Annotated in this window: 56 protein-coding genes (2 of these 56 cut by a window edge); 53 read left to right on the top strand and 3 right to left on the bottom strand. The window is 46.0% G+C overall.

Annotated elements, in window-relative coordinates; all coding sequences use genetic code 11:
• The 13 genes from VSQ61_RS02990 to argH form a co-directional block, all read left to right on the top strand.
• A protein-coding gene (locus tag VSQ61_RS02990) for a M15 family metallopeptidase (RefSeq protein WP_334342942.1) crosses the window boundary here: on the top strand, positions 1-393 show its 3' end. 471 nt of this gene lie to the left of the window's left edge; the window shows 393 of its 864 coding nt (coding positions 472-864); its start codon lies beyond the left edge, outside the window; its stop codon occupies positions 391-393.
• A gap of 57 nt (positions 394-450) precedes the next feature.
• A complete protein-coding gene (locus tag VSQ61_RS02985) occupies positions 451-1,251 on the top strand; it encodes an N-acetylmuramoyl-L-alanine amidase family protein (protein ID WP_334342941.1) in 801 nt (266 codons plus the stop codon).
• A gap of 142 nt (positions 1,252-1,393) precedes the next feature.
• On the top strand, positions 1,394-2,044 hold the full coding sequence (locus tag VSQ61_RS02980) for an epoxyqueuosine reductase QueH (RefSeq protein ID WP_334342940.1): 651 nt from the start codon (positions 1,394-1,396) through the stop codon (positions 2,042-2,044).
• 182 nt (positions 2,045-2,226) lie between these two features.
• Positions 2,227-3,255: a LacI family DNA-binding transcriptional regulator gene (locus VSQ61_RS02975; protein WP_334342939.1), complete on the top strand. Its 1,029-nt coding sequence runs from the start codon at positions 2,227-2,229 to the stop codon at positions 3,253-3,255.
• Between the two features lie 343 nt (positions 3,256-3,598).
• Positions 3,599-5,077 (top strand): sugar ABC transporter ATP-binding protein, encoded by a 1,479-nt coding sequence (locus tag VSQ61_RS02970; RefSeq protein ID WP_334342938.1) that lies wholly within the window; start codon positions 3,599-3,601, stop codon positions 5,075-5,077.
• Complete coding sequence (locus VSQ61_RS02965) at positions 5,074-6,060, top strand: ABC transporter permease (RefSeq protein ID WP_334342937.1); 987 nt, start codon at positions 5,074-5,076, stop codon at positions 6,058-6,060. Before VSQ61_RS02970 ends, VSQ61_RS02965 begins: the two co-directional genes overlap by 4 nt.
• A gap of 18 nt (positions 6,061-6,078) precedes the next feature.
• A complete protein-coding gene (locus tag VSQ61_RS02960) occupies positions 6,079-7,104 on the top strand; it encodes a substrate-binding domain-containing protein (RefSeq protein WP_334342936.1) in 1,026 nt (341 codons plus the stop codon).
• A gap of 53 nt (positions 7,105-7,157) precedes the next feature.
• A complete protein-coding gene (locus tag VSQ61_RS02955) occupies positions 7,158-8,603 on the top strand; it encodes a M81 family metallopeptidase (RefSeq protein WP_334342935.1) in 1,446 nt (481 codons plus the stop codon).
• Positions 8,600-10,684 carry a glycoside hydrolase family 20 zincin-like fold domain-containing protein gene (locus VSQ61_RS02950; RefSeq protein WP_334342933.1) on the top strand — a complete coding sequence of 695 codons (2,085 nt, stop codon included), beginning with the start codon at positions 8,600-8,602 and terminating at the stop codon, positions 10,682-10,684. The genes VSQ61_RS02955 and VSQ61_RS02950 overlap by 4 nt, the downstream gene beginning before the upstream one ends.
• Complete coding sequence (locus tag VSQ61_RS02945) at positions 10,681-11,004, top strand: L-rhamnose mutarotase (protein WP_334342932.1); 324 nt, start codon at positions 10,681-10,683, stop codon at positions 11,002-11,004. Before VSQ61_RS02950 ends, VSQ61_RS02945 begins: the two co-directional genes overlap by 4 nt.
• Positions 11,005-11,038: 34 nt before the next feature.
• Complete coding sequence (locus VSQ61_RS02940; RefSeq protein ID WP_334342931.1) at positions 11,039-12,214, top strand: M24 family metallopeptidase; 1,176 nt, start codon at positions 11,039-11,041, stop codon at positions 12,212-12,214.
• A gap of 288 nt (positions 12,215-12,502) precedes the next feature.
• Positions 12,503-12,862, top strand: a complete 360-nt coding sequence (locus tag VSQ61_RS02935; RefSeq protein WP_334342930.1) for a sensory rhodopsin transducer — start codon at positions 12,503-12,505, stop codon at positions 12,860-12,862.
• 312 nt (positions 12,863-13,174) lie between these two features.
• Positions 13,175-14,563: an argininosuccinate lyase gene (gene argH, locus VSQ61_RS02930; RefSeq protein ID WP_334342929.1), complete on the top strand. Its 1,389-nt coding sequence runs from the start codon at positions 13,175-13,177 to the stop codon at positions 14,561-14,563.
• Positions 14,564-14,631: 68 nt separating this feature from the next.
• Here the strand turns inward: argH and VSQ61_RS02925 are convergent, their stop codons facing one another.
• Positions 14,632-15,318 carry a response regulator transcription factor gene (locus VSQ61_RS02925; RefSeq protein ID WP_334342928.1) on the bottom strand — a complete coding sequence of 229 codons (687 nt, stop codon included), beginning with the start codon at positions 15,316-15,318 and terminating at the stop codon, positions 14,632-14,634.
• 366 nt (positions 15,319-15,684) lie between these two features.
• Between VSQ61_RS02925 and VSQ61_RS02920 the strand changes: the two genes are divergently transcribed.
• The 11 genes from VSQ61_RS02920 to VSQ61_RS02870 all read left to right on the top strand — a co-directional run bounded on the left by VSQ61_RS02920 (position 15,685) and on the right by VSQ61_RS02870 (position 26,346).
• On the top strand, positions 15,685-17,160 hold the full coding sequence (locus VSQ61_RS02920) for a sensor histidine kinase (protein WP_334342927.1): 1,476 nt from the start codon (positions 15,685-15,687) through the stop codon (positions 17,158-17,160).
• 113 nt (positions 17,161-17,273) lie between these two features.
• Positions 17,274-17,543: an acylphosphatase gene (locus VSQ61_RS02915; protein WP_334342926.1), complete on the top strand. Its 270-nt coding sequence runs from the start codon at positions 17,274-17,276 to the stop codon at positions 17,541-17,543.
• Positions 17,544-17,690: 147 nt separating this feature from the next.
• A complete protein-coding gene (locus VSQ61_RS02910; RefSeq protein ID WP_334342925.1) occupies positions 17,691-19,208 on the top strand; it encodes a 4Fe-4S dicluster domain-containing protein in 1,518 nt (505 codons plus the stop codon).
• Entirely contained in the window at positions 19,205-19,747 is a 543-nt protein-coding gene (gene yfcE / locus VSQ61_RS02905) for a phosphodiesterase (RefSeq protein WP_334342924.1), read from the top strand. The genes VSQ61_RS02910 and yfcE overlap by 4 nt, the downstream gene beginning before the upstream one ends.
• A 93-nt stretch (positions 19,748-19,840) precedes the next feature.
• Complete coding sequence (locus VSQ61_RS02900; protein WP_502877014.1) at positions 19,841-21,226, top strand: TrkH family potassium uptake protein; 1,386 nt, start codon at positions 19,841-19,843, stop codon at positions 21,224-21,226.
• A gap of 139 nt (positions 21,227-21,365) precedes the next feature.
• The gene (locus VSQ61_RS02895) at positions 21,366-22,016 is read left to right on the top strand and encodes a potassium channel family protein (RefSeq protein WP_334342922.1); all 651 of its coding nucleotides are present in this window, start codon (positions 21,366-21,368) and stop codon (positions 22,014-22,016) included.
• Positions 22,017-22,076: 60 nt separating this feature from the next.
• Positions 22,077-22,712: a peptidoglycan recognition protein family protein gene (locus tag VSQ61_RS02890; protein ID WP_334342921.1), complete on the top strand. Its 636-nt coding sequence runs from the start codon at positions 22,077-22,079 to the stop codon at positions 22,710-22,712.
• 179 nt (positions 22,713-22,891) lie between these two features.
• On the top strand, positions 22,892-24,163 hold the full coding sequence (locus VSQ61_RS02885; protein ID WP_334342920.1) for a C40 family peptidase: 1,272 nt from the start codon (positions 22,892-22,894) through the stop codon (positions 24,161-24,163).
• Between the two features lie 243 nt (positions 24,164-24,406).
• Positions 24,407-24,781, top strand: coding sequence for a GntR family transcriptional regulator (locus VSQ61_RS02880; protein ID WP_334342919.1), 375 nt, complete (start codon positions 24,407-24,409; stop codon positions 24,779-24,781).
• A gap of 3 nt (positions 24,782-24,784) precedes the next feature.
• Positions 24,785-25,654: an ABC transporter ATP-binding protein gene (locus tag VSQ61_RS02875; protein WP_334342918.1), complete on the top strand. Its 870-nt coding sequence runs from the start codon at positions 24,785-24,787 to the stop codon at positions 25,652-25,654.
• 53 nt (positions 25,655-25,707) lie between these two features.
• Positions 25,708-26,346: an ABC-2 transporter permease gene (locus VSQ61_RS02870; RefSeq protein ID WP_334342917.1), complete on the top strand. Its 639-nt coding sequence runs from the start codon at positions 25,708-25,710 to the stop codon at positions 26,344-26,346.
• 104 nt (positions 26,347-26,450) lie between these two features.
• Here the strand turns inward: VSQ61_RS02870 and VSQ61_RS02865 are convergent, their stop codons facing one another.
• A complete protein-coding gene (locus VSQ61_RS02865) occupies positions 26,451-27,671 on the bottom strand; it encodes an ROK family transcriptional regulator (protein WP_334342916.1) in 1,221 nt (406 codons plus the stop codon).
• 275 nt (positions 27,672-27,946) lie between these two features.
• Here VSQ61_RS02865 and VSQ61_RS02860 point away from each other — a divergent pair, with 275 nt between their 5' ends.
• The 14 genes from VSQ61_RS02860 (at position 27,947) to VSQ61_RS02795 (ending at position 41,753) form a co-directional block, all read left to right on the top strand.
• A complete protein-coding gene (locus VSQ61_RS02860) occupies positions 27,947-29,101 on the top strand; it encodes an ABC transporter substrate-binding protein (protein WP_334342915.1) in 1,155 nt (384 codons plus the stop codon).
• Between the two features lie 95 nt (positions 29,102-29,196).
• A complete protein-coding gene (locus tag VSQ61_RS02855) occupies positions 29,197-29,985 on the top strand; it encodes an ABC transporter permease (RefSeq protein WP_334342914.1) in 789 nt (262 codons plus the stop codon).
• Complete coding sequence (locus VSQ61_RS02850) at positions 29,982-30,761, top strand: ABC transporter permease (RefSeq protein WP_334342913.1); 780 nt, start codon at positions 29,982-29,984, stop codon at positions 30,759-30,761. Before VSQ61_RS02855 ends, VSQ61_RS02850 begins: the two co-directional genes overlap by 4 nt.
• Positions 30,737-31,492, top strand: a complete 756-nt coding sequence (locus VSQ61_RS02845) for an ABC transporter ATP-binding protein (RefSeq protein WP_334342912.1) — start codon at positions 30,737-30,739, stop codon at positions 31,490-31,492. Before VSQ61_RS02850 ends, VSQ61_RS02845 begins: the two co-directional genes overlap by 25 nt.
• Before the next feature lie 22 nt (positions 31,493-31,514).
• Entirely contained in the window at positions 31,515-32,258 is a 744-nt protein-coding gene (locus VSQ61_RS02840; RefSeq protein ID WP_334342911.1) for an ABC transporter ATP-binding protein, read from the top strand.
• Between the two features lie 2 nt (positions 32,259-32,260).
• Positions 32,261-33,160: a DMT family transporter gene (locus VSQ61_RS02835; protein WP_334342910.1), complete on the top strand. Its 900-nt coding sequence runs from the start codon at positions 32,261-32,263 to the stop codon at positions 33,158-33,160.
• Positions 33,161-33,342: 182 nt separating this feature from the next.
• Positions 33,343-33,816, top strand: a complete 474-nt coding sequence (locus tag VSQ61_RS02830; protein WP_334342909.1) for an RpiB/LacA/LacB family sugar-phosphate isomerase — start codon at positions 33,343-33,345, stop codon at positions 33,814-33,816.
• Positions 33,817-33,849: 33 nt separating this feature from the next.
• Positions 33,850-34,689, top strand: coding sequence for a transketolase (locus tag VSQ61_RS02825; RefSeq protein ID WP_334342908.1), 840 nt, complete (start codon positions 33,850-33,852; stop codon positions 34,687-34,689).
• A gap of 12 nt (positions 34,690-34,701) precedes the next feature.
• Complete coding sequence (locus VSQ61_RS02820) at positions 34,702-35,667, top strand: transketolase family protein (protein ID WP_334342907.1); 966 nt, start codon at positions 34,702-34,704, stop codon at positions 35,665-35,667.
• 33 nt (positions 35,668-35,700) lie between these two features.
• Positions 35,701-36,747, top strand: coding sequence for an NAD(P)-dependent alcohol dehydrogenase (locus VSQ61_RS02815; RefSeq protein ID WP_334342906.1), 1,047 nt, complete (start codon positions 35,701-35,703; stop codon positions 36,745-36,747).
• A 145-nt stretch (positions 36,748-36,892) separates the two neighbouring features.
• On the top strand, positions 36,893-38,011 hold the full coding sequence (locus VSQ61_RS02810; protein WP_334342905.1) for an iron-containing alcohol dehydrogenase family protein: 1,119 nt from the start codon (positions 36,893-36,895) through the stop codon (positions 38,009-38,011).
• A 291-nt stretch (positions 38,012-38,302) separates the two neighbouring features.
• Positions 38,303-39,514 (top strand): M15 family metallopeptidase, encoded by a 1,212-nt coding sequence (locus tag VSQ61_RS02805; RefSeq protein WP_334342904.1) that lies wholly within the window; start codon positions 38,303-38,305, stop codon positions 39,512-39,514.
• 210 nt (positions 39,515-39,724) lie between these two features.
• Entirely contained in the window at positions 39,725-41,260 is a 1,536-nt protein-coding gene (gene cls, locus VSQ61_RS02800; protein ID WP_334342903.1) for a cardiolipin synthase, read from the top strand.
• A gap of 61 nt (positions 41,261-41,321) precedes the next feature.
• Positions 41,322-41,753: a CBS domain-containing protein gene (locus VSQ61_RS02795; RefSeq protein ID WP_334342902.1), complete on the top strand. Its 432-nt coding sequence runs from the start codon at positions 41,322-41,324 to the stop codon at positions 41,751-41,753.
• 156 nt (positions 41,754-41,909) lie between these two features.
• Here VSQ61_RS02795 and abc-f read toward each other — a convergent pair whose 3' ends face one another.
• Positions 41,910-43,811 carry a ribosomal protection-like ABC-F family protein gene (gene abc-f, locus VSQ61_RS02790; protein ID WP_334342901.1) on the bottom strand — a complete coding sequence of 634 codons (1,902 nt, stop codon included), beginning with the start codon at positions 43,809-43,811 and terminating at the stop codon, positions 41,910-41,912.
• A 176-nt stretch (positions 43,812-43,987) separates the two neighbouring features.
• Between abc-f and VSQ61_RS02785 the strand changes: the two genes are divergently transcribed.
• The 15 genes from VSQ61_RS02785 to VSQ61_RS02715 form a co-directional block, all read left to right on the top strand.
• Positions 43,988-44,629 (top strand): redox-sensing transcriptional repressor Rex, encoded by a 642-nt coding sequence (locus VSQ61_RS02785; protein ID WP_334342900.1) that lies wholly within the window; start codon positions 43,988-43,990, stop codon positions 44,627-44,629.
• Between the two features lie 151 nt (positions 44,630-44,780).
• Entirely contained in the window at positions 44,781-45,980 is a 1,200-nt protein-coding gene (gene alr / locus VSQ61_RS02780; RefSeq protein ID WP_502877016.1) for an alanine racemase, read from the top strand.
• Between the two features lie 121 nt (positions 45,981-46,101).
• Positions 46,102-46,449 (top strand): type II toxin-antitoxin system PemK/MazF family toxin, encoded by a 348-nt coding sequence (locus tag VSQ61_RS02775; RefSeq protein ID WP_334342990.1) that lies wholly within the window; start codon positions 46,102-46,104, stop codon positions 46,447-46,449.
• A gap of 97 nt (positions 46,450-46,546) precedes the next feature.
• Positions 46,547-47,275, top strand: a complete 729-nt coding sequence (locus VSQ61_RS02770) for a YebC/PmpR family DNA-binding transcriptional regulator (RefSeq protein WP_334342898.1) — start codon at positions 46,547-46,549, stop codon at positions 47,273-47,275.
• Positions 47,276-47,336: 61 nt separating this feature from the next.
• The gene (locus VSQ61_RS02765) at positions 47,337-48,119 is read left to right on the top strand and encodes a CFI-box-CTERM domain-containing protein (RefSeq protein ID WP_334342897.1); all 783 of its coding nucleotides are present in this window, start codon (positions 47,337-47,339) and stop codon (positions 48,117-48,119) included.
• On the top strand, positions 48,116-49,387 hold the full coding sequence (locus VSQ61_RS02760) for an O-acetylhomoserine aminocarboxypropyltransferase/cysteine synthase family protein (protein WP_334342989.1): 1,272 nt from the start codon (positions 48,116-48,118) through the stop codon (positions 49,385-49,387). The genes VSQ61_RS02765 and VSQ61_RS02760 overlap by 4 nt, the downstream gene beginning before the upstream one ends.
• Before the next feature lie 144 nt (positions 49,388-49,531).
• A complete protein-coding gene (locus VSQ61_RS02755) occupies positions 49,532-50,242 on the top strand; it encodes a ClpP family protease (protein WP_334342896.1) in 711 nt (236 codons plus the stop codon).
• 459 nt (positions 50,243-50,701) lie between these two features.
• Positions 50,702-51,727, top strand: a complete 1,026-nt coding sequence (locus VSQ61_RS02750; RefSeq protein ID WP_334342895.1) for an Rpn family recombination-promoting nuclease/putative transposase — start codon at positions 50,702-50,704, stop codon at positions 51,725-51,727.
• 137 nt (positions 51,728-51,864) lie between these two features.
• The gene (locus VSQ61_RS02745) at positions 51,865-52,317 is read left to right on the top strand and encodes an NUDIX hydrolase (protein ID WP_334342894.1); all 453 of its coding nucleotides are present in this window, start codon (positions 51,865-51,867) and stop codon (positions 52,315-52,317) included.
• 114 nt (positions 52,318-52,431) lie between these two features.
• Positions 52,432-52,746, top strand: a complete 315-nt coding sequence (locus VSQ61_RS02740; protein WP_334342893.1) for a hypothetical protein — start codon at positions 52,432-52,434, stop codon at positions 52,744-52,746.
• Between the two features lie 168 nt (positions 52,747-52,914).
• Positions 52,915-53,952: a DUF2953 domain-containing protein gene (locus VSQ61_RS02735; protein WP_334342892.1), complete on the top strand. Its 1,038-nt coding sequence runs from the start codon at positions 52,915-52,917 to the stop codon at positions 53,950-53,952.
• A 110-nt stretch (positions 53,953-54,062) separates the two neighbouring features.
• Positions 54,063-54,467: a GerW family sporulation protein gene (locus VSQ61_RS02730; protein ID WP_334342891.1), complete on the top strand. Its 405-nt coding sequence runs from the start codon at positions 54,063-54,065 to the stop codon at positions 54,465-54,467.
• 117 nt (positions 54,468-54,584) lie between these two features.
• Entirely contained in the window at positions 54,585-54,746 is a 162-nt protein-coding gene (locus VSQ61_RS02725) for a hypothetical protein (RefSeq protein ID WP_160567317.1), read from the top strand.
• Positions 54,747-54,857: 111 nt separating this feature from the next.
• On the top strand, positions 54,858-55,742 hold the full coding sequence (locus VSQ61_RS02720) for a TraX family protein (protein WP_334342890.1): 885 nt from the start codon (positions 54,858-54,860) through the stop codon (positions 55,740-55,742).
• Between the two features lie 383 nt (positions 55,743-56,125).
• Positions 56,126-57,357 carry the 5' portion of an ABC transporter substrate-binding protein gene (locus VSQ61_RS02715; RefSeq protein WP_334342889.1) on the top strand. 409 nt of this gene lie beyond the right edge of the window, so the window shows 1,232 of its 1,641 coding nt (coding positions 1-1,232); the start codon lies at positions 56,126-56,128; its stop codon lies off the right edge, out of view.

Here is a 57,357-nt window from a genome sequence, read left to right as displayed (position 1 = left end):
ACCATTGAGAAGCAGACACAGCTTTTTGAAGATAAAGTGCGTCGGGTGACGGCGGAAACAGGACTTACGGGAAAGGCGGCCGAAGAAAAGGCAGGCACGGAGGTGGCTTATCCGGGAACCAGTGAGCACAATCTTGGACTGGCTGTGGATATTGTGGCAAGGGATTATCAGATTCTGGATGAAAAGCAGGCCCGGACAGAGGAAGCCCAGTGGCTTAAGGAGAATTGCTGGAAATACGGCTTCATTCTCCGCTATCCTACCGATAAGACAGAAGAGACGGGAATTATTTTTGAGCCCTGGCATTACCGGTATGTAGGTGAAAAAGCCGCAAAGGAGATTATGGAGCAGGGCATCTGCCTGGAGGAATATCTGAATCGGGTACAGGCTGATTGACGGAGCAGTTTTATGATTTTATGAAACCGAAAGACAGGATTACGGTAAGTTCAGGCAATGACAGACAGAAAAAAACGTATTAGAAGAAAACGCAGGAAAAAAGAAATTAAAAAAATAAAGCGTATGGTGATTGCCTATTCCGTAAGGGCCCTGGCAGTTATGGGTCTGGCGCTTATGGTGATACTGATGATATGCGGCTGTCTGTATATCTATGAGCATGTGTTTCAAAAGAGGAATGTGCAGGAGGCAAATGCCTATTATGGAGCCCTGGCCCATGTGGAGGGAAAGGACAAAGAAACTCTCAGCAGGGCGGAGGCAAGATATACGCTGGTCCTGGATGCAGGACACGGCGGCAATGACGGGGGAACGGAGGAAGGATCTGCCGTAGAAAAGGAGATTAATCTTGCTGTTGCATTGAAAATGAAAGAGCTGCTGGAGGGTGAGGATATTCGTGTTATTCTTACAAGAGATACGGATATTTACGTAGGACTTGACGAGAGAGTCCAACTGGCCAATAAGGAAAATGCGGATTTGTTCGTAAGCCTTCATTGCAACTATTATGATAAAGACAGCTCTGTTTGCGGATTGGAGTGCTATTACCCCAAGGACTCGGAGAGAGGAAAGTATTATGGGGAGAAGCTTATTAGGGAAATGGCGGAACGAAAGAATATCACACCAAGAAATGCAAAACCGGGCAATTATCACATTTTGAGAAATGCGCAGGTTCCGGCGGTATTGGTGGAGATGGGGTATCTTTCCAACTATGGGGAGCGAAAGGAACTGATGTCCGGCGAGTATCAGGAAAAGCTTGCCATAGAGCTTGTAAATGGGATCTTAAAGGGATTTCAGGGTATTTGAGATACATTTCATTTGGGAATTTTCATCGTAAACCCGCATGCACCCCATTGGCGCACCACCATAATTGAAAGTCGGCAGTGGTGCATGGTGCATCCCTGAACTTAGTTTTCTGCTGCGCAGAAAAGGATCTTTCAACGTAAATATGAGACAAGGATGTGTGAGTGCTGTGAATCAGAGAAATTATCAGAGGGAATTGAATCAGACTATAGAGCGGCTTGTAAAAGAGGGGCAGGTGCCCCGGCTTTTACTGCATAGCTGCTGTGCTCCCTGCAGCAGCTATGTGCTGGAATATCTTTCGGAGTATTTTTCTATTACGGTGTTTTATTATAATCCGAATATATTTCCGGCTGAGGAGTATGAAAAACGGGTGAAAGAACAGGAAGCGCTTATCTCCAGGCTGCCGGCAAAGCACAGGATTTCCTTTTTGGAGGGGCCCTATGAGCAGGAGCGGTTTTATGAGACGGCGAAGGGGCTGGAGCTTGAACCGGAAGGCGGGGAGAGGTGCTTCCGATGTTATCACCTGCGGCTTTTGGAGGCGGTCCAGATGGCAAGGGCCGGGGAGTTTGATTATTTTACTACGACTCTTTCTATCAGTCCGTTGAAGGATGCGGGGAAGCTGAATGAGATTGGGGAGAGGCTGGCGAGAGAATATGGTGTTGCATATTTGAACAGTGATTTTAAGAAGCGGGATGGGTATAAGAGATCCATAGAGCTGTCGAAGGAGTATGGGCTTTATCGGCAGGATTACTGCGGGTGTGTGTATTCCCTTCAGGAGAGAAAGAGAGGGGCGTGATACATGGAGGTGCTATGTTATGGAGCGTTTTGAAAGCAAATTTCAGGGCAAAATATACAATAAATATGATTGAATTTCGGTAAAAATAGATAAAATAACGAGAAAATCAAAAAAGTAATTGACATATATGGGAAGAATGATTATAATAAAATCTGTAAACGTTTACAGAATGGAGCAGATAAATGGGCACGATGGGAACAAGCACGTTGAAAGATATTGCAGAAAAGCTGAATCTGTCAGTGGCAACGGTTTCAAGGGCAATTAATAATAAAGAATATGTCAAGGAGGAGACACGGGAAAGAGTTCTTCAGGCTCTCAAGGAATACAATTATGTGCCAAATGAGATTGCCCGTTCTCTAAAGCTTCAATCCAGTAAAACAGTTGCAGTCATTGTACCAGACATATGCGAAACCTTTTTTGGTAAGATTATTAAAGGAATTGAGCGGACTATCGCACATAGAGAATACAGCATCATTGTGGCTGATACGGATGAGAAAAAGGAGAATGAGAAAAGATATCTGGATATGTTTTTTCAGAAACGGATCGATGCTCTGGTATTTGCAACCGTGGATCTGTCCGGAGATTATGTGAAGAATTATTTTTCGTCCTATCCGATAGTTTTTATTGATAATATTCCTGAGCTTAAGGATGTGGATTGCGTAGCCATTGATAATGTAAAAGCCAGCCATATGGCTGTGGAATATCTGATTGAAAGAGGGCATAAAGAGATAGCGGTTATTATAGGCTCTGTGAAAGAAACCACCGGATATGCCAGAAGAGAAGGGTATCTGAATACGCTGAAGCGGCATCATATACCGGTAGATTCGGATTTGATCCAGTATGGGAACTATAAGGAGGATTCCGGATTTCAGTGCATGGAGACTCTGATTAAACAAAGGGAGGAACATCCTTTCAGCGCAGTTTATGTAACCTGTGAAATGATGACCTTTGGAGCAATCAAAGCCATATATGCCAGCGGGCTTCGGATTCCGGAAGATATTTCTTTGGTGGGCTTTGATATTCAGGATAAGGCGAAGCTGATATTTCCGACGATTACAACCGTACGTCAGCCGGAGAGTGTGATTGGGCGGAAGGTAGGAGAGCTCCTTCTAAAACGTTTGGATGAGAAGGACTTGGAGAAAAGAAATTCAGAGAAGATATTGCTGGATCCCTATATGGAAGAGGGAGAAAGCGTAAAAAGAATAAATTAAGAAAAAAGTCCGGCTAAGAAATATCAAGTGTTTATCAGAAATATTTTCTGCCGGATGGTAAGGTCACAAAGGTGCACGAGAGGAACTTTCAAGAGTGCACTTTTGAATGAAAGTTTATCTCACTATGTGTGTGCCCAAGTGACTTTACTCTTTCATGCCGCCTGGCAGCAACTTAAAATCGTAGTAGGAGGAATAAGATGATAGTGAGAAAAGATTTCAAAAAAGAAGCATTTTAAATTTATGTTTTTTTACCTGTTTCTGTAAACGTTTACAGAAACAGGTAAAAAGAAAAGCTGGAATCTCAGGAAAGAGGTGAAATGATTTGCAGGAATATTTACTCAAAATGGAAGGAATATGTAAGGCATTTCCGGGTGTTAAAGCTTTGGATGAGGCAGGTATCCTTGTAAAAAAGGGTGAAGTTCATGCCCTGATGGGAGAAAACGGTGCGGGAAAGTCAACATTGATGAAGATACTGAACGGATTGCTGCAGCCAGATAAAGGTGAAATATGGCTGGAGGGGGAGCAAATTAAGATTGAGAATCCGGCAGCCGCACTGAAAAAGGGCATCGCAATGATTTACCAGGAGCTGAATCCCATTCGGGATATGACGGTTGCGGAAAACATTTTTATTGGCAGAGAATTTGTAAAAGGAATTTTTGTAAATAAAAAGAAGTCCAGGGAGGAGGCAAAGAAACTCCTTGAACGGTTCGGACTTGCGATAGATCCGGGTGCTATGATGCGTTCTCTTTCCATTGCACAAATGCAGATGATAGAGATTATGAAAGCCATTTCATCAGGCGCAAAGCTGATTGTCATGGATGAGCCTACCTCTTCTCTCACGGATGAAGAGATTAAGGTGCTTTTTCAGAAGATAGAGGAGCTGAAGAAGGAACAGGTTTCCGTTATCTACATTTCTCATCGCCTGGAAGAAACCTTTACCATTGCAGACACAGTGACCGTTATGCGTGACGGCAGATACATTGATACCAAAAAGGTAGAGGAGCTTAATAAGAATACCCTCATTCATATGATGGTAGGGCGGGAGCTTTCCAATATGTATCCCAAGGAAGCAGTGGAAATCGGAGAGACGGTTTTGGAGGTGAAAGGCTTAAGCGGCGGGAGGTTTCAGGATGTTTCATTTGAAGTCCGAAAAGGAGAGATCCTTGGATTCTATGGCTTGGTGGGAGCGGGGCGCAGTGAGGTGTTCCGCAGAATCTTCGGCATGGATTCCGGCAGCGGCGGGGAAATTCGCCTGGAGGGAAAGGCGCTTTCTATCAGCCGTCCATACCACGCAATACAAGCCGGGATTGTTATGGTGACAGAGGATAGAAAAGAGGACGGCCTGGTTTTGTGCAGATCCATTCAGGAAAACATTGCTCTGCCCAATTTGGAAAAATATAAAAAAGGACCTTTTTTGGATGGTGAGAAGGAGAAGAGGGAGTGCAGGGAGATTGCGGGAAGAATGTCTGTGAAAATGAGCGGCATGCATCAGCTTGCAGGACAGCTTTCCGGCGGAAACCAGCAGAAGGTGGTTCTCTCTAAGTGGCTGATGGAACAGCCCAAGGTTCTCATCCTGGATGAGCCCACCAGAGGAATTGATGTGGGAGCAAAGGCAGAGATTTATACGCTTATGTGTGAATTTGCGAAGCAGGGCCTGGCGATTGTTATGATTTCTTCGGAACTCCCGGAGGTTATGGGCATGAGTGATCGGCTGATTATCATGGGGGAAGGCAAAATCAGGGGAGAGTTTCAGCGTGAGGAATATGCACAGCATGAAATATTGAAGTGTGCTCTGGGAGGAAAGGAGAAGGAAGAAATATGAAAACGGAAGGCAGGATGTTGAAAAAAGAAAATGTAGCATTGTATGTGAGGAATTATGCGTTGGCAGTTATCTTTATCTTTGTCTGTCTGGTATTTGCCATTGCCTCCCCGACGTTTCTGACCATGACCAATATCATAGGCGTTCTGCGTCAGGTATCAGTGAATGGAATTCTGGCAGTAGGGATGATGATGGTAATTATCACAGGGGGAATTGACTTGTCAATAGGTCCCCTGGCTGCCACGGCAGGGGTGGTATCCGCTCTGATTCTTGAAAATAATGAGAATCTGTTGGCTCCGGCTATTCTGGCAGGGATCGTATCTGCAGCTATTGTAAGTATGTGGACGGGAATGCTGGTGGCAAAGATGAGAATAGCGCCCTTTATTGCTTCTCTGTCAACTATGTCCATTGCAAAAGGCGTTGTACTTGTAATTGCGGACGGAGTGCCCCACACAATCAAGGATAAAACTTATACAAATATCGGAAATGGCTTCCTGTGGGATCCGGCTAAGACAGGCGGCTTAAGCATTCCCATTCCCATCGTAATATTTGCGGCTGTTGCCGTCCTGGTTGGGATAGTACTTTATAAAACAAGATATGGCCGTCACATTTATGCGGTCGGAGGAAATGAGCATGCAGCCATTGCATCAGGAGTGAATACGACAAAAGTAAAGTTCTGCACCTATGTATTTAATGGTGTTTTGTGTGGAATTGCAGGCATTGTGCTTGCGGGAAGAATCACATCCGGACAGCCTACGGCGGCTAACGGATATGAGATGGATGCGATTACCGCAGTAATTGTAGGGGGAACAAGCATGACAGGCGGTATAGGCAGAATCAGTGGAACAATTATTGGCGTACTAATAATCGGAGTCCTGAATAATGGACTGGTTCTTATGGGAGTGTCCTCTTATTACCAGCAGATTATCAAAGGCGTCATTATTGCGGCAGCGGTGTTGTTAGATATGAAAACCAAAAAAAATTAGCAAAGGAGAAGGATTATTATGAAGAAGAGATTATTAGGTTTATTGTTGAGCTTAACCCTGGCGGCAGGTATGCTTGCCGGGTGTGGATCTAAGGCCCAGGAGCCGGCAGCACCGGCAGAGAGCGGGCCGGCACAAGAAGAAGCAAAAGAGCCGGCAGAGACACCTGCAGAGGGCAAGGTGTACCGCATTGGGGTATCTACACAGGCATGGAAGTATGAGTTTATTAAGAACATGGTCAATGCACTGAATGCATTGGATGATGAGATGGATAACATTGAACTGATCCTGGTGGACAGTGAAGATTCCGTAGAAAAGCAGTTAAGTGATGTGGATACCATGATTGCCCAAAATGTAGACGGAATTCTCCTGAACTGTTTAAGTCTTGAGGGAAGCTCTGCGGCAGTAGAGGCCTGTAAGAATGCAGGGATCCCGCTGGTAGAGTTTATTTCCTATACGGAAAATGAAGACTATGCCACCTTTGTAGGAACAGACGTAAAATCCTCCGGAATCATGGCGATGGATATGGTAGCAGAGACAATCGGAGAGTCCGGAAAGGTATTTGAGCTTCAGGGAATCGTAGGGCATACGGCACAGATCAACCGTGGAGCCGGAATTGCGGAGGCATTGGAGAAATATCCGGATATTGAGCTTGTTGAGACTCAGAGCGGTGAGTTTGACAAGAACAAATCTATGGAGGTTGTAGATGCATGGCTGGCAAAATATCCCGCAGGTGAGATTGATGCCATTGTAGCACATAACGATCAGATGGCTTTGGGCGCAATGAACGCTTGTAAGGCGGCTAACAGAACGGAGATCAAGATTGTTGGAATTGATGGTGACGGAGAGGCTCTGCAGGCTGTAATAGACGGAGAGATGGCAGGAACTGTTCTGGATTACTGTGAGGAAGAATGCAGACTTGCGGTGGAAGAGATGGTAAGCATTTTGGAAGGCAATGAGCCGAAGAAACAGATTCTTGCGGACTATGTTCCGGTTAGCACGGTAGAGAAGGCGCAGGAATTTATGACCCTGCGCTCCGGCGAATAATTTTTAAGGGAAAAGGACACTCCCATAGAACAAAATAGAAAGGAAAGTGGAAAATGAAAATATTGGAAGGTTCCTTTCAGTGTGAAGCAAATACGTTTTGCAGCCAGCGGGCAGGAATTGAAGACTTTGAGAGGTATGACGGGGAAGCGCTGCTGACTAAGATGGCGGCAACACCTATATTCCGGGAGGCGGGTGCACAGGTAGTACCGCTGCTCTACGCAAGCGCTCTACCAAGCGGAATGGTAACACGGGAAGCGTTTGAATATTATAAAGAGCGTTTTGTGGAAATGATAGAAAGAGAAAAGGATGCAGACGGCATTTACCTGTATCTTCACGGTTCCATGTATGTAGAAGGACTGGGAAGCGGGGAAGAATGGCTGGTAAAAGCAATCCGCCAGGTAACAGGAGAGGGAATTCCCATAGCAATAGCTCTGGATTATCATGCCAATCTGTCAGAGGGGTTTCTTGGGCAGGTAAATGCGGTTCAGGGATTTCGTACCGCTCCTCATACGGATCATGACGATACGGAACGGCGTGCGGCAAGATCACTCCTTGCATGTATCCAAAAGAATGTATGTCCCCATCCGGCAGTATTTCGGATACCATTTCTGGGAGGTGATGCATCAACTACGGACAAAGAGCCTTTTGTGAGTATTACAAAGCGTCTGCAGGAATTAGATGGAGAAGAAGGAATCATTTCCTGTGCGTTTTTCAATGGACAGCCATGGTATGATTCCGCCTATACAGGTAACTGTGCGGTAGTTTCCTGCCTGGATTCAAAGCGTGCACAGAAGGAGGCCATGAGCCTGGCAAAGATGTTCTGGGATGGAAGAGAGAATCTGAAACTGGAGCATGCAATGACAGTTAAGGAAGCAGTCAGGGCTTCCCTGGAACAAAAAGAAGGGCTTCTGTTTGTAACAGATTCCGGTGACAATACTACGGCGGGAGCGGATGGAGAAGGTACGCTTTTGCTTAGGGAATATTTGAAAAAAGATACCAAAGGTGTTTTGGTATGCGGTGTTCTTGCCGCAGATGTGGTAAATGATCTGTTAAAGGAAGAGATAGGTACCATAAAAGAAATTTGTTTATGCAAAGGCTGCCGGGAAAAGCAGAGAATTGAGACAACCTGTCAGGTGATTCTGAAAAAGAAAGGAATCGTTTATGGATGGGCCGGAGATGAGGTAGGAGAAGGAGTTCTGCTGGCGGCGGGGAATACGGATTTGGTGTTAACTAATGCACGTGCGGCATTTACAACTCCGGAGCATTTTGCCAGGATGGGTGTCAGCTTAGAGGATTATCATGTAGTTGTAATTAAAATGGGATATCTTTTCCCAAAACTAAAAACGTTTACGGAAAACTTTATCTTTGCATTAACTCCCGGGGTAAGCAGCAATGACTTTGCGCAATTGGAGTACCAAAGACTGAAGAAAAGGATGTATCCCATTCATATGGATATTACCTGGGAAGAAATTAAAAACCAGCAGGAGGTGAGATTATGAATTTACTTTTACCGGAAGTTAAACAGATGGAATGCAGGGAAGGATATACAAAGACATTTCATGGTTTTTCCTTGTCTGGTGACGCTGCATTTTTGGAAGAAGCACGGGAGATTCTGCCATGGAAGCTTTGGAATTATGAGGAACTGAAAAATGGAAAGGGAAGCATGGAAATAAAGCTTCGGGGGCTTGAACATGCGCCAGGGAAGCCGGAGCCTCTTCCGGAATTATTGGAAACACAGGGTTATGTTTTGGAGATTCAAAGAGAGGAAATTCAGGTGTATGCCGGCACAGTGGAAGGCTTTGCATATGCATTGTCTACATTGAAACAGCTTTTAGAGGAAGAAGACGGATTCCGGCTGCCCCTTACAAGGATCATAGACTGGCCGTCTATTGAGTACAGAAGCCTTTCCACCACATTTGCGTGGTATGCGGGATATGGCCGGTATGGATTTGATATGCAGCTCTGGGGGCTTCCAAAGTGGAAGCAGTTCCTTTGCATCTGTTCTGATTACAAAGTAAACCAGCTTAATCTGTGTTTGTATGGTTATTGGCCGTTTCCCCTAAAGGATTATCCGGAGGCGGAATTTCGGGGAATCCGGATGCGTCTCTGGAACCCGGAAAGTGAGAACTGGGTGGAGGTAGAGTATATGCACCCCAATCTGGCGGAAGAATTTCTTCCGGAACTGATTGCATGGGGGCATAAGCTGGGAATTCGGTTTTATGCATACATTGGTCTTAACAGCTACAGCGGCGGTTATGCCAATGCACATCGGGAAAAACGGATGAAAAAGCCGGCAGACAGTCATTTTATCAATGATTTCGACAGTCTTTGCCTGAGTGATGAGACAACGCTGGAATATCTCAAAAAGAGTATGCGCAATATTGCGGCCCAGGGATTTGACGGAATTGACTTTGAAGAAAGCGAGGAAGCCTATTGGTACTGCGGATGTGAAAAATGTAAGTCTACCTTCTGGAAAGGTGCAAGCACCCCTGAGGAGACCCTGCATGCAGCCAACAGCTTTTTGCTGAAAATTCTTTATCAGGAATTGAAGGAGGCAAATCCCAAGCTTACCATTGGCATTCGGGCCTGGAGACAGCCGCCCCTTGTGCGTTCTGAGGAATTGATTGCAGAGATGAAAGGAAGTGTTCCGGAGGATGTGGTATTGTTCTGGGCGCCTGGCCAATACGTAGAGGATACGGAATTTGATAAATGGATCCAGGCGTTTGGCAGAAAGCGGATTCGGGCGAGAGATACGGAAGCCATTGGTTTTGCCGCAGGTCTGGGAAGGCTCATACGGCCTTGCAGGTGCAATGGACTTCGGACGGAAGAAGAACCGATTACACAGTATATTGAGGAAGACATACGCCAGCATAAAGGATCTGTGGAACGGAATGTGGCTGGAATTAATGGGTATCAGTTTGAATGGTATGGCTTTTTTATGGCATTTTTTGCCCACGCTTATTATAGCTGGGGCGGAAAAAGGGAAACGGATGATTTTTATCATTATGCTCTTGAGGCTGTTTTCGGGGAATTGGCGGAAGATATTTACTTTGTAATGACCCATATGCTTACCATTCATGAAAGCCAGATAAATATTTTTGAGCTGGAGTTTCCTTTTGCAAAAAATAAGGTGGAAAAGAGAGATATTCCGAGAATCCGGGAAGCCATTGAGATCTATCCGGTTTTGATTGAGAAGCTGAATCGCATTATGGAGACGCTGCGGGGGGACAAGCGGCGATCTGCTTTTACACTGCATTTTAAAAAATGGAAAGTATCTGTTGAACGCTGCCGGATAATCTATGATATGGCGCTGGAGTCTTTGAAATATGAAGAGGCTGAGACAAAAGAGGAGAAGCGGCAGCATTTGATGCAGATGTATCTGGACAATGAAAGGGAATTTGCTATTATCCGGGAGAATTATTTTGATGTAAATCCCATTACGGAAACAGGTGTGGCATCTTGTATGATTCCTTATCATGAATTGAAACGGTGTATTTTGAACCGTTTGGATCCGGAGCATAAGCAAGAAGAGCCCATATATCTGGGTGTAGAATCTTTGGGATGGATGTGGTGTGAATGACACGGGTAGGAATTTATTTCAGAGTAAAAGAAGGGCGCAGTGAGGCATATGCCAAAGCCCATGCAAATATCTGGCCCGGGATGCGGGAAGTGCTGAATGAAGCCGGAATTTGCAATTATTCTATTTGGAATCTGGGGGAAATGCTTTTTGCCTATTATGAGGTGGAGGATATGAAGCATATGAATCAGGTTCTTGCATCAAGTGAGATTTATAAAAAATGGCGCATCTATATGGAGGATTTCATTTATATAGAAGATGGCACCGGCCGGAAGGAATGGCCGATGGAAATGGTATTTTTTAATCAGGGGAACAAAGTGTAATTTTATTTTTAAACACAAGGAGAGGAGAAAGAGTATGTCTTATTTTAATCAGGAAGAAACAAACAGGAGGATTCAAAAGATCAGAGACATTCTGACAAAAAGGGGACTGGATGCAGCACTGATTTATTATGATGAGCTGAATATTGCAAATGGCTGGTATCTGACCGGCTGGTGTCCTCAGTTTGAGAAGGGGGCTGTATTGCTGCCGCTTTCCGGAGAGCCGCTGCTTTTGGGAGGACCGGAGAGCGAGCCTTTTGCAAAAATGAGCAGTGCGATTCGGGAAACACGGAATTTCAGTGTTTTCATGGTGCCGGATGAGGAGTATCCCAATGCGACGATTATGGATTTTGAAAAGCTTTATGAGGAGCTGAATCAAAAGGGGATTTCTCTGAAGAAAATCGGTATTGTAGGCACAACAATTATTCCCCATGCGGTATATACACAGTTCGAGGCAGGATTTGCAGGTGTTGAGCTTGAGGATATTACAGATGAGTATGAAGAGCTGCGTTCGCACAAATCTCAGTGGGAACAGGAAAATGTAAAGAAGGCGGTACGACTGTCTTATCAGGCATATCTGGCTATGAAGGACATGGTAAAGCCCGGTGTATATGAGCATGAAATAGCAGCAGCAGGAGAGTTTGAATGCCGGAAGAACGGAGCTAACAGCTTTGCATATGCAACGATTGTGGGAAGCGGTGAGCGCAGCAACGCAGTGGTACCTACGGGTATTAACAAAAAGCTGGAGGAAGGCGAGTGGGTAATGCTTGGAATCGCACCGAGAGTAAATGGCTACGCCGGAACCTTTGGTGAAACGCTTCCGGTATCCGGTACTTATTCAGAGGAACAGAAATGGGCGATCAATGTGCTGAGAAGAGTACTGCGGGCGACCCGTGACATGCTAAAGCCGGGCGTTTCAGGAAAAGAGATTGATGTCCCGGGCCGGGAGATTTTTGAGAAGGAAGGACTTTTGCGGTATCTGGTCTGCCCATTTGCCCATACCATTGGTTTGATGGAAGCGGAGGGACCATTCTACGGACCGAACTCCACAGATGTTCTGGAGCCGGGAATGACCGTATGTGTGGATATCAGCTTTTTTGGACATCCCACACTGCATGGGGCAAGAATTGAGACAGGATACCTGATTACGGAGGATGGCTGTGAGCCTATGTGCCCGGAGCTGGATGCCTTATTTGAAGAAGATGTAAACTAGTCCGGCTAAGAGATGTCAAGTATTGAATATAAATTTTTTCAGCTGGACGGTAAAGTCGCAAAGGCACACGAGAGAAAGTTTCATGAGTGCCCTTTCGAATGAAACTTTTTCTCGTTAGGTGTGTGCCGAAGTGACTTTACCCTTTAGTACTGTTGCGTAGCAACTAAAACAGCAGAACGCAGATGGTGCATAGAAGAATTTACGGACACATGTACTTGTGGCCGGAAATTTTTCTTAGTAATGATGTATCATCTGTGTTATGCGGAACTAAAATTAGGAGGAATGAAAATGGAACTTGGAAAAATGACATGGGTTTTCGCAGACGGAGATTTACCGCCCCAGGGAAATGAGGAGCCGTTTGGACACGAGGCGCTGATGGTTGTAAATTATGGGGATACGGATGCGGAGCTGACAATGGATTTGCTTTTTGAGGACAAAGATCCGAAAGAGGGAATCAAGCTTTGCGTGCCGGCAAAGAGGGTAAATTGCTTCCGCATGGATTTCCCTTTGGGAGAAGAAGGATATGAGATTAAGCCGGGGCAATTTGCAGTGATATTAAAGAGCAGTGTGCCGGTAGTGGCAGTATACGGCAGACTGGACAGAAGAAAGGATATGGCTTATTATCCGGTAGCAGGATATAGTGTATAAATAGGTATATCCTGCGGATACCCCGCAATGCATGCCCTTTCAGGGCGGGCGGACTTCGTCTGTTAATATATACCCTACGGGTACCCCATTAATGCATTCCCTTTCGGGGCTGGTGGACTTCATCCATTAAGGTATGATTTTTAGGAGCGTTGCTATATAGGTGAACGGGCACTTATGGAGCAGCGCTCCATTTTATATACAAATCTTGAATACGAATGAAAACTGTGCTATATTGAGGAAAGTTAAAATTACAGGAAGGTTTCATGAGCGGAATGGCAGGAAACGGTTTCTGAGAAAGATGAGGGAATATCTATGGCACAGCTTTGGGGAGGTCGCTTTACAAAGGAGACAGATCAACTGGTCTATAACTTTAACGCATCCATTTCTTTTGACAGAAAGTTTTATAAACAGGACATGCAGGGCAGTATGGCCCATGTGCGGATGCTGGCAAAGCAGGGAATTCTTACGGAGGAAGAACGGGATGTGATTCTGTCCGGTATTGAGGGAATTCTTAAGGATGTGGAGAGCGGAAAGCTTGAGATTACCAGTGAGTATGAGGACATCCACAGCTTTGTGGAGGCGAATCTCATTGACCGCATCGGAGATCCGGGGAAGAAGCTGCATACAGGGCGCAGCCGGAATGATCAGGTGGCTTTGGATATGAAGTTGTATACGAGGGATGAGGTTTGCGAGATTGACGGCCTGGTGCGTGAGCTGCTTGTGATTTTACAGCGGCTGATGGAGGAGCATACAGGAACGGTTATGCCGGGATTTACCCATCTGCAGAAGGCCCAGCCCATTACGTTGGCTCATCATCTGGGGGCTTATTTTGAGATGTTTAAGCGGGATCGGGATCGGCTTTCGGATATCTATGATCGGATGAATTACTGTCCTTTGGGGTCGGGAGCTTTGGCAGGAACTACGTACCCTCTTGACAGAGAGTATACGGCGGAGCTTTTGGACTTTCAGGGGGCTACGCTCAATAGCATGGATTCCGTGTCCGATCGGGACTATCTGATTGAGCTGCTGTCAGCCCTCTCAACAATTATGATGCATTTAAGCCGATTCTCAGAAGAAATCATTATCTGGAATACCAATGAATATCGTTTTGTGGAGATTGATGATGCCTACAGTACGGGAAGCAGTATTATGCCCCAGAAGAAGAATCCGGATATTGCGGAACTGGTACGGGGAAAGACGGGACGTGTCTATGGTGCGCTGATTTCACTGCTTACTACCATGAAAGGGCTTCCTCTTGCTTACAATAAGGATATGCAGGAGGATAAGGAGCTGACCTTTGATGCCTTTGACACGGTGAAAGGATGCCTGGCGTTATTTACGGGGATGCTGGATACCATGAAGTTTCATAAAAATCAGATGGCGGCAAGTGCAAGAAACGGGTTTACCAATGCAACGGATGCAGCGGATTATCTGGTGAATCATGGGGTGCCATTCCGGGATGCCCATGGGGTGATTGGACGTCTGGTGCTTTATTGCATTGAGCAGGGGAAAGCCATTGAAGAACTGAGTCTTTCGGAGCTTAAGGAGATTAGTCCTGTGTTTGAGGAGGATGTTTTTGAGGCCATCAGTATGGATACCTGTGTAAATAAACGTCTGACTCTTGGAGCGCCGGGGGAGAAGGCTGTGAAGCAGGTGATTGCGAAGAATAAGGAATGGCTGGAGAAACATCGTTCATTGTAAAGTCAGGTTATTAGAGCAAACTGGCATGTCCAGTTGACTGTTGGAGGTTGATAGGGGGGAGCCGGCGTTCAGCCGGCTTCTTCAGTTGTGAATTTATACCCCATCCCCCAGATGGTCTTAATCAGCTCCCCTTTTTCACCAAGCTTGCTCCGCAGCTTCTTTACATGGGTGTCAATCGTCCGGGCATCTCCAAAATAATCGTAATTCCACACGTTATTCAGAATCTTTTCCCGGGAGAGAGCAATTCCTTCATGTTCCATAAAGTAAGCCAGAAGCTCAAATTCCTTAAAGCTGAGATCCAAAGCAACTCCGTCAAGCGTCACCAGGTGAGCCGCTTTATTCAGTTCAATGCCGCCTGCTGTGAGAACATCGTCCACACTTCTGGTAGTGGTTCGGCGGAGAATGGCTTCAACTCTTGCCACTAGAATCTTAGGGCTGAATGGTTTGGAGATATATTCGTCCACACCCAGCTCAAAGCCCTGAAGCTCGTCCCGTTCGTCTGATTTGGCAGTGAGCATAATAATGGGAACCTTGGAATACTCCCGAATCTCCCGGCAGGTCTGCCAGCCGTCCATTTTGGGCATCATGATATCCAGAATTACCAGTGCAATTCCTTCGGTTTCAAAAAAGAGATCCAGAGCTTCTGCCCCATCACCGGCTTCCAGAACCTCATAATTCTGCTTTACCAGGAAATCCTTTACCAGCTTGCGCATTCTGCTTTCATCATCTACTACCAGGATCTTTAATTTATCCATAAGACAGCCCTCCGCTTATTTCAATATCTGTCCATAGTATAGCAGAGAAATATGTTTCTTTTGTGAACGAACAGAGCGGATTGCGAATATTTATTCCTGCGGGCAACGAGCCAAGCGGACATGCTGGCATGTCCACTTGACTGTGTGCATTACTCTCATGGGACAGTTGGTATGTAATTTGTTCATAAAATTGATTTTTGACTGATTTTGCTCTATAATGAGCAATAGTTAAATGTGAAGGATATAAAGAAAAAGAGATTATATGAGTAAAAATACTGTAAAAGATGTAACTTAAATGGATTTTCCGTTGTAACTGTGAACTGAACAGTTACGAAAAGATTAAAGTATAGAAGGATACCGCATACAATGAAGCATTCTATCAAACGCCAGATGGCGGCTTGTTTTATTGGGGTCATGGCTGTGACGCTTATCTGCTGCTGGCTGGTTAATCGATTTTTTTTAGAGAATTATTATATTGAAAATAAAAAGCATGTGATTCTAAATGCTTATCATGTGCTGAACAATGGTGTGTCTGAGGGAAGGCTGGAGGAAAGTGAATTTATCACAGAACTGGATCAGATCTGCGCCACTGACAATATATCTCTCTTTGTTATGGACACCAGCGGCAATCCCCGCCTTTACAGCAACCGGGATTATAAAACACTCCAAAGAAGGCTTTACGCTTATATTTTTGAACTGGAGACGCCGGAGACGGCCCGGGTGCTGGTACAGGGAGAGGGGTATGTCATCCGGGAGAGCAAGGACTTTTTGACTCAGGCGGACTATCTTGAGCTGATTGGAACTTTGGATTCCGGGGAGCCCTTTATTATGCGTACAGCGGTGGAGAGCATTCGGGAAAGTGCAGAGCTTTCCAGCCGTTTTTTTGCCTATATTGGTGCGGCAGGAATTTTGGTGAGTTCCCTTCTGATTTGGTGGCTGTCCCGGCGGCTGTCCCAGCCCATGATGGAACTGGCAGAGTTATCTCAACGGATGGCGGATTTGGATTTTAATGCTAAGTTCGTTTCTCACCAGAATAATGAGATTGGCTTTTTAGGACAGCATATGAATCAGCTCTCGGAGACACTGGAGCAGACCATTTCCGAACTTAAGACAGCCAATAATGAGCTGCAGAAGGATATTGAGCATAAGACGCAGATTGATGAGATGCGCAAAGATTTTCTTTCCAATGTATCCCATGAGCTGAAAACGCCAATTGCCTTGATTCAAGGCTATGCGGAAGGATTGAAGGAGTGCATCAATGACGATCCGGAAAGTCGGGACTTTTACTGTGAGGTCATAATGGACGAGGCCGGAAAAATGAATACTATGGTAAAAAACCTTCTTGCCCTGAATCAATTAGAATTTGGAAATGATATAACATCCATGGAGCGGTTTGATATTGCAGATTTGGTGCAAAATGTTCTGAATTCCGTAGGAATCCTCATGGAGCAAAAGGGGATCCATCTGATTTTTAAAACGAATGAACCTCTCTATGTGTGGGCAGATGAGTTTAAGGTAGAGCAGGTGGTGACTAATTACGTCAGCAATGCTATTAATCACTGTGACTATGATAAGATTATAGAGGTGAAGCTTGTAAGAAATGGCGGATCTGTTAGAGTGTCTGTGTTTAACACCGGCAATCCTATACCGGAAAATGATCTGGACAAAATCTGGATTAAGTTTTATAAGGTGGATAAAGCTCGGACCAGAGAGTATGGCGGAAGCGGTATCGGATTGTCTATTGTAAAGGCAGTAATGGAGTCTATGAATAAAGAATACGGCGTGAAAAATTATGACAATGGCGTGGAATTCTGGTTTGAAGTGGATGGTAAAGTGAATTAAGGAAACACCCTACGGGCAAGGTGAATTTGCCGCAAGGCAAAGAGAGGGTGCCCTGGGGCATATCCCTTTATGCACAAAGAGCATGTGCAAATTCAAGGAAAGGAGGCAACGGTATGGTACGAAAGCATTTTTATTTTTCTGGGAGAGTTCAGGGAGTGGGTTTTCGCTTTCAGGCATCTTGGGCGGCCAAGCAATTGGGGTTGACTGGCTGGGTTCGGAATCTGCCTGACGGACGAGTGGAGATGGAGGTTCAGGGAGAGCCTTTTGAGGTAGAGAAGATGGTTGAGCTTCTAAAGGAGGCTATGTATATTCGGATTAACAAAATAGACAGTGCAGATGTGCCTGTGAAGGAAGGGGAGCGGAAGTTCCGCACAGAGTACTGATATCGGCTATCTTAATTTTTCATTAAAATGATTCACAAGCTACATGGGATATGGTAAAATTTCCATAGATATATCCTGTGGGTGAAAGAATTTAAATACAGACAACCCCCCATTTTTGCAAAACTATAGAGGAGAGAGGATAAAAGCATGAGAGGTGTCTATACAAATGTAGTAGAGATTCGCCAGAAGATTTTCACGGAAGTGGCCCGCATGGCCTACGAAGGCGGCAACTATTCCCGGATTATTGATCTGCCTTACAAAATCATTCCCGGTGAGGTGGCTACCTATCGGGAGAGCGTGTTTCTGGAGCGGGCTATTGTAGAGGAGCGTCTGCGTCTGGCCATCGGCCTGCCTTTGCGGAAGATGACGGAACATGCTCCCGTGTCTCAGGGCATTGAAGAGAGTGCCATTGCAGAAAAATATTACGATCCGCCCTTGGTAAATATTATTAAATTTGCCTGTCATGCCTGTCCGGATAAAGAGGTACGGGTAACGGATGCCTGTCAGGGCTGTTTGGCTCATCCCTGTAAGGAGGTCTGCCCCAAAGATGCCATTTCCATTGTAAACGGACGCTCTGTGGTAGATCAGGAGAAATGTATCAAGTGCGGAAGATGTATGAAGAACTGTCCCTACGGAGCCATCGTGCAGATGGAACGTCCCTGTGCCAAGGCCTGCGGCGTGGATGCTATTGGTACGGATGAATTCGGCCGGGCCGACATAGATTATGACAAATGCGTTTCCTGCGGCATGTGTCTGGTGAACTGCCCCTTTGGAGCCATTGCGGATAAGAGTCAGATTTTTCAGGTTATTCATGCCATCAAGAGTGACATACCTGTTTATGTAGCCCTTGCTCCGGCTTTTGTAGGCCAATGGGGCAAAGATCTTCCGGCAGAGAAGATCAAAGAAGCATTTCGGCAGCTTGGCTTTGCGGATGTAATGGAGGTGGCTGTGGGAGCGGACCTCTGCACCATAGAGGAAGCAAGGGATTTCCTGGAAGAAGTACCCAAAAAGCAGCCCTTTATGGGAACCTCCTGCTGTCCGGCCTGGTCTGTTATGGCGAAGAAGCTGTATCCTGACTTTGCGCCCTATATTTCCATGGCATTGACGCCGATGGTACTTACCGGCCGTCTTCTGAAAAAAGAGCATCCCGGCTGTAAGGTCGTATTTGTAGGTCCCTGCGCTGCCAAGAAGCTGGAAGCCAGCCGCAGAACCATTCGAAGCGATGTGGACTTTGTTCTCACCTTCGAGGAGGTTATGGGTATGTTTGAGGCAAAGGAAATAGACTTCGGCGCCATTACTCAATCGGAGAATCTGAAAGATGCAAGCGGCGACGGAAGGGGTTTTGCAGTAACCGGAGGTGTGGCTTCTGCAGTAGTGAACTGTATCCATGAGATGGAGCCGGATCGGGAAGTCAAGGTACAGAGCGCTGAGGGTTTAAGAGCTTGCCGGGAAATGCTGGATTTGGCGAAAAAGGGCCAGTACGACGGCTATCTTCTGGAGGGCATGGCCTGTCCGGGCGGCTGCGTAGGCGGAGCCGGAACCTTAAAGAGTCCCACAGCGTCCAAAGGACAGGTAAAGCTCAGCATGAAGAAGGCCGGAAGCCAGAGCGTATTTTCCAGCGGTTATAAAGAGTATTTGGAGATTTTGGAGGAAAAAAATCAATGAAAATCATGATTGCATCGGATATCCATGGAGCGGCAGGCTTTTGCGAAGAGATGCTGGCAGCCTACGATCGGGAGCAGGCAGAAAAGCTGCTCTTATTGGGGGACATACTCTATCACGGTCCCCGGAATGATCTGCCGGAGCAATATGCACCGAAGGAAGTTATTGAAATGTTGAATGCCAGAAAGGAGGAATTTCTGTGCGTTCGGGGAAATTGCGATACGGATGTGGATCAGATGGTGTTGGAATTTCCGATTATGGCGGAATATTGTATTCTCTATGAAAAGGGCAGGATGATTTTTGCCACTCACGGACATATTTTTAATGAGCAGAAGCTTCCCATGCTGAAAAAGGGGGATATTCTGCTTCATGGTCATACTCATGTGCCGGTATGTAAGGAGACAGAGGATTACATTTACTTAAATCCCGGTTCTGTATCGATTCCCAAGGATGGGAGCTGGCATGGGTATCTGGTGCTGGAGGACGGAGTATTTACCTGGAAGGAGCTGGATGGAACTGTTAAGCAGGAGTTTTGCATTTGACAGAAGAGCCATTCGGCAGATTGTTTTGCAAAGACGGACTGTGTTATGGATAAAGGGCAGCATGTTCTTTTATTCAAAGATACTGTCATATAAATGGTTGGTGAGAGAATTTTGGAACAGACAGAACATAGATTGAGGCATAAGCTGCATACGCCTCGATTTTCCAAGGTACAGATTATAGCATTGAGCTTTCTGGGAATTATTCTGGTAGGGATGCTTTTGCTGCTGCTGCCTTTTTCAACCAGAGATGGGCAGAGTACCAGTCTTTTGGATGCAGCATTTACGGCAGTGAGCGCTACCTGCGTAACAGGACTGATTGTCCATGATACGTTTCAGCATTGGACACTTTTCGGACAGCTTGTGATCCTGGTGATGATTCAGCTTGGGGGGTTAGGACTAATGGCCTTCAGCGTCACTTTTTCCCTGCTTCTGCGCCGGAGGATCGGTCTTAAGGAGAGAGGGCTTTTACAGGAAAGCGTCAATACCCTGCAGATTGGCGGAATTGTGAAGCTGGTGCGGCAGGTACTTCTTGGAACCTTGCTCTTTGAAGGCGTGGGAGCTATCCTTTTATCCCTTCGGTTTGTGAGAGATTTTGGAATAGGGAAGGGTCTCTATTATGGGATCTTTCATTCTGTTTCTGCCTTTTGCAATGGAGGCTTTGATTTGATGGGTGTGCGTCAGGCCGGTAGCTCTATGACTTATTATGCAGGAGATCCGCTGGTGAATCTGACCTTGATTTCATTGATTCTGATTGGCGGAATTGGTTTTCTGGTGTGGGATGATCTGCTGAAGAATAAGTGGCATTTCCGGCAGTACCGCCTTCACACGAAGCTGGTGCTGTCTATGACGGTGATTCTTCTGTTTGGCGGAGCAATACTTTTTTATCTGCTGGAACGGGATGGAATCCTTGCCGGAGAGCCGGTAGGAAAGCAGGTTCTCTTAAGCCTTTTCCAATCAGCCACAACCAGAACGGCAGGTTTTAATACGGCAGATACGGCGGCCTTAAGCGACAGCAGCAAGCTGTGGATGGTGATGCTGATGTTTGTGGGCGGCAATCCCGGATCAACGGCAGGAGGCGTCAAGACCACGACGATGGCGGTTTTGCTGATTTATCTGCGCTCTACCCTGCGGAAAACCAAGGGGGCGGAGGTCTTTGGGCGAAGGCTGGAAGAGGATGTGGTCAAACGTGCGGCGGCCATTTTAACCTTAAGCCTGATGCTGGATCTGTTTGGCACACTGGCGATTACGGCACTGGAGCAGCTTCCGTTGGCGGATGTGCTCTTTGAGGTATGTTCAGCCCTTGGAACCGTGGGGATTTCTGTGGGAATAACAGGAAGCCTGACAGTATTCAGTAAGCTTATCTTAATGTTTCTGATGTACTGCGGCAGGATGGGAAGCTTGACCTTCGCTTTGATTTTTACAGAGAATCGTCAGGCATCTCCGGTACAGAAGCCTACAGAGCGGATTCTGGTGGGGTGACAGAATATTACGGAACTGAAACAGTAATATTGTGTCAATGCACAGATCGATTTACAGACGAATCTTTTGCCGGCTGGAAATTGATCTATATGGAGGTGTATTGACAGAATATTACGGAACTAAAGTGGAGAAGTAGAATATGAAATCTATTCTGATGATCGGTATGGGAAAGTTCGGCCATTTGCTTTGCATGAATATGGCTGAATTAGATAATGAAATTATGATTGTGGATGAGGATGAAGAGAGGCTGTCGGATCTGCTGCCGCTGGTGACCAGCGCTCAGATTGGCGACTGCACCAATGTGGAGGTGTTAAAAAGCCTTGGCGTTCGGAACTTTGACGTATGCTTTGTATGCATCAGCGGAAATTTCCAGAACAGCCTGGAGATTACAAGCCTTCTAAAAGAGCTTGGGGCAGGCTATGTGGTGAGCAAGGCGGAACGGGATATACAAGCTAAGTTCTTACTGCGCAACGGAGCAGATGAGGTCATTTATCCGGAACGTGACATTGCAGAGCGTGCAGCAAAGAAATTCAGCTCCAATCATGTTTTTGACTACCTGGAATTGACGGATGACTATGGCATCTATGAGATTCCGCTTCTTCGGGAGTGGATTGGAAAGAGCATCCGGGAGCTTGATTTCCGGGTTCGCTATCAGGTGAGCATTCTTGGAATCAAGACAGGTGAGGATTTGGATTTGCTTCCTTCGGCCGATCATACATTTGAAAAGGAACAGCATCTGATGGTAATTGGAAAGAAGAAGGATGTAGACAGAATTTTGCACAGAATGTAAAAGAGGAAGGGAAGACTTATTAAACGAGAGCAGAATGACAGAACAGGACAGAACAGGAGAATGAGCAGGAGAGAGTGGGAGCGAAGAAAAAAGCAGCGCAGAAGGAAAGTGATTCTGGTGCGGACTCTGGCTATGCTCATCGTACTTTTATTTGGAATCGGAATGGGCTATGGAATTTATGAAATCTATCGGAAGGCAGTCAGGGAACCAGTGGATCCGCCGGAGATGATGGAGGATTATCTTACGGAAAATCCTTATTCCAGACCGGGAGAGAAGCTGGAAAAGGTAAAGAATGTCTTTGTCCACTATACCGCCAATCCGGGGACAAGTGCAGCCCAGAACAGGAGCTATTTTGAAAATCTCAAAGATACGCAGGAAACATCAGCCAGTGCTCATTTTATCATTGGATATGACGGGGAGATTATTCAGTGCATTCCTTTGGAAGAGATTGCCTATGCGGTAAAGGGGCGGAATTATGATTCTGTTTCCATTGAGTGCTGCTATTTGTCAGAGGATGGGAAGTTTACGGATGCAACTTATCAGTCATTGATTCATCTGGTAAATTGGCTGTTGTACGAATATGATTTGAGACCGAAGGATGTGCTGCGCCACTATGATGAGGGCGGTAAGCTTTGCCCCCTGTATTATGTAGAGCATGAGGATGCGTGGAAGGAATTTGTATCAGAGTTAAAATAATTTTAACAGTTCAGTATTTTCACAGTTACAAATAATTCACATTATTTGGTTCACATAAATCTCTTGAAAATCTTGAAATATAAAAGGCTGGCAGTTATAATAAAAAATAGTACATAGAAACTAAGCGGCGCTGCTATACAGCATTGCAGCAATAAATATACAAATTTAGTGAGGATAGAATGAAGAAAATAAAAAAAATACATATCAGGGCCATAGCGGCTGCGCTGACTGTATGTCTCTGCTTTTCCATACAGGCATCAGCTACTGAGGCGGATCTGAAAAAGCAGCAGAAGGAGACCCAGCGTCAATTGGATGAGATCAACAACCAGATGAAGACTATTGAGAGTCAGCAAAGGGCAGTGCTGGCGGAGATTGATTCACTGGGTTCGGATCTTATGGAGCTGGTGATGAATCTGGAGATCCTGGAGGCGGACTTGGAGCTGAAGCAGGAGGAACTGGAACAGGCAAAGGCGGACTATGAGGCGGCCAAGAAGCGGGAAGAAGAACAGTATGAGGCTATGAAGCTTCGGATTCAATATATCTATGAAGAAGGGGAGGGCAGCTATTTAACCATGTTTTTGGAGGCCAGCAGCTTTGCGGACTTCTTAAACCGGCAGGAATATGCTCATGAAATTCACAAGCAGGACAGAGAGATGCTGACGGCTTATCAGGAGACCCGGGCTCAGGTTGCAGAGCTTCGGGATCAGCTGGAGCAGGAGAAGGCCGAGATGGAGACCCTTCAGGCAGAGTATGAGGAGGAAAAGGCAGCAGTAGAGAGCACACTGGCCCAGAAAAAGGCTCAGGAGGCTGATTATGAAAATCAGCTTGCCAGTGCTCAGGCTAAAGCAAAGGAATATAAGAATAAGATTAAGGAGCAGACAGCTCAGCTGAAGAAGCTGGAGGCAGAGCGCAGGAGAAGAGAGGCTGAGGCGGCTGCGGCAGCTGCAGCCGCAGCTGCGGCTAATAGCGGAGGTACTACCGGGACAATCACTGGAGGAGCGACTTCTGCCGGAAATACAGGTGGAAGCACCGGCGGAAGTGCAGGCGGGAACACCGGCGGAAGTACAGGCGGAAACACCGGCGGAGGAACGACTGTAAGCGGCAACAGCTCCAAAGGCAGGGATATTGCCAATTTTGCCTTGCGATATGTAGGAAATCCGTATGTGTCAGGAGGGACAAGTCTTACAAACGGAGCGGATTGTTCGGGCTTTACGCAGGCAGTATTCCGAAATTTTGGAATCTCTATTCCAAGAACATCGGATTCACAGGGGCGCGGCGGCCGGGAGGTCAGCTATTCAGAAGCTCAGGCTGGAGATATTATTTATTATGGCGGTCATGTAGCCATTTACTTAGGAGGCGGACGGATCGTTCATGCAAGTACGCCTGCTACCGGAATTAAGACAGAGAATGCTTTGTACCGGTCTATCCGGTCGGTGCGCAGATATTATTAGAAAATCGTTTGGCCTGAAGAGACATGTGCGCATGGAATATCTGTAGGATATGAATATAGGAGCGTTTAGGAAACCGTGAAGTGTGTGAAGCTTTGCGGTTTCTTTTTTCACTTTTTTAGAGAAAACGCAGAAAACATATTGACAATAATATATATATATGATATATACATTATAACAGATATGAACACATATACTCTTTGGTATACATACCTGTATTTCTGCGCAGAACATAAGAGGTGAAAGATGAACATTATAATCAGCAATTCCAGCGGAAAACCCATTTACGAACAGATCACCGCTCAGATCAAGGCCATGGTTATGAACGGCGCCTTAAGTCCCGGCGATCCCCTGCCCTCCATGCGTCTTCTGGCCAAGGAGCTTCGGATCAGCGTGATTACCACCAAGCGGGCTTACGAGGAGCTGGAGCGAGACGGTTTTATTACCACCATTGTGGGAAAAGGCAGCTTCGTTCGTGAGGCGGATCGGGAATTTGTCAAGGAGGAGCAGCTTAAGGCGGTGGAACACCATCTGCAGGCAGCCATAGACACGGCCAGACAGTATGGAATGTCACAGGAAGAACTGATAGAGGTTGTAAAAATGCTGTATGAGGAGATGTAGATTATGGAATATGCAATTGAAGTAAACGGACTGACCAAGCACTACAAAGATTTTACACTGGACAATGTGAGCTTTCAGGTACCGTCTGGCTCTATCGTAGGATTTATCGGAGAAAACGGAGCAGGCAAGAGTACCACCATCAAGGCGATTCTTGACTTGATTCAGGCAGATTCCGGAAGCATACGAATCCTGGGAAAAGAGAACGGTATGAGGGATCGGGAGCTGAAAGAACAGATTGGAGTAGTCTTTGATGAGAGCTATTTTCCGGATAACCTGAATATAAAAAATGTGGACACCATGATGCGGCAGATTTTCCGTCAGTGGGAGAGCGGGGTTTTTCGGGATTACTGTAAGAGATTTGAACTGGCGGAGGGGAAGCCTGTGAAAGATTTCTCCAGAGGAATGAAGATGAAGCTGTCCATTGCGGTGGCTCTCTCCCATCATACAAAGCTTTTGATTCTGGATGAAGCCACCAGCGGTTTGGATCCCATCGTCCGAAATGAGATTCTTGATATCTTTTTGGAGTTTATTCAGGAGGAGGATCATACGATATTTCTTTCCTCCCACATTACCAGTGATATTGAGAAAATTTCCGATTACATTCTGCTGATTCACAAGGGGAAGCTTCTGTTTTTTGAAAATAAGGACACCCTTATTTATGACTATGGGCTCATCCGTTGCGGTGAAGAAGATTTTGCAAGGCTGGACAGCTCTTTCGTGCTGGGAATGCAGAAGAACCGCTTTGAAGTGGAGGCATTGGTAAAGAACCGCAGGGAGCTTGAGAATCAGTATCCGAATCTGGTGATAGATCGGGTTTCTATTGAAGATATTCTGTTATATACGGTAAAAGGCATGGAAGCCAGGGAGCTTTAATCAGTTGCAATCCTGTGGGCGTAAGGAAATTCAGAATAGGAGGCGGAATAGTAATGAAAGGTTTACTGTTAAAAGATATTTACAATTTAAAACGGCTGGGAAAGCAGTATGTAATCACTTGTGCCGGAATGATGGTTTGGAGCGGATTTATGAAGAACTATTTTTTCTTTTCCATGATGATTATGTTATGCGGCGTTATGTCGGTGGTAAGCAGCTTTAGCTTTGATGAGGCGGCTCATTTTGAAAAATATGCCCTGACTCTTCCCGTCACGAAGAAGAATCTGGTACAGTCCAAGTATGTGCTTCTTTTGGCATTTCTTGCAGGCGCTTTTGTGATAGGAATACTCGGCAGTCTTTTGATGAGTCTGGTGCTGGAAGGCGGGATTGATGAGCTGGCGGAGCAGCTTGTAAGCGCAGCATCGGTAGCATGCCTTTTCCTGCTTGCCTTTTCTACTATGATTCCGATAATTTTTAAGCTGGGAGTGGAAAAAGGGCGGATGCTTTTGGTCGCTATCTACATGGGAATTTTTGTCTTTGTTTGGGGAGGGATTTATCTGCTGAAAGATCTTGGAATCCGGATTTCTGACAGTACTGTTTCAAAGTTTAGCGGTATTGGTGCGGCTGTAATCCTTGTGTTTCTTTTTATAAGCTATCGGGTTTCGGTAAGGATTGTGGAAAAGAAGGAATGGTAAGGATTAGAGGAAAATAAAAAAAGCCCCGCAGGAATTATGGCTTAATCATGCCATAGGTTTCTGCGGGGCTTTTATCCTTACTGCACCAAGAATTGAACATTATTTTACAGTGGAAGCAGAAGCTGTGAAACTGCAATAGCGGTGGCCCCAATATATTTTTTGTCGGAAAATGGCTGGTTTTTGATACACAGGTCAGGGGGGAGCATAGGATTAATCTGGTAAAGCTGCTCTGTAAACAATCTTGTAATGGAATCATGTTCAAACAGATCCCCCATAAGAACAAGCTTATCCGGGGCCAATATATGGATGGCATTATTGGTAACTGAAGCCAGAGCGTGGGCGCAGGTGGTAAGAAAGCTCCAGAGCACACAGGAATCACTTGCCCCATCCAGATATTGTGACAGATTCCTACGGGATGGAGCTCCAATCGTCTCCATCAGACGGGCAAGCTCTCCGGCCGGAGAGGATATGGTATTCTTTTGAATAAATTCTACAATTGCATCAGCCGAGATAGAAGGCTCTAAGCATCCGGTTCGTCCGCAATTGCATTTTTTCCCATTCTTTTCTGTAATCTGATTGTGTCCAATCTCCGTAGACTGGTAGTTATAACCCTTGTAGACCTGCCCCCGGATGGCCATGGCAGATCCGACTCCGGGCCCCCATTTCAGCATTAAAATATTCTGGGCTGTTGCCGCAATATTCGTGTACAGAAGTTCACTGAGAAGGTATGCGCATACATTGCTTTCCACAGCCGTCCGGAAAGGAAATTCTTCTTCAAAGTATTGTTTAATTGGAATCGCCTGTTCGAATAGACGGAAGGGATGCAGGGCAATGCCCTCATCCTGGTTTACCGGTCCTATGATTGTAACACCTGCTCCTAAAATCTTATCCGTAGAAATGGAGGATTCCCAGAGCATTTTAATACATTCCTTTGCAATATCAGAGCACAGGGTTCTGGGATCACTGCCTGCCGGTGTAAGAGAAGGGCGTTCTATCAGAATATCTCCCCTTAAATTCGTCAGCGCAATATTGATGTAATAAGAATGAATGTCAATGGCAAGAATGTATTTCCAGTCATAGTTGACAGCTAACGGCGCACGGCGCCTTCCGGCCCTGGGCTGGCTCTCGGGCAGAAAATCCTCCCTTTGAAGCAGTAAGCCCTCGTTTAAAAATTCATTGACAATCATTGTCACGGCAGCAGTCGTAATGTTCAGGAAATCAGCGATATCCGTTCTGGATAAGGTTCCATGTGAAAAAAGTAATTGCAGTGTCATTGAACGATTACTAGGCTTTAAGTTATTAGTATTCATTCCGTTTTTTTTCATTGGCAATTCCCCATATTAATTAAGATTTCTTATTTTTCTTAAAAATCGAAATATATATTAATTATATAAAAAAATAAAAAAATATGCAATAAGTATTTTGCAAAGAATATATTATGTAAGTTTTGCACAAAAATAGCTTGTAAAATATGTGAAAATGTTTGAATTGACAAAGGGTACACTTGTTGCTATGATGATCGTACAATAATTAATCAAGTTAGTTAATTAAAGAGCTGCCTCACAGAAGACCTGTTTGAGACAAGCAAAAGGAGGATGAAATGAAAAAAAGAAGTAAGAAGCTGATTAGTTTATGTGTGGCTGTGGGCCTGTTGGTATCTTCACTGACAGGATGCGGCGGTTCGGATAAGGGTTCGGACGCACCGCAGACAGATGCGGCGGAAAATGCGGAAACGGCCCCAGAGGGCAGCGCAGGCAAGGAGCTTTCCATTGCAGCCAGTCATCAGCCCTATAGCCATGGATTGCCAAGCTACATCGGAGAGCAGGAAGGAACCTTTAAGGATGCGGGATTGGACATGGAGATTCTCTGGTTTTCCGGCGGAAATACCCAGAATGAAGCTTTAGGCGCCGATGAATGGGAGGTTGGAGCTTATGGTTCCGCTCCGGCAATTGCAGCAGGTGTTGCATACAATGCAAAAATCATTGGTATTAACGTAGAGGATTCCGTGTCTATTGACTATTTCGTAAGGCCGGACAGTGATATTGCACAGATTCAGGGAGAAGTAGAGGGATATCCGGATATTTATGGAAATGCTGATACCTGGAGAGGAAAGACGATCCTCTGCGCTACCTCCACAAGTGTTCACTTTGGACTGGTTGCAACCCTGGCAAAAATGGGACTGACTCAGAATGATGTAAACATTGTACATATGGATGTGCCCTCTGCTTATGCAGCATTTAAGGCCGGTGAGGGAGATGTGGTAGCTCTCTGGGATCCTCAGTCTTACCAGGCGGAGGAAGAAGGCTGGGTTAAGGTATCCTGCGGAGAGGCGGCAGGAGAAGAATTCCCGACAATCTTCATCGCATCCGAAAAGGCCATTGAGGAGAACTGGGATGCTGTCTATACATGGCTGAAGACCTATCTGGAGATCTGCGACCAGTATAAGGATGATAATGAGGGACAGGCAAAGTACCTGCTGGATATGCAGCTTGACAATGGTATTGACACGGATGAAGGGCTGGCGCTGCGCTTTGTAGAGGACCGCCCCTTACCTACAATAGAAAAGAATATTGAGTACTTTAAGGGAGAGGCCGGTTCCAGAAAAATGGATGCAGTTATGGAAAATGTAATTGATTTCTTTGTGGATCAGGGAAGCTATACAGAGGAAGATAAGCAGAGCTTGAGCGACAATGGCTTTATTGACAGCGAGTTTATCAAGGCTATCGCAGAGGAAAAAGGACTTTCCATGGATTAATACGGATTATCAGCTTGAAAGAGACTGCCGCAGGGGATTTCGCTTTGCGGCAGCCCTTAATAAAGAACGGAAGGAACAGAAAGGTATCTCTATTTATGGAAAATAAAAAGAAAAATAGAATCAAGTATCTCAGTATGAGCATTGCGGGATTGATTGTCTTTTTTGGATTGTGGGAGATAAGCGTTCGTTTGGGATGGGTATCGAACCGTACATTGAGCCCTCCCTCTGCAGTCATTCAGACCTTTGTTTTTAAACTGACCAATGTGAATCCCGACGGCTCCACGTTGCCGCAGCACTTCCTGCAAAGCTTAAAGCTGGCTCTTTCCAGCTTCGTTGTTGCAGTAATTATAGGAGTTCCCCTGGGATGGGTCATGGGATATTACAAAGTGGCCAGCTTCCTTTTGAATCCCATTTTTGAGATTATCCGTCCGATTCCGCCCATTGCCTGGATTCCGATTATTATTTTAACCATGGGAATCGGTATGCCTGCAAAGATGTTTATTATCTTTGTGGCAGCATTTGTTCCCTGTGTGATTAATTCCTATTTGGGAATTCGGCTTACGGATCCGGTGAGAATCAACGTGGCCAAGACCTTTGGGGCAAGTGAATGGGAAATCTTTACGACGGTGTGCATTCCATCTTCCATGAATATGGTATTTACAGGAATCCGCCTTTCCCTGAATAACTCCTGGACTACATTGGTAGCGGCGGAGATGCTTGCGGCAACCAGGGGATTAGGGTATATGATTCAGCTTGGAAGAACCTTGATACGGCCGGATATTATCATTGTAGGAATGTTTACAATCGGAATTACAGGAGCGCTTCTCAATAATGTTTTGGCATTGTTTGAGAAAAAGGCAGCTCCATGGAGGTATCGAGAATGAATAGTACGGAGACGAAAAAGTGGTATTATATTCTGCCGGTTATTTCAATTGCCATTCTTCTTGGAGGATGGATGCTGCTGGCTCAGGGCGAGAACAGCATGATACCAACGCCATATGCCACATTGAAGAGGTTTTTGGACATCTGTGTGAATCCCATATCCAAAGCCATCCTTCCCGTTCACATGTGGGTCAGCCTAAGAAGAGTTCTCATTGCATTTGCCTTTGCAATTGTTCTTGGAATCGGCCTGGGCGTGGGGCTTGGATGGAGCGTGACATTCCATGCATTTGTGGATCCGGTGTTTGAGATTATCCGTCCGATTCCTCCTATAGCCTGGATTCCTTTGGTGATTTTGTGGTGCGGCATCGGGGAGCTTCCCAAGGTAGTGATTGTATTTATCGGCTCCTTTGTACCGATTGTATTGAATACCTATTCCGGAATCAAGGAGATTGATCCCCTGTTGATTAATGCGGGGCTGGTACTTGGAGCAAATCGGAGACAATTATTGACGGAGATTACACTTCCCGCCACAACACCGGCGATCCTGGCCGGGATCCGAACAGCCCTTTCCAGCGGGTGGATGTGCGTGGTGGCAGCAGAAATGATTGCTGCAAAGCAGGGAGTAGGTTTTCTGATTGTCCGTGGGCAGGAATCCGGAGATACGGCGCTTATTGTAGCCTGTATGCTGGTGATTGGTGTTGTCAGCCTTTTGCTGTCTACGATTTTAAGTAAGTTGGAAGGAGTACTTTGTCCATGGCAGTTCTCAAAAACAAAATAAGCTTGAAGCATATAAGTAAGACGTTCTACCTGAAAGATCGGATGGTAGAAGTATTGAAGGATATTACCTTTGATGTGAAAGAAAATGAATTTCTTGTCCTGCTTGGACCTGGCCAGTGCGGAAAGACGGTTATGCTGAACATTATGGCAGACCTGGAAAAACAGACCTCCGGAGAGATTGAATTTGATGGAGGAAGGCCGGCAATGGGCGATCTTGGAGTTGTATTCCAGAAATATGCCCTTTTCCCCTGGAAGACGGTTATGGGAAATGTAGAGATGAATCAGAAGCTCAAGGGAGTTGACAAAGAAACCCGCAGGGCAAAGGCTCAGGAGTACATAAACCTGGTAGGCTTACAGGGGTTTGAAGCCTCCCTTCCCAAGCAGCTTTCCGGCGGAATGAAGCAGCGTGTGGGAATTGCAAGAGCTTACGCTTCGGAATCTGACATTATGCTGATGGATGAGCCCTTTGGAGCCTTGGATGCACAGACCCGTTACCAGATGGAGGATGAAATCATTAAGATATGGGAGAAGAATAAGAGAACCATTGTATTTGTCACAAACAATGTGGAGGAAGCCGTATATTTAGGAGATCGGATTCTGCTTCTGGCATCCCGGCCGTCGTATATTAAGAAGGAATACATTGTGGATCTGCCAAGGCCCAGAAGCCAGACTGACAGAGCGTTTTTAGAGCTGCGCAATGAGATTGTAGCAAATACGGATTTGGATATCTAGGAAGGAATCAGGAGGAACGAAGATGAGTGAAGACGCAAAAGTAAAGGTGCGGGGTTTGACAAAAAAATTTGGAGACCTGCTGGTTCTTGACAATATCTCTTTTGATGTAAAAAAAGGTGATTTTGTATGTATTGTCGGGCCTACAGGGTGCGGAAAGACAACATTCCTGAACCTTCTTGTCAAATTGCTTGAGCCTACAAAGGGACAGATCCTGATTGATGACGAGCCGGCGGATCCCAAGAAGCATAATATGGCTTTTGTATTTCAGGAGCCTTCTGCTTATCAGTGGCTGACTGTAGAGGAAAACATTCAGTATGGCTTGAAGATTAAGAAGTATGCAAAGGAAGTGATTGAAGAGCGCACCAAAGAGATTATGGAGACGCTTGGACTGGAGGGAGTGCGCAAATCCTATCCTCATGAGCTGAGCGCATCCCTGGAGCAGCGTGTAGTGATCGGAAGAGCCTTTGCGCTTCATCCGGATCTGCTGCTGATGGATGAGCCCTATGCACAGATGGATATTAAGGTTCGCTATTACCTGGAGGATCAGGTCATCAAGCTTTGGCAGAAGACCGGGAGCACCGTGCTGTTTATCACACATAATATTGAAGAAGCCGTTTATCTGTCGGAAAAGTGCCTGATTCTCTCCAATAAGCCCACAACCATCAAGGAAGAGAAGAAAATTGATCTTCCAAGGCCCAGGGATATTGCTTCTCCTGAATTTATTGAACTGAGAGAATATGTGACAAGCCAGATTAAATGGTGGTAGCTATGGAGACAGGTAAGAAAAAAGTTGCGCCCATGCTGATACTTCCGGTGATCTGGGGCGGCTACTATGTGGCAAGCCAGCGGCTGGTGGGCTATACATCCGTGTTTACTTCCGGTGTGGGAATCCGTTTTCTGACCATGATATTCCTGACAGTTATCATGTGGAAACGAAAAGAACTGCCCTTATTGCTTCGGGTTCAGGGAGTGTGGAAGCGGCTGCTGCTTATCGGCACCTTTGGATTTTTATTGGATCTGACTGCTTTTATCGGACTGTCCATGTCTTCGGCCGCAAGCGGAACAGCGCTGCTTAAATGTGATGTTTTGATGGTAAATATTCTTTCTATGATTATTTACAAGCAGAAATTTACATGGAAATCCTGGGTGTGCACGTTTGTCATGCTGTTTGGCGTATTCCTGGTTATGGGCGTGGATTTTTCCAATTTTCAGGTAGGAGATCCGGGAAATCTGTTTTTTCTGCTGAGTGCATTTTTCGTATCTTTAAATGCATTTGTAATTAAAAGTGTGCAGCTGGATAAGAAGAATCCGGTGTGTGATGATGTGGTGGCATATTATAACAATTTTGTAACTATGCTTTACTTTACAGGAACCTCTCTGGTGATGGGAACCTTGGGACAGCTTAAGCTTGTCTTTTGGGAGAGGGATATTGGCCTGGTGCTGCTACTGGCGGCTCTGGGACAGACCTTGATCTATGTGGTTTATTATTATAACCTGCGGAATTACCCCGTTTGGCTGGTGAAAACATTTTTACTGCTGATGCCGCTGGTATCTACATTAATTACCTTTGTGCTGTTTCAGGAACGGATGATATCGGAACAGTACTTGGGAATGGCAGTAGTTATGGCCGGAGCATTCGGTATTTTGACGGAACACAAGCATACTTAAAATATTGCGGAACTTAAAACAGCAATTCCCTGACGGTGCCAGAAAGGGGATTGCGGAACTTAAAACAGCAATACCCTGACAGTGCCAGAAAGATTTACAGGCACATGCATCTGTGACTGGAAATCTTTCTATATGGATGGTGCTGGAAGGGGATTGCGGAACTTAAAATGGAGGAGAACAAGATGAAGGTAGTAATAGGCTCAGACAAATCTGGTTTTACATTAAAGGAAGCAGTGAAGGCTCATCTCACAGAAAAGGGCTTTGAAGTAGAGGACTGCGGAACTTTGGATTTAGATCATGTGAAGCCGTTTTTTGTTACCGCTGCGGCGCTGGCGCCGAAGATTCAGAGCGGTGAGTTTGAGAAGGGAATCTTAATCTGCGGAACAGGAGCCGGAATGGCGATTGTGGCAAATAAATATAAAGGTGTATATGCCATGCCCTGTACGGATATCTATGATGCAAGAATGTGCAGAGCCATTAATGATGCCAATGTAATGACCATGGGAGGCTGGAAGCTGGCACCGGAGGTAGGCTGCGAGATGGCAGATATATTCCTGGCTGCGGAGTTTACGGAAGGTTTGGAAGAGTGGCGTCAGGAATTTTTAAAGGGAGCTAAGGAAAAGGTGGCGGCTCTGGAAGATGAGATTTACGGCTGAGCAGAAAAAGTTCAATAGAAGGAGTAAACAAAAATGCAGAATATAAATGAAATTAAAAAATTTGCAGTTGAGATCCGTAAGGAAACCATAAAATGCATTGGGAATCTGGGAGTTGGACATATTGGCGGGGCATTATCCATTGTGGATGTACTGGCTGTTTTATATAGCGGAGTGATGAACGTGGATCCTAAGGATCCCAAGAAGGATGACAGGGATATGCTGGTGGTGTCGAAGGGACATGCCGGTCCGGCCGTATATGCTGCCCTGGCTTTGAAGGGCTATTTTCCAACGGAAATGCTGGATACCTTAAATAAACCGGGAACAAGCCTTCCAAGCCACTGTGATATGAACCGCACACCGGGCATTGATATGACAACAGGCTCTCTGGGGCAGGGAGCAAGCTCTGCCATGGGAATTGCCTGCGGCAATCGTTTGAAGGGCTATGATAATTATACTTATCTGATTATAGGAGACGGAGAGGCTGAGGAAGGCCAGGTATGGGAAGCGGCAATCTTTGCCCATGCGAAGAAGCTGTCTAAGGTAATTGCCTTTGTGGACTACAATAAGTGCCAGATTGATGACTATGTGGAAGACCTGTGTGCAATGGGTGATATTGCCGGGAAGTTTGAGAGCTTTGGCTGGTATGCTCAGAATGTAGAGGACGGCAATGATGTGGAACAGATTCTGTCTGCCATTGCCAACGCAAAGGCACAGGATGAGCGGCCCAGCGCCATTATCCTGAATACGGTAAAGGGAAAGGGCTACAGCAAGATTGAAGGCTTCCTTGGATCACATAATATGCCGGTGAGTGCCGAGATGGTAGAGGAAGCATTGGCAGAGCTTTGCATACAGGAAAAGGAGATTGGGGAATAGGAGGCTGTTTTAATGAGTGTGAAGATTGCAAAAGAGCATGTGACAGGTGATAAGGAGCTTAGAAAGGAGTTTTGTGAAACTCTGATATCAATGGCAGAACAGGATGAAAGGGTAGTGGTGCTGGATGCGGATTTGATGAATGCGGCAGGGACAAAGCCGTTCCGGGAGGCATTTCCGGAGAGAACATTTGACTGCGGCGTTCAGGAGGCCGATATGATTGGTGTGGCGGCAGGGCTGTCCTCCAGAGGATTTGTTCCGTTTACGCATACTTTTGGGCCATTTGCGGCACGCAGGGCCTGCGACCAGATCTTTATGTCCTGTGCATACGCTAAGCAGAATGTAAAGGTGGTGGGCTCGGATCCGGGAATCACTGCGACCCTGAACGGAGGAACCCATATGCCCTTTGAGGATATGGGAATTATGCGCACGATTCCGGAGATGACGGTTGTGGAGCCCTGTGACGCTGTGTCTGTGAGAGAGGTGACAAAGCTTGCGAAGGATACCTATGGAACCTGGTACATGCGCCTCAGCAGAAAAGCGGCGCCCGTAATTTACGAGGACGGAACAGAATTTCAGGTTGGAAAAGCCAATCTTTTAAGAGACGGAAAGGATGTAACGATTATTGCAGTGGGCTATCTGGTGGCGGAGGCGCTGAAGGCGGCAGATGCGTTGGCGGCAGAGGGAATCTCGGCAAGAGTTTTGGACATGTGGTGTGTGAAGCCTCTGGACGAGGAAGCAGTTCTGAATGCGGCAAAGGATACGGGAGCCATTGTGACGGCAGAAAATCATAATGTGGTAAATGGCCTCGGTTCTGCAGTTGCTTCGGTGCTGGCCCTCCATACGCCGGCGCCCTTGGAGATGGTAGGCGTGCAGGACGAGTTTGGCGAGGTTGGCCCTATTTCTTACCTGGCCGAAAGATTTAAGCTGACGGCAGAAGAGATTGCCGGGAAGGCGAAAAAGGCGGCAGGGCGCAAGTAAGAGAGCGATATCTAAGCAGAAATGGAGAAACCCATGAAGAATCGGATGATGAGGATGCCCGAAAAGGGACATCTGGTAGAAGTAGAAGAGGAGATGCCGAAGGCAAAGGGCAATGAGGTCCTTGTGAGAATAGAATACTGCGGAATCTGCGGATCAGATATGCATTTCTTTCAAAACGGCGCTATTGGAACAAGAAAGGCTCCGCCGGATTTTATCCTGGGACATGAATGTGCGGGAACGGTCATGGAGACAGGAGAAAATGTAAAGACGTTAAAAGCGGGGGATCGGGTGGCGTTAGAGCCTGGGGTTCCCTGCGGAAAATGTGAATTTTGCCGGAAGGGGAAGTATAATCTGTGTCCGGAGGTTCACTTTATGGCGGCCGCCATGCCGCCTGCGGACGGAGCGCTCAGACAATATATGGCTTATCCGGAGGAATGGTGCTTTAAGCTTCCGGAGCATGTGTCTTCTTTGGAGGGGTGTATGATCGAACCCTTAGCCGTGGGAATGCATGCGGCCAGAAGAGGGGAAGTGGAGCTTGGAAAGACCGTATGCATCATTGGTGTGGGAACCATTGGCTTTATGACCATGCTGGCCTGTAAAGCCATGGGAGCCGGCAAAATTATTGTATCGGATGCGCTGCCTAACCGCCTTGCCATGGCAGGGAAAATGGGGGCGGATGTTGCGTTAAATGCCAAAGAGGAGGATGTGGAAGCCAGAGTTTTGGAGGAAACAGGCGGACTTGGCTGTGACATTGTGTTTGAAGCGGCGGGAAGTCCCTACACTCTGGCGGATACCTGGAAGTATGTAAAGCGTGGCGGTGTGATTGTGAATGTGGGCAATGCCGGCGGCGAGGTGCCTTATCTCTTTGGCGAGCTTGCACGCAAGGAAGCGGATATCCGCCATGTGTGGCGTTACCGCCATATTTATCCGGCGGCTATTGAAGCAGTCAGCAAGGGGGCGATTCGCTTAAAGGATATCAATCCAACAATCTTTCCCTTTGAAAAGTCTCAGGAAGCCTTTGAATTTGCTTTTGAGCAGAGAAATAAGGTGTTGAAGACAGTGATTAAGATGTTTGAATAGGTAAAGTCGCAAAGGCGCACGAGAGAAATTTTCATGAGTGCCCTTTCGAATGAAAGTTTCTCTCATTACCTGTGTGCCGAAGTGACTTTACCCTTTCGTACCGTTGCGCAGCAACTATAACTTAAGATAGGAGGAACTTTTGGCTATGATGTGGGAGTATTTGCAGCCTGTAACCATACGGTTTGGCGAGGGCGCAGCAGGTGAACTTAAGCAGGCGGCAAAGGATCTAGGCTGCAGTAGAGGACTTTTGGTCAGCGATCCGTTTTTTATGAAAAGCGGCCTTGCAGAAAAAATTGTGGAAGCAAGTGAAGGTGTTTTGACGGGAATTTACAGTCAGGTATCACCCAACCCGGAGGTTGCGGAGGTAGATGCCTGTGCAAAACAGATTCGGGAGAGCGAGATTGATTTTCTTGTGGCTTTAGGCGGAGGAAGCGCCTTAGACTGCGCAAAGACGGCAGGGTCCATCTGCTTTACGGAGGATTCCATCCGTAAATATCATGGAACGGGCGAGCCTATGCCAGAGAAGCATCTGCCTTTGATTGCAATTCCGACAACGGCAGGAACAGGCAGTGAAGTGACCTGTGTGGCAGTACTGAGTGATAAAGAATTGGGAAAGAAGGGCCCCATTGTATCCAATGGATTTTATCCTTCTATTGCATTGATTGATCCGGAGCTTACTTATACGCTTCCCCCTTATATGACAGCAAGTACAGGAATTGATGTACTATGCCATGCACTGGAGGGCTTTTGGAGTAAGGGACATCAGCCGATCTGTGATGCATTTGCACTGCATGCCTGCAGGCTTGTATTCCAATATTTAAGAATAGCCTGTAAGGAGCCTGAGAATAAGGAGGCACGCAGGAAGATGGCAGAGGCTTCTGTGATTGCAGGGCTTGCTTTTACCCTGCCCAAGACGACCAGCTCACACGCCTGCTCTTTCCCGCTTACGAATCTATTGCATATTCCCCACGGGGAAGCCTGCGGATTGACCCTGGATTACTTTGCCCGAATCAATGCAGATGCTCAGGAAGGAAGAGTGCATGGGTTTGCAAAGGAGCTGGGCTTTAGGGATATGTATGATATGGCGGATGCCATTCACCAGTTAAAGGCGGATATTGGACTTCGGACAGATCTGAAGGAATTTCATTTGACAGATGAGCAGGTGGCGGAGCTGGTGAGAATCAGCAGACATCCGAACCTGTATAATAATCCGGTGGATATCACAGATGAAATGCTGGATGAGATGTATCAGTCTATGCGGTAGTAAAAATGTTTGCAAACCTTTCAGATAGAACCCATTTTGCTGATTGAAAGGCGGAAAAAAGGCGAGAAAATACTTGGTTAAGTGATTCCCGCCTTTTTTCCATTTGGAATAAATATGTTATGTATGTTCTTTCAATATAAATTATGGTAAACCAGGAATGGGAAGGAAGCAGAGTAAGAAATTATTAAGAATTTTTTTCCCAAATCACTTGCTTATAGGCATCTTTTACTATATACTGTAGTAGAAATTGAGTTTTTTTCATAGATATTGAGGAAAAGAGATTGAGAGCAAATGACAAGAAGACAGAAAAAAAGACTGATAAATTTCCTGGCAGGTGTACTTTGCTTCCTTTGTCTGGGAATGGTCATAGGAACTGTGTATGCAGGCAATCTGAACCGTGATGCCGCCAAAGCACAGGCAGCAGAGCAGGAAGAAAAGCTGGAGAAAAAGACTGTTCCGGTGGCAGAGACGGAGGATGAGACAAAAGAGGAAGATGAGATTCTGGAGGAGAACCTTCCAGATGACTGGAATCTGATTCTTGTGAACCGGACACATCCCCTTCCGGATGATTTTGAGGTAGAATTAAAGAGTATTGGAGGCGGACACAAGATTGATGCCCGGGCTTATGATGATTATATGGCTATGGTGCAGGCAGCCCGTAAGGATGGAGCCTACATATATGTAACCTCATCTTATCGGACCATGGACAAGCAGATAGCCCTTCATGAAGCGAAGATTGAAGAAGGCGTAATGATGGATTATTCCTATGCGGAAGCCAAGGAACGGGCAGCTGAAGTTGTGGCGGTTCCCGGAACCAGTGAGCATCAGGCAGGGCTGGCTCTGGACTTTGTATCTGCCGAGTATCGAAGATTAGATGAGAAGCAGGAACAGACCAAAGGCTTTCAGTGGCTGAAGGAAAACTGCTATGATTATGGTTTTATATTGAGATATCCCAATGGAAAGACTGAGGTTACAGGAATTATTTATGAACCCTGGCATTTTCGCTATGTGGGAAAGAAAGCAGCCTTGGAGATAAAAGAAAGCGGTCAGACCCTGGAGGAATACCTGGGGGCCATCCCCATTTCCAAAGGGACACCGGTGGAATATGACAGTTCTATGGCGGATAGGAAGAAACAGACGGGCAAATCAAATACAACTGCGCCCGTACAGGAGACGGTTCCGGAAAATGTGATGCCGCCGGAAGGCAGCGAAGGAGACGGGGGAGCGGATTACAGCAATCCGGCGCAGTCTGAGCCTCAAGTACCGTCAGCACCCGCAGTTCCGCCGGCTGAAGAAACACCTGTAGTTCCGGTTGAACCAGTACAGCCGCAGCCAGTGGAGCCGGTTGAGCCAGTGGAGCCCCAACCGGAACAACCGCCGGAGATACCGGCAGAGCCGCAGCCAGAGATTCCTCAGCCGGAGGTACCGGCAGAACCTGAGCCCCAGCCGGAGGTACCGGCAGAACCTGAGTCCCAGCCGGAGGTACCACAGGAATCCATATAGCAGTATAAGTTTGAATTTTAGGAATGCATTCTAAGTCCCTCATCCAATACCCTGACAGTAAGTATTTGGATGGGGGATTTTGCGGGAAAGTAAAAATACGGCACTTTAACATAAAATGTGCAAAGTATTAAAATTTTGTGAAATAAGACAGTAAACTTGGAAATAGATGAAAAATGTGGTAGGATGAAGGGGAACAGGAGAGAAAGGAATATGTTACGGAAGATATTAAAGCTGCTTACAAGCAGACTGGTGTTTTTTGGAATATTGCTGTTGCTTCAACTTGTGTGGTTTCTGACTTTTTTGACCAGGTTGCTTACATATTCTACAGCCATCTCCATTATATTTACAGTATTGAGTCTGCTGGCAGTGCTTTGGATTATTCACCGAGGCGAGAACCCGGCTTATCAGATGGCATGGATCATTTTTATTCTGGTATTTCCATTGCTGGGCGGCCTGTTTTATCTTTTTGTAGGCAATAAACAGCCCTCAAAGAAGATGCGCCGGAAGCTGGAAGCAGAGCAGAAGCGTACGAAGGAAGCCTTGATTCAGGAAGAGGCAGTTTTAAAGGGGGTGCAGCAGACAGATGCCCGAATGAAGGGACAGTTTGCCTATATGTCACAGACCTGCGGTTTTCCCGTATATCGGAATACGCAGGCCAGCTACTTCAGTCTGGGCGATGAACTGTTTCCGAAGCTTTTAGAAGAGCTTAAGAAGGCGGAACATTTCATTTTTATGGAATACTTTATCGTGGAAAAAGGCCGGATGTGGGACAGCATTTTGGAGATTCTGGAGGAAAAAGCAGCAGCAGGACTGGATGTACGCTTTCTCTATGATGACTTGGGAAGTGTTTCCCTGCTTCCGCCAGGGTATGATCGGCAGTTGGAGGCCAAAGGGATTCGCTGCATGGCATTTAATCCGTTTATTCCTCTCTGGTCACTGGTGATGAATAACCGAGACCATCGGAAGATTACGGTGATTGACGGACATACGGCTTTCAGCGGCGGTGTGAATCTGGCGGATGAGTATATCAATGAGAAAATGCGTTTTGGTCACTGGAAGGATACGGGCTTTATGCTGAAAGGCGAGGCTGTATGGAATTATACAGTGATGTTCTTACAGATGTGGAATGCGTTTCGCAAAACGGATGTTTCTTATGAAGCTTTTCGGCCAAAATGCTACCATCCGGAACCATTTGAGTCTGACGGCTTTGTGCAGCCCTATGGGGATTCGCCGCTGGACGATGAGATTGCGGCCGAGAATGTTTATCTGAATATTTTAAATCAGGCAAGGGATTATGTGTACATTTTTACCCCATATCTGATTATTGATCATGAGATGGATACGGCTCTGCGTCTGGCGGCCAAACGAGGAGTGGATGTGCGGATTGTTACCCCTGGAATACCGGATAAAAAGGTGATATTTCAACTGACCCGTTCCTATTATCCCTCTCTGTTAAAAGACGGAGTACATATTTATGAATATACGCCGGGATTTCTTCATGCCAAGTCCTATGTCTGTGATGACGAGACGGCAGTGGTGGGGACCATCAATATGGACTTCCGGAGTCTATATCTGCATTTTGAGTGCGGTACGCTGTTTTACAGGAATTCCATTGTGGCGGATGTGAAGCAGGATTGCCTGCAAACCATAGAGCAGAGCCGGGAGATTCAGCTAAGGGATACGAGGCAGGGATTTTTCGGCAGCCTGTTCTGCGCTGTTTTGCGAGTATTGGCGCCGCTGCTGTAAAAATCGAATAAAGATGTACAAATAATATTCTGCGGAACGAATAATAGAAAGGAACGAACCAATGAACATATTGTTTTTTCTGAAGCCTAAGGGTGAGCTTGCCTATCTCTATGACGACAGTACCTTGCGTCAGGGGCTTGAGAAGCTGGAGAGAAGCGGATTTACAGCAATTCCTCTGATTAATCGAAATGGTGAGTACATAGGAACCATCACAGAGGGGGATATGCTCTGGACTTTGAAAAATAAGTTTTCGCTGGATCTGCGTGCGGCGGAGGATGTGTCGATTCAGACAGTGAGGCGCAGGGCAAGGTTTGAGCCGATTTCCATTGATTCCAATATTGAGGATTTGTTTTCGAAAGCCATGAATCAGAATTTTGTACCGGTGATTGATGACAAACAGATTTTTATCGGGATTGTGACCCGGAAGGATATTATGGGCTTTTGTTATCGAGAGTTCATTTCCGTGAAGAACGAGACAAAGTCAGGCTTGTAATAAAATAGATAGTAAAATAACAGAGCTGGCACAAAGTAAGAAGGAAGGTTTTTCCAAAATATTGATATGGAAGGCCGTAGGGGTTACTTTGTGCCAGTCTTTTTATGTGCATACACAGATATAGGATAATTCCAGGCTTTTGACAGATGATTCAGCCTATGCCAGTTCTTCCCATTGTTCGTAGAGGAGATCCAGACGCCTGGCTATAGCCTCCTTTTCCTGATGAAGCTTTAAGCACTCGGCAGTGCTGGTATAGATTTCTTCCTGGGTAAGCAGTTCGTCGATTTCCTGATCTCTGGTTTCCAGTTCAAAAATCTCTGCCTCCGTCTTTTTTAAATCGTTTTCCCGTTTTCGAATTCGGGCCTGTTCTTCTTTTTGCTGCTTCCAGTCCAGCTTTCCGGCAGAGGAGGCTTCGGATTTGGAACTGCCGCTATTTTCAGAGACAGGTGTCAGCGCCTCCCGCTTTTCCAGATAATAGTCGTAATTGCCGATATAATTCACTAATTGACGTTCTGTCAGATCCAGAATTCGGGTAGCGGTGGTATTGATAAAATAGCGGTCGTGGGACACATACAGTACAGTACCCGTATAACGGTTCAGGGCTTCCTCCAGAATCTCCTTAGACACAATATCTAAATGGTTGGTAGGTTCGTCCAGAATTAAAAAGTTGGCTTCAGAAAGCATGAGCTTTGCAAGGGAAACACGTCCCCGTTCGCCGCCGCTCAAATCCCCGATTCGTTTGAACACGTCATCTCCTGTAAAGAGAAAGGCTGCCAGAGTGCTGCGGATCTTGGTATTGTCCAGATTCGGGTAGGCATCGGAGATTTCTTCGAAAAGAGTTTTCTCCATATGAAGTACATGATGCTCCTGATCGTAGTAACCGATCTTTACCTTGGCGCCCAGACAAAAGGAGCCTTGGTCTGCATCCAGAAGTCCATTCAGGATCTTCAGGATTGTGGTTTTTCCGGTTCCGTTATTTCCGATTAATGCTACCCGTTCGCCCCGTTTTAGCTCAAAATTCAGATCTGTAAAAAGGGTTAGAGGGCCGAAGGATTTGGAAAGTCCTTCTACAGTAAGCACATCTTTTCCGCTTACAATCTCAGGTTCCAGGCAAAAGTGCATCTCAGAGCGGACTTCCGCAGGTTTTTCCAGAACTTGGATTTTATCCAGCATTTTTTCCCGGCTTTCTGCACGCCGGATGGATTTTTCACGGTTAAAGGATTTTAGTTTTGCAATAACTTCCTCCTGATGCCTGATTTCTTTTTGCTGATTCAGCCATGCACTCATCAAAGCCTCGCGAAGCTGAGACTTTTTGGCGGCATAATCTGAGTAATTCCCCTGAAAGGCGGTTACTTGTCCATTATCAATCTCAATCACTTTTGTGACAACCCGATTTAGGAAATATCGATCGTGTGCCACGATAATTACGGCTCCATCGTAGTTCAAAAGAAAGGTTTCCAGCCAGGCGATGGAGGCCATATCCAGATGGTTAGTAGGCTCGTCAAGGAGAATGATATCCGGGCGGGAGAGCAAAAGCTTTCCCAGGGAAACTCTTGTTTTTTGACCTCCAGAGAGGGTATTTACCTGTTTTTCAAAATCTTCCTCCGAAAAGCCCAGTCCCTTTAGAACACCAATGACTTCGCTTTTGTAGGCATAGCCGTTTTTTTGTTCAAATTCGTGATTGAGACGGGTGTAGGTGTCTAAAGCTGTCTTAAGGGCGCTGCCCTCCAATGATTTCATCTCCTGTTCCAGAGTGCGGATGCGGCTTTCCAGATCGATTACTTCACGCTTCATCTCTAAAAGCTCTTGATAGATGGTGCGTTGGCTTTCCAAATCCTGGTGCTGGGCCAGATATCCCAGCGTGCGTCCTTTTGCCAGCACTACCTCGCCGGAATCCGGCGTGAGCTCATGAACAATGATTTTCAGCAGGGTGGATTTGCCTGCGCCGTTAATGCCCACGATGGCGGCCTTTTCACGCTCTTCTATATGAAAGGATGCATCCTTTAAAATTACGTTGGTGCCAAATGAATGATGGATGCTCTGACATGCCAGTATCATAGTAAATAAAACCTCTGCTTTCCTGTATCTGCCCTTAAAGGACACGGTTATTTTTTATTATAACGGAAGCCGGGGAAAAGTCAAATAGTTTGTGAAAAATCCTACAAAGTCATTGACAACCCTCTGGGCGGCCGATATAATAAAAACAGAAAAATATGTGACGGGACGGTGTTTCAATGGAAGAACGGGAAATCTCAAAAGCAGTCATCAAAAGGCTTCCGCGTTACTACCGATACCTGGGTGAGATTATGGAAAGCGGCGTGGAGCGTATTTCCTCTGGGGAGCTGAGCGACCGGATGCATGTGACGGCATCCCAGATCCGGCAGGATCTGAATAATTTCGGCGGTTTTGGGCAGCAGGGCTACGGATACAACGTTGCGCATCTGTATGAAGAGATTGGAAAGATCCTGGGACTGGACAAGAAGTACAATATGATCATTATAGGAGGCGGCAATCTGGGTCAGGCCTTGGCAAACTACGTATCCTTTGAAAAAAGAGGTTTTGTGATCAAAGGAATCTTTGATGTGAATCCTGTATTAAAGGGCTTAAGCGTCCGGGGAATTCAGATTTATATGATGGAGGATCTGGAGGACTTTATTCGAGAGCAGGACATTCAGATAGCAACTTTGACGCTGCCTAAGTCTAAAGCGGCGGAGACGGCTGAGCTTTTGGTGAGGTACGGCATCAAGGCTATCTGGAATTTCGCTCATGTGGATCTGCAGGTTCCGGAGGATGTGCTGGTGGAGAACGTACATTTATCTGAGAGCTTGATGCAGCTGTCTTATAATATCAATCGGTATGAAAAGGAGCATTCTTAGAAAATAGTAAGGGGACTTAAAAGTCAGGCAGGCTTTTGGTTCCCTTTTGTTACTGTTGAGAGCAACTTTCTTTTCGTGTGCGGCAAATATGGTTCGGGAGTGGCTGTGAATCCCAATAGACATATAATATAGTTAGAAGGGAAGAAAAATGATGAATTCATATACACGTATAGGTGCTTTTGTGGATCTGGATGCCATAGAAGCGAATTTAGATGAGATCAAGGCCGGACTGTCTGAAAATACCAAGGTGACGGCTGTTGTGAAGACAGATGCCTATGGCCATGGGGCCAGGGCGATTGCACTTCATGTGGAAAAGAAGGAATACCTGTGGGGCTTTGCAGTGGCCATGCTGGAGGAGGCTCTGGAACTAAAAAGGGCAGGCATTCGAAAGCCGCTGCTGATTCTGGGGTATGTATATCCGGAGGACTGTGAAAAGATTGCCGGGCTTTTGGAGGAAGAGATGGAAGCAGATGGAAGCTTCTGCTCACAGATCCGTCCTGCTGTGTACACCTTAGAGACAGGGAAGGCTTTGTCTGCTGCGGCAGTGAAGCAGAGTGCTTTGTTGGGAAAAGATATTGTGATACCAGTGCATATCAAAATAGATACAGGCATGAGCCGCATTGGTTTTCCGGATACAAAGAAAACCATTGAGGAGATTCGGGAGATAGGGCGGATGCCGGGGATTCGGCTGGAGGGATTATTTACCCATTTTGCCAGGGCGGATGAGAGCGACAAAACCTCTGCGAAAAGCCAGATTGCCCGTTTTCAGGCATTTGAGGAAGCATGTCGTCAGGAAGGGCTTATTTTTCCCATCCGTCATTGTTCCAACAGTGCAGGCATTATGGAGTTAAAGGAAGCTCAGTGGGATATGGTTCGGGCCGGAATTATTCTTTACGGACTCTATCCTTCCAGGGAAGTCTGCATGGATGAGCTAATCCTAAAGCCTGCTATGGAATTGAAAAGCCATATTGTTCACATGAAAGAGATTGTGCCAGGAACGGAGGTCAGCTATGGAGGAATCTATCAGGCGGATTCCCCCCGACGCATTGCCACGATTCCGGTGGGGTATGGGGATGGTTATCCCAGAAGCCTTTCCAATAAAGGCTATGTGTTGGTCTGCGGAAAGAAGGCGCCGATTCGAGGCCGGGTGTGCATGGATCAGATGATGGTGGATGTGACAGAGATTCCGGAGGCGGAGATGGGAATGGAGGTTACTCTTTTTGGAAGGGATGGGGATGCAAATCTTTCGCTGGAAGTTCTATGTGATCTTTCCGGACGTTTTAATTATGAGTTTGTCTGTGATATAAATAAACGGGTACCCAGAATATATAATCACAAAGAGGTAAATTAAGATATCTCAATTAGCTTGGGCAGAACAGTAATATGAATACTTCCGATTTTTTTGGAAATACTTCCGATAAGGCTGGGATACATCAGCCAAAAGAATTTCAGGAAATCGGAGTGTGAGAAGATTGATAATCAGGCGAGGAGACATTTATTATGCAGACCTTCGGCCTGTGGTAGGCTCGGAACAGGGAGGCATTCGGCCGGTTCTGGTGATTCAGAACGACACGGGAAACCGCCACAGCCCTACCGTGATTGTGGCAGCTATTACCTCAAAGATGAATAAAGCGAAGCTTCCTACCCATGTAGAGCTGAGTACCAGACAGTGCCAGATTGTAAAGGATTCGGTGATTTTGTTAGAACAACTGCGGACCATTGACAAGCAGCGGCTTCGCGATAAGGTCTGCCATCTGGATGAAAGGCTGCTGGAAAAGGTAAATGAAGCCTTGCGGGTAAGCCTGGAGCTGGATACATAATGCTTGCCATCCCGGAAATTTAATGCTAAAATAGATAAGAACGTCTGCCCGCAGGAGGGTGCGGACAAAAGAACTAAAGGAAGAGGAGTGTTAAGCTATGTCAGGACATTCAAAGTTTGCCAATATAAAACATAAGAAGGAAAAGAATGATGCCGCTAGAGGCAAGATTTTTACGATTATCGGACGTGAGATTGCAGTGGCAGTTAAGGAGGGCGGTGCAGATCCGGCCAATAACAGCCGCCTCCGGGACGTAATTGCCAAGGCAAAGGCCAACAATATGCCCAACGATACCATTGAACGGGGCATCAAGAAGGCAGCAGGCAATGCAAGCGCCGTTAATTATGAGTATGTATCCTATGAAGGCTATGGCCCCAGCGGAATTGCTATTATTGTGGATGCATTGACTGACAATAAGAATCGGACTGCGGCCAACGTCCGGAGTGCCTTTACCAAGGGAAACGGTTCTGTAGGAACCCAGGGCTGTGTGTCCTATATGTTTGACAAGAAAGGGCAGATCATCATTGACCGGGAGGAATGTGAGACGGATCCAGATGATTTGATGATGCTGGCATTGGACGCGGGGGCAGAGGATTTTTCAGAGGAAGAGGACAGCTTCGAGATTATCACAGATCCCGATGCGTTCAGTCAGGTGCGCCAGGCATTGGAGGCTGAGGGGATTGTGATGGCAGAGGCCGAGGTTACGATGATTCCACAGACTTATGTATCATTGACAGATGAAAATGATATCAAAAATCTACAGAAAACCTTGGATCTTTTGGACGAGGACGATGATGTTCAGAATGTGTACCACAATTGGGACGAATAAATAAGACGGTAGATAAAGGTGTATCATCCAGATACTACGGAACAGGAATAGGAGAAAAAAGATGGATGTCGTAGCATACGGTGAATATTATAATAAGGCTATGCAGGGAATAGAGGACATGCTTTTTCAAGCAGGCAATCCTTTGTCTTCTTTTAAAAAGAATCTTTATGCAGAGGCTTTTCAGGCTTATCTTCGCAAATACATAGAAGTGATTGATGCCATTGAGAAGGTTTATGTAAAGGAAGACGGCGTGGACGAGGAGTGGCTTTTGAAGCTTGCGGATCATTTGGTGGAACAGGCAGCCGTTGAATTAGAACGGATTCCCAAAAAGGGAAAGCGCAGCGAGCAGCTGGTGAATTATAATATGACCCTTGCAGTATATATGTTTCCGGCTATCCTGGAACAGAAGGGACAGTCGGCAGAGCCCTTAACAGACTGCCTTGTGGAGAAATGGAACGCAGCCTTTAAAACTTCTGTAGGCAAAGCCAGCTATGAAAAGATTGAGAGCGGTTTTCAGAAGAAGCTGTGTTATATTACTACTGCTGTGTGTGAGAGTCAGGGAAAGGCAGACGATTGTTATGAGCTTACACTTCTTCGGGATTATCGGGATCGGTATCTGCTTTCCACACCGGAGGGAGCAGAGCTTGTAAGAGAGTATTACAACATTGCGCCTACCATTGTAAGCCGTATTGCCCGGTCGGAAGCGCCGGGACAAGTCTATAAAGAGATCTGGAGGAATTATCTGGCGCCCTGTATCGGGATGATTGAAGAAGGGAAGCCGGAGGAATGCCGGGAACGGTATATGGCTATGGTGTACGATCTGAAAGGAAGGTATATGGCATGAGGCAGGATACCATCTGCGTACAGGGCGGCTGGAAGCCGAAAAAGGGAGAGCCGAGAGTCCTTCCCATCTATCAGAGTACTACTTTTAAATATGATACTACTGAGGAAATGGGACGCCTTTTCGCTTTGGAGGATAACGGGTATTTTTATACACGCCTGCAGAATCCGACAAATGATTGTGTGGCTGCGAAGATTGCAGAGCTGGAAGGCGGCGTGGCGGCTATGCTCACTTCTTCCGGACAGGCAGCGAATTTCTATGCAGTGACCAATATTTGTGAGGCGGGAGACCATCTGGTTTGTTCGGCTAAGGTATATGGCGGAACTTTTAATTTGTATGCGGCTACCTTGAAGAAGATGGGGATGGAATGTACCTTTGTGGATCCGGATGCATCAAAGGAAGAGATTGAAGCAGCTTTTCGTCCCAATACCAAAGCGGTAGTGGGAGAGACGATTGCCAATCCGGCTTTGACGGTTTTGGACATTGAAAAGTTTGCCCGTGCAGCCCATGCTCATGGCTGCCCGCTGATTGTGGATAATACCTTTGCAACCCCCATTAATTGCCGTCCTTTTGAGTGGGGAGCGGATATCGTCACGCATTCTACGACTAAGTATATGGATGGACATGCTATGGCAGTGGGCGGCTGTATCGTGGACAGCGGTAATTTTGACTGGGATTCCCATAAGGATAAGTTTCCGGGGCTGACTACGCCGGATCCCACTTATCATGGGGTGACCTATACCCGGCAGTTTGGAAAGCTGGCTTATATTACCAAGGCTACGGCTCAGCTTATGAGGGATTTGGGAAGTATTCCCTCTCCTATGAATGCATTTCTTTTGAATGTAGGTCTGGAGACGCTGGCGCTGCGGGTGGAGCGTCATTGCAGCAATGCAAAGGCCGCAGCGGAGTTTTTGCATAACCATGAGAAGGTTGAATTTGTGAATTTTGCAGGATTGAAGGAAGATCCTTATTATGAGTTGGCCCAGAAGTATATGCCGAATGGCACCTGCGGCGTGATTTCCTTTGGCTTGAAGGGCGGCAGAGAGGAGGCTGTGCGGTTTATGGACAGCTTAAAGCTGGCAGCCATCGTGACCCATGTGGCGGATGCACGTACCTGTGTCCTTCATCCGGCCAGCCATACCCATCGTCAGATGACGGATGAGCAGCTTGCCAAGGCAGGCGTAACGCCGGGAATGATTCGGCTTTCTGTGGGGATTGAGAATCCGGAGGATATTATTGAGGATTTGGAGCAGGCTTTAAAGCAGGCTTAAAGTCCGGTAATTTACTTCCGGCCTGTTGCTTATGATTTTATTTTGTGAGCTGATTGCGGATATTTCATTAGGAGTATAACGAATAAAAACCGGTCTTGTTTTCCATACTAATACAAAAACGTATGGAAGCGAGGCTGGTTTTTTATGGGTAAGGAGAAAAAGGAAAAGAATCAGAATAAGGAGGAAAATCAGACGGGAGAGAAGCAGGAGCAACAGGATAAGCAGGTAGAGGAATATGGACAGCTTACTCTGGAGGATGGGGATGCCAAGATTCATTTGCTGAATATTATCGGAGAGATTGAGGGGCATGAATGCCTGCCTTCTAATTCTAAAACCACCAAGTATGAACATGTGATTCCTCAGCTTGCGGCTGTGGAGGACAGTAAGACGATTCAGGGGCTGCTGGTTCTTATTAATACGGTGGGAGGGGATGTGGAGTCAGGTCTTGCCATTGCAGAGATGATTGCATCTTTGAGTAAGCCTACGGTTTCTCTGGTTCTTGGGGGGAGCCATTCCATTGGGGTACCCCTGGCTGTGTCTACGGATTATTCTTTTATTGTTCCTACAGGGACTATGATGATTCATCCGGTGCGTATGACGGGGTTGATTATCGGGGTGGCTCAGACCTTCGATTATTTTCAGAAGATTCAGGATCGGATTGCCGGGTTTATTACGCAGCACAGCGGGATTTCGGAGGAGCGGCTGTTAAAGCTGATGCTGGAGACGGGGGAACTTACAAAGGATGTGGGATCTGTGCTGGTGGGAAGACAGGCTGTGGAGGAAGGGATTATTGACGAGGTTGGGGGGATTCGGGATGCGTTTGGAAAATTGCGGGAGATGATAGAAGAGGGGTGAGGACGGACGTCTCCGAGTAAGAAAATAGCTTCTGCTCCGGAGGGCTGACACGCCGGAGCAGAAGCTATTTTCTTACTCGGCGGTTGGTTGTCTTGTGAGGATGATGTGTGGGTATGGTGTATGTAAAATGTATGGATATGTATGGAGACTGCAGAGAGTGGGCAGTCTTTTCTGTATATGGCGGCGAGGTGATAGAAGTCTTAAAAATTTTATTTGCCAAATCCTGGAAAATCCTGTATACTGATTCTATCGAAGGATTCTGAGAAGTTTCAGACGTTTCTGTCAAAGAAATCCAAGAGATGATAACAAACTGCAGAAAGAAAGATATTGTATCAAGTGAGGAATTCTTTTATAATAAGAGCATACATACTGCTGACGGTATCTTTCTTACAGGAAATACTTTACAGGTATCCCTCTATGCACAAAAACATGTGCAATTTAAGGAAAGGAGAAGGCGGTATGGGTAATGAGGAAACATTTTTAATGAAACCAAAGGTGGATTTCTGTTTCAAGGAATTAATGGAGGATGCAGAAATCCGAAGGGGATTTATCTCTGCATTGTTGGGAGTGGAACCAAGGGAAATTGAGAGGACAGAGCTTCTTCCCACTTTTTTAAGGAAGGAGCACTCCGAGGATAAGCTGGGGATTTTAGATATCCGCATTTTTATTTGTGAACAGTTAGCTGAGGAAGGAGAAGATTCAACCGGAAAGAGGCAAATGGATTTGGAGATTCAGATAGCACCCTTTCCGGCCTGGCCGGAGCGGTCCCTGTTCTATCTGGCAAAGATGTATACTGGGTTGATTCAGAAAGGCCAGGATTATGATGTACTGCAGAAATGTATTCATGTGGGGATTCTGGATTTTACTCTTTTTGATGAAGACGAGGAATTCTATTCCCGCTTTCATCTCTGGGAGGATAGCAGACGGCGGATGTATACAGATAAGCTGGAGATCCATATCCTGGAGCTGACGAAGCTGAAAAGGAGAGAATATCCGGAGACAGAGCTATTGAACTGGGCTCGCTTTTTCAATGCGGAAAAGAAGGAGGAGTTTGAGATGGCAGCAGGTACAAGTCAATATATAGAAAGAGCTTATGAGAGACTGAATGTTCTCAGTGCCGATGAGGAGAAACGCCTGGAGTATGAAGCCAGGGAAAAGGCGATTCGGGATCATAATTATCTGATGACGACAAATCTGGAACTTGGCCGGAAGAAGGGGTTTGAGCAGGGAAAAAAAGCAGGGTTGGAAGAGGGACGCAGGGAAGGTCTGGAGGAAGGTCTGGAGAAAGGCTTGAAGGAAGGTTTGGAGAAAGGCTTGGAAGAAGGTCTGGAGAAAGGCTTAGAGCAGGGAGTGAAGGTTTTTATAGAACTTTGTCAGGATACTTTCTCAAGAGAAGAAACTGCTGTCAGATTGATTCGGAAGCTTTCTCTATCCTCTGAATCAGCGGAAGAATACCTGGAAAAATACTGGGTGCAGGAAACATAAATTTAAAAAGTTACAATTCTCAACAACACTTTAAGAAAGCCTTAAGCTCTCTTTTAAAGTGAAGGTCTTGTCAAACTTCTGAAAAAGAGTTATACTGATACCAGTCCAAGAGGCACACCAGACAGGGAGGTTTTGCAATGATTGAGGCAACCAGTTGTGGCGGTGTGGTAATATTTCGGGGGAAGATTCTGCTTTTGTACAAGAATTACAAGAATCGGTATGAGGGCTGGGTGCTTCCCAAGGGAACTGTAGAGCCGGGTGAGGAGTTTAAGGACACGGCGATTCGGGAGGTTCGGGAGGAGACAGGCGTAGACGCTTCCATTATTAAATATATCGGGAAAAGCCAGTATTCTTTTTCAGTGCCGGAGGATACGGTGGAGAAGGATGTCCACTGGTATCTGATGATGGCGGACAACTATTACAGTAAACCACAGCGTGAGGAATTTTTTGTAGATTCAGGTTATTATAAGTTCCACGAGGCGTATCATCTGCTGAAGTTTTCCAATGAAAAGCAGATTTTAGAACGGGCCTACAATGAATATCTGGATCTGAAAAAGAGTAATCTTTGGGGAAATAAAAAGTATTTTTAAAGGAATACCGCAAAATAAATCCTGTTCTTGCGTTTTGCGGTATTCCTTTCGTGCTTTGGAAGATACATTTTTTTACAGTTCCCCCGGAATCCGTATTAGAAAGGCAAATGCAGTATGAGGTGGGCGAAGGAACTCTATCTGAGTGAAAGGACAGCCAAAAAAAAGGACAAGATTATCCGAAAGGCGGACAGAGGTGTTGGAATGGTCAGTATCTACTTTATTTCGCTGGCATCCAATGAGCAGAATCTGTTCGATATCTTTCATGCCGCTCATTTAAAGCAGCCGGCTTTTTACAAGCAGAATCCGTTTGTTGTGGGAATAGCCTCCGATTATGAGGAAGCACTGGAGATGACCCGGCAGATGGTGGAGGATATTTACCGAGAGACTGGAGGCTTTCGGGCCAGAGAATATTTTGGGGCGGAAGAATAGACAGGAAATTTGCCGGAAATATTTTTTTGCTAGATGGTAAAGTCACAAAGGCGCACAAGAGGAACTTTCATGAGTGCCCTTTCGAATGAAAGTTTCTCTCATTACAGGTGTGTCGAAGCGACTTTACCCTTTCGTGCTATCACGCAGTGATTTAAATAGGAGAACCGGATGCTACATGTATTTTTAGTTATATTGAAAATAATTGGTCTTATTCTGGCAGTGCTTTTGGGGCTGCTGCTTTTGATTCTGCTTTTGGTGCTTTTTGTACCGATTCGCTATAAAGGGAAGCTTTTAAAGGAGAAGGAGTTGGAAGCAACGGCCAGGGTAAGCTGGCTTCTGCATATGGTCAGTGTTCCGATAACCTTTCGGCACGGTGTCCTTTCCGTGAGAATTAAGTTCTTTGGAATTACGGTGAAAACGCTGATGGAGGATGAGGAAGAACTTGAAAGAGATGCAGAAGAGCTGTTCCATGATGCAAAGGATGCGGCTGCCAGGGGAGAAGAAGATATAGAGGAGATGGAAGGACAGGAAGCTCCTCTGCCGGATAGTTCCGGTGAAGAAACGGGCAATCATACTGTTTTAGAAGACGAGGAGAAAAAGGAGCATATTCCAAAGGAAACTGCAGAAGGTGAAAAGGCAGAAGACAGAACAGAATCTGATTGGGATGAAGAAGAGGAAGAGCTTTCCAAATTGGATGGACCCGGGGAGGAAAATGGCGGCTTCATAAAAAGAATATTTGCTAAGATAAAGGCATTTTTCCTTAAGATTTTTGGAATATGGAAAAAAATTAAAAATCTCAAATATACATTCCGCAGATTCTGTGGTAAAATAAAAAGAAGCATTCGGAAATATCAGGATACCAAGGAATTTTTGCTGGACCAGCGCACGAAAGGAGCAATGAAAAAGTCTTTGGAGCAGGGAAAGCTTCTGATAGGAAAGCTTCTGCCGAGAAAAATACAAGGAGAGCTTCGGTTTGGTACGGAGGATCCGGCGCTTACAGGGGAAATTTTGGGCGGCATCAGTATATTCTATCCGATTTTTATGGATAATGTTAAGGTATACCCGGATTTTGAGAAGAGTATTCTGAAAGGGGAGCTGTTTGTAAAAGGGCGTTTTCAGCTCATGACGGCGGCTTTGGTTTTATGGAGGCTTTGGAGAGATAAAAATATCCGATATGTTTATCATAAATTCCGCCATGAGGAATAAGCATATGCTTTGCTTGACTTGGCCCGGCTATTAAGCAGTCAGTACAGAAAAGAGAAAACAGGAACAGCAATTAGAATAAGATTGAAACTTCAATAAGGAGGATTTGCGCCATGAACAATAATTTTGACACAACCGTACAATCTCTGTTTAAGGGAATGGACAGCTTTATTACAACAAAGACGGTGGTAGGAGATGCCGTTACTGTTGGGGATACGATTATTCTTCCACTGGTAGATGTATCTTTTGGCGTGGCGGCCGGAGCCTTTGCAGGAGATAAGAAGCAGAACGCCGGAGGGGGCATGGGTGCAAAGATTTCTCCAAGCGCCATTCTGGTAATATCCGGCGGCGTGACCAAGCTGGTGAATGTGAAGAACCAGGATACGGTGACGAAGATTCTGGATATGGTGCCGGATTTTGTGAATAAGTTTACAGGTGGGAAGAAGGAGAGCAGCCCTGTGGCTGATGCTATCCAGGATGCGGTGGATGTGATTGAGAAGGAAGAGACTGAGGAGTAACTTTGAGTAGCACAGCAACCAATAGGAAATATACAGAATTTTAGAAAAGGGCGGCAGGTATCTGCCAGCCCTTTCTCTGCATATAATAGGGTGAGAACTTTTTTGCCAGGAGCCTTTATGAAACAATTGCTTGGATTTGTCATGTTCTGGATAGGGGTTGGAATACTGACTACCTTTTTTATGCCCGTGCAGGGATGGTTTGTGCGTGCTCTGGCGGCTTTTTCCCTGATGCTGGTGGGTTATAATCTATTTTCTTCCGATGGAAAATGCGGAAAATAGCAGTAAATCTTCGCAGTTTCTTAAGAAAATTTAAATATTTGTAACAAATACTTCCCTTTTATGTAAAAATATTGTAAAATATGAAAGATATACAAAAGTGGGGGTCGAAAAATGTCTGTGACAATGCTAAAGCGTATTGCCCTGACGGCAATGGTAATTAACTATATCGGAGCATTTATACCGGGGATGCCTGTCTGGTTCCAGTGGATTGGACGGCTGGCCGCACCCTTGTTTTTTTATGCTATGGCTTGGAGCCTGGATAAAACCAAAGATAAGAAGCTGTATTTTAAACGGCTCTATGTATGCAGTGTGGCCATGGCTGTGGTCAATCTGATTCTCTCCATTGTGGTTCAGAAGACAGGGCTTATGACAACTGTGACAAATAATATTTTTGCTACGCTTTTTGCGGGTGCTTTCTTTATTGAGGTCATGGAGTTTGGACGTGAGCATCCAAAACGGAAATGGCGTATGTGGTTTATCTATGGCTTTTGGCAGATTGCTTTTGCAGGGCTGTGGGCTGCTCTCTATGAGCTTGTGGAGGTTCCCTATGCTGTCTTGAATCTGCTGTCAGCTGTCTGCGGCAGCGCTTTGACCTGCGAAGGTGCTTTTCTTTTTGTCCTTATGGGTGCGCTGTTCTATTATACCAAGGAGGATAAAGGGAAGCTTGCCCTTGGGTATCTGATTTTCTGCCTTGTATTTTTTCTCAATTCTGCTTTTGGAATCTGGGGCAGGTTTTTTATGCTGATAGGGAGCGATGTGCTTGTAGCCTTTATGGAGGTTATAACCGGGCTTGTGCTTTGGGGAGCATCATTCCGATCACTTTTTGACTTTTCTCATATGCTGAATAATGATTTTCAGTGGATGATGATTGCAGCGCTGCCATTGCTGTTATGCTGCAACGGAAAATGCGTACGGTATAAAAAGTATTTTTATTATATCTTCTATCCGGTGCATGTGTATTTGTTATGGTTTTTGGGTGTTGTGATTCTAAGGTAGGGAGAATAAGCAGAACAATAAAATGGAAGGGCTGTCGGGAAATAAGACATCAGCCCTTCTTTTTGATAATTCAGATGCAGTTTTTCGTTAATAGTCATTCAATATTGACATTTAATACTTTGCCAAAGCAAAAAGCTCATAGCCAGCTGCGAAGCGTACACCATTTTCGATCCTGCTGACGAAGGAGTATGACATTATTTGTTATATATTTTAGAATGGGTGGATATTAGATTTGGTCCTCAATGGAACTGTAAAAATATTGAATGCATATTTTTTTAAAAAATATCCCCCAGGGTGGCTTGTGAACATTTTAACGCATGTGTATAATCAAAGATGTCAATTGGCAGGCACAGGATGAAAGATGACAGCGAGGTGTTATACACATGAAAAATAAATGGATTTCTATTATGATAGCGGCAGTAATGTCCATAAGCTTACTCACAGCCTGCGGTTCGAATTTGGAAGCCCCCCAGGGGGATGAGACGCAGCAGGAAAATCAGGAGGGACAAAAAGCCCCGGAGGGTGAAGCTAAGGATTCCGTGATTGTAGTCATGGGACCTACCTCAGAGCCGGAGGCAGGCTTTGATCCCGCTTACGGCTGGGGCGCCGGTGAGCACGTCCATGAGCCCCTGATTCAAAGCACACTGACAGTTACGAATCCGGATCTTTCCATTGGCTATGATTTGGCCACGGATATGCAGGTGAGCGAGGATGGAATGACCTGGACGGTAACTATCCGGGACGATGTGAAGTTTACGGACGGAGAACCTTTGACAGCTTCCGATGTGGCATTTACTTACAATACGGTGAAAGAAATAAGCTCCGTCAATGATTTTACTATGCTGAAGGAGGCAGTGGCCGTGAGTGATACTATGGTAGAGTTTCATATGGCACAGGCATATTCTATCTGGCCTTATACCATGGCCATTGTGGGAATTGTGCCGGAGCATGCTTACGGCCCCGACTATGGTGAGAATCCCATTGGATCCGGGCGGTATATCATGAAGCAGTGGGACAAGGGACAGCAGATTATCTTTGAGGCCAATCCGGACTATTACGGTGAGGAAATAAAGATGAAGCGAGTTACCGTTGTATTTATGGAGGAGGATGCGGCTTTTGCGGCGGCAAAGGCAGGACAGGCAGATCTGGCATATACGGCGGCAGCCTACTCGGATCAGAATATAGACGGCTATGAACTTCTTTCCTTTGAGTCGGTGGACAACCGGGGCTTTAATCTTCCGGCAGTACCCGCAGGAACCGGTGAAAATGGAAATGCCGTTGGAAATGATTTCACCAGTGATGTGCAGGTTCGCAGGGCCATTAATATCGGTCTTGACCGGCAGGAAATGCTGAACAATGTTCTGAACGGTTACGGAACGCCTGCCTACAGCGTCTGCGATAAGATGCCCTGGTATAACAGTGAGGCCGAGGTGGAATATAATCCGGAGGAAGCAAAGGCGATACTTGAGCAGGCCGGGTGGAGCGAGGGCACGGATGGCATTCGGGAGAAGGATGGCGTAAGAGCAGCTTTCAATCTCTTATATCCGGCCAGCGACTCTCTGCGTCAGGCATTGGCGGCGGATACCCAGAATCAGTTAAAGGAGCTGGGAATAGA

Source organism: Candidatus Merdisoma sp. JLR.KK006, from assembly GCF_036941035.1.
Classification (GTDB): Bacteria; Bacillota; Clostridia; order Lachnospirales; family Lachnospiraceae; genus Laedolimicola.
The sequence above is the reverse complement of the archived record's forward strand: the minus strand, read 5'-3'. Positions and strand labels throughout refer to the sequence as shown.

What these genes read in the sequence shown, in the direction of transcription:
- VSQ61_RS02850 (WP_334342913.1), top strand. Translation starts at nt 29,982, where the DNA reads ATGAATAGTACGGAGACGAAAAAGTGGTATTATATTCTGCCGGTTATT.
- VSQ61_RS02920 (WP_334342927.1), top strand. Translation starts at nt 15,685, where the DNA reads ATGAAGCATTCTATCAAACGCCAGATGGCGGCTTGTTTTATTGGGGTC.
- VSQ61_RS02985 (WP_334342941.1), top strand. Translation starts at nt 451, where the DNA reads ATGACAGACAGAAAAAAACGTATTAGAAGAAAACGCAGGAAAAAAGAA.
- VSQ61_RS02795 (WP_334342902.1), top strand. Translation starts at nt 41,322, where the DNA reads ATGAACATATTGTTTTTTCTGAAGCCTAAGGGTGAGCTTGCCTATCTC.
- VSQ61_RS02820 (WP_334342907.1), top strand. Translation starts at nt 34,702, where the DNA reads ATGAGTGTGAAGATTGCAAAAGAGCATGTGACAGGTGATAAGGAGCTT.
- VSQ61_RS02735 (WP_334342892.1), top strand. Translation starts at nt 52,915, where the DNA reads ATGCTACATGTATTTTTAGTTATATTGAAAATAATTGGTCTTATTCTG.
- VSQ61_RS02950 (WP_334342933.1), top strand. Translation starts at nt 8,600, where the DNA reads ATGAATTTACTTTTACCGGAAGTTAAACAGATGGAATGCAGGGAAGGA.
- alr (WP_502877016.1), top strand. Translation starts at nt 44,781, where the DNA reads ATGAATTCATATACACGTATAGGTGCTTTTGTGGATCTGGATGCCATA.
- VSQ61_RS02955 (WP_334342935.1), top strand. Translation starts at nt 7,158, where the DNA reads ATGAAAATATTGGAAGGTTCCTTTCAGTGTGAAGCAAATACGTTTTGC.
- VSQ61_RS02945 (WP_334342932.1), top strand. Translation starts at nt 10,681, where the DNA reads ATGACACGGGTAGGAATTTATTTCAGAGTAAAAGAAGGGCGCAGTGAG.
- VSQ61_RS02885 (WP_334342920.1), top strand. Translation starts at nt 22,892, where the DNA reads ATGAAGAAAATAAAAAAAATACATATCAGGGCCATAGCGGCTGCGCTG.
- VSQ61_RS02725 (WP_160567317.1), top strand. Translation starts at nt 54,585, where the DNA reads ATGAAACAATTGCTTGGATTTGTCATGTTCTGGATAGGGGTTGGAATA.
- VSQ61_RS02860 (WP_334342915.1), top strand. Translation starts at nt 27,947, where the DNA reads ATGAAAAAAAGAAGTAAGAAGCTGATTAGTTTATGTGTGGCTGTGGGC.
- VSQ61_RS02975 (WP_334342939.1), top strand. Translation starts at nt 2,227, where the DNA reads ATGGGCACGATGGGAACAAGCACGTTGAAAGATATTGCAGAAAAGCTG.
- VSQ61_RS02855 (WP_334342914.1), top strand. Translation starts at nt 29,197, where the DNA reads ATGGAAAATAAAAAGAAAAATAGAATCAAGTATCTCAGTATGAGCATT.
- VSQ61_RS02740 (WP_334342893.1), top strand. Translation starts at nt 52,432, where the DNA reads ATGAGGTGGGCGAAGGAACTCTATCTGAGTGAAAGGACAGCCAAAAAA.
- VSQ61_RS02900 (WP_502877014.1), top strand. Translation starts at nt 19,841, where the DNA reads ATGGTTGGTGAGAGAATTTTGGAACAGACAGAACATAGATTGAGGCAT.
- VSQ61_RS02880 (WP_334342919.1), top strand. Translation starts at nt 24,407, where the DNA reads ATGAACATTATAATCAGCAATTCCAGCGGAAAACCCATTTACGAACAG.
- VSQ61_RS02830 (WP_334342909.1), top strand. Translation starts at nt 33,343, where the DNA reads ATGAAGGTAGTAATAGGCTCAGACAAATCTGGTTTTACATTAAAGGAA.
- abc-f (WP_334342901.1), bottom strand. Translation starts at nt 43,811, where the DNA reads ATGATACTGGCATGTCAGAGCATCCATCATTCATTTGGCACCAACGTA.
- VSQ61_RS02760 (WP_334342989.1), top strand. Translation starts at nt 48,116, where the DNA reads ATGAGGCAGGATACCATCTGCGTACAGGGCGGCTGGAAGCCGAAAAAG.
- VSQ61_RS02750 (WP_334342895.1), top strand. Translation starts at nt 50,702, where the DNA reads ATGGGTAATGAGGAAACATTTTTAATGAAACCAAAGGTGGATTTCTGT.
- VSQ61_RS02770 (WP_334342898.1), top strand. Translation starts at nt 46,547, where the DNA reads ATGTCAGGACATTCAAAGTTTGCCAATATAAAACATAAGAAGGAAAAG.
- cls (WP_334342903.1), top strand. Translation starts at nt 39,725, where the DNA reads ATGTTACGGAAGATATTAAAGCTGCTTACAAGCAGACTGGTGTTTTTT.
- VSQ61_RS02910 (WP_334342925.1), top strand. Translation starts at nt 17,691, where the DNA reads ATGAGAGGTGTCTATACAAATGTAGTAGAGATTCGCCAGAAGATTTTC.
- VSQ61_RS02865 (WP_334342916.1), bottom strand. Translation starts at nt 27,671, where the DNA reads ATGAAAAAAAACGGAATGAATACTAATAACTTAAAGCCTAGTAATCGT.
- VSQ61_RS02940 (WP_334342931.1), top strand. Translation starts at nt 11,039, where the DNA reads ATGTCTTATTTTAATCAGGAAGAAACAAACAGGAGGATTCAAAAGATC.
- VSQ61_RS02980 (WP_334342940.1), top strand. Translation starts at nt 1,394, where the DNA reads ATGAGACAAGGATGTGTGAGTGCTGTGAATCAGAGAAATTATCAGAGG.
- VSQ61_RS02960 (WP_334342936.1), top strand. Translation starts at nt 6,079, where the DNA reads ATGAAGAAGAGATTATTAGGTTTATTGTTGAGCTTAACCCTGGCGGCA.
- VSQ61_RS02895 (WP_334342922.1), top strand. Translation starts at nt 21,366, where the DNA reads ATGAAATCTATTCTGATGATCGGTATGGGAAAGTTCGGCCATTTGCTT.
- argH (WP_334342929.1), top strand. Translation starts at nt 13,175, where the DNA reads ATGGCACAGCTTTGGGGAGGTCGCTTTACAAAGGAGACAGATCAACTG.
- VSQ61_RS02935 (WP_334342930.1), top strand. Translation starts at nt 12,503, where the DNA reads ATGGAACTTGGAAAAATGACATGGGTTTTCGCAGACGGAGATTTACCG.
- VSQ61_RS02875 (WP_334342918.1), top strand. Translation starts at nt 24,785, where the DNA reads ATGGAATATGCAATTGAAGTAAACGGACTGACCAAGCACTACAAAGAT.
- VSQ61_RS02785 (WP_334342900.1), top strand. Translation starts at nt 43,988, where the DNA reads ATGGAAGAACGGGAAATCTCAAAAGCAGTCATCAAAAGGCTTCCGCGT.
- VSQ61_RS02845 (WP_334342912.1), top strand. Translation starts at nt 30,737, where the DNA reads ATGGCAGTTCTCAAAAACAAAATAAGCTTGAAGCATATAAGTAAGACG.
- VSQ61_RS02840 (WP_334342911.1), top strand. Translation starts at nt 31,515, where the DNA reads ATGAGTGAAGACGCAAAAGTAAAGGTGCGGGGTTTGACAAAAAAATTT.
- VSQ61_RS02915 (WP_334342926.1), top strand. Translation starts at nt 17,274, where the DNA reads ATGGTACGAAAGCATTTTTATTTTTCTGGGAGAGTTCAGGGAGTGGGT.
- VSQ61_RS02810 (WP_334342905.1), top strand. Translation starts at nt 36,893, where the DNA reads ATGATGTGGGAGTATTTGCAGCCTGTAACCATACGGTTTGGCGAGGGC.
- VSQ61_RS02815 (WP_334342906.1), top strand. Translation starts at nt 35,701, where the DNA reads ATGAAGAATCGGATGATGAGGATGCCCGAAAAGGGACATCTGGTAGAA.
- VSQ61_RS02825 (WP_334342908.1), top strand. Translation starts at nt 33,850, where the DNA reads ATGCAGAATATAAATGAAATTAAAAAATTTGCAGTTGAGATCCGTAAG.
- VSQ61_RS02720 (WP_334342890.1), top strand. Translation starts at nt 54,858, where the DNA reads ATGTCTGTGACAATGCTAAAGCGTATTGCCCTGACGGCAATGGTAATT.
- VSQ61_RS02970 (WP_334342938.1), top strand. Translation starts at nt 3,599, where the DNA reads ATGGAAGGAATATGTAAGGCATTTCCGGGTGTTAAAGCTTTGGATGAG.
- VSQ61_RS02965 (WP_334342937.1), top strand. Translation starts at nt 5,074, where the DNA reads ATGAAAACGGAAGGCAGGATGTTGAAAAAAGAAAATGTAGCATTGTAT.
- yfcE (WP_334342924.1), top strand. Translation starts at nt 19,205, where the DNA reads ATGAAAATCATGATTGCATCGGATATCCATGGAGCGGCAGGCTTTTGC.
- VSQ61_RS02765 (WP_334342897.1), top strand. Translation starts at nt 47,337, where the DNA reads ATGGATGTCGTAGCATACGGTGAATATTATAATAAGGCTATGCAGGGA.
- VSQ61_RS02805 (WP_334342904.1), top strand. Translation starts at nt 38,303, where the DNA reads ATGACAAGAAGACAGAAAAAAAGACTGATAAATTTCCTGGCAGGTGTA.
- VSQ61_RS02745 (WP_334342894.1), top strand. Translation starts at nt 51,865, where the DNA reads ATGATTGAGGCAACCAGTTGTGGCGGTGTGGTAATATTTCGGGGGAAG.
- VSQ61_RS02835 (WP_334342910.1), top strand. Translation starts at nt 32,261, where the DNA reads ATGGAGACAGGTAAGAAAAAAGTTGCGCCCATGCTGATACTTCCGGTG.
- VSQ61_RS02730 (WP_334342891.1), top strand. Translation starts at nt 54,063, where the DNA reads ATGAACAATAATTTTGACACAACCGTACAATCTCTGTTTAAGGGAATG.
- VSQ61_RS02755 (WP_334342896.1), top strand. Translation starts at nt 49,532, where the DNA reads ATGGGTAAGGAGAAAAAGGAAAAGAATCAGAATAAGGAGGAAAATCAG.
- VSQ61_RS02925 (WP_334342928.1), bottom strand. Translation starts at nt 15,318, where the DNA reads ATGGATAAATTAAAGATCCTGGTAGTAGATGATGAAAGCAGAATGCGC.
- VSQ61_RS02870 (WP_334342917.1), top strand. Translation starts at nt 25,708, where the DNA reads ATGAAAGGTTTACTGTTAAAAGATATTTACAATTTAAAACGGCTGGGA.
- VSQ61_RS02890 (WP_334342921.1), top strand. Translation starts at nt 22,077, where the DNA reads ATGAGCAGGAGAGAGTGGGAGCGAAGAAAAAAGCAGCGCAGAAGGAAA.